Raw genomic sequence first — 57671 nt, 5'->3', positions numbered from 1 at the left:
CAAGCTGAATTTGGATTCTTCTTGGCACGTGACACTGATTACTTTGGAATAATCAAATATCCAATCAAAATCTGTTTGTTTCAGTCGGAAATATCCGAGTTGGTATTTTGGATCAGGGAATTAGTCGGATTTTATAGCTTCACCCTGAGGCAATTTTGGCAGAGGAATCATACGGACAATATTGTATTCCAAACTTAAATCAGTTTCAATTTCCGATGTCAATTCCAATTCTTTGAAGAAGTAACTATCGGTAATAGATAAATCAATTTCTTCAATATGAGTATAGGGAGTTTTGGATTTTTTTGATGCTTGATTTTTTATACTTTCATTTTTGAGATGATCGGATGCCAACTTTTTTGAATCCACCTTCTTGTCAATGCCGGCAAATAAATCCAAGATTTTATAAGAGATAAGTGAAAACTTAAAATACAATGTCATGATATCCTCTTCTTTGATTTCTTTTGTTAGGTGGGGATCTTTTAGATGCATAAGGTACACATCGATTTCAATATTTACATTTCTTAATATAAGTTCAAAACTATGCAACTGGTCATAATTGTTGCTTAATCCTTTGAATTTGATAATCCTTAATTCTTCTGGCAGGGTTTTAAACTTTAGGAAATGCTCTTCGGAAGGATAACTATTAAAATTGTCTTTTTTCAATTTGATTTCAATGACTTTCAAAACAATGAAATTTCTGTAGTAATGTCGAAGCAGATCTTTGAAGATTCCGGTTTGGATGGATTTGTCAATCAGATCCTGCTTGTATTCTTTCCAGACAAAATACGCTGTTAGCAAAGTACCGATTGCCGCAACTCCCGCTAGGATCAAGTTGGCATATTCATCCAAATCCGTTTGGGTAAGATCGGTAGGAATTGTGTTTGATCTGATTTGGTATATCAATTCAAAAATTTTGGAATTAACTTCCTCCTGATTTGTAAATTTTACAACAACAGTATCTGCAGTTTCTTGCATCATTAGCTATTAATGATTTTAAGTTAAAATTTAAATATTTGGTTATTAATAAAAATAGGCAAAAAAATTCTTCAAATCGTAATTTATAAACAATAAAACTTGTCACATTCTACTGTATTAAACATTTTAATATAAAATAAAATTATTTCATCAGAATTAGGAGGTTCCTAGTTTTGAAATCAAACCACAAAATTGACACTCCCTGCAAGACCCCTGCAAACATTTAAAACAAAAAATCCATTGACCTCCACAGGCCAATGGCTTTTCTTCATTTAAAAATCTTCGGAATCTTTAATTTTCCAATCTTCCAATCCTAATTCACAATCTTAATACTCCCGCTGCTCACTTTTCCCCTGATGGTAGCCGAAGCACCGTTATCAAGATCGAGTTCTTTGCCGGAATTTTGCTCGCCTACGCTGACGCTACCGCTGTTGGCTTTGAGGTCGAAGTTAAAGGCTTTGAGGTCTGAGGGTGTTTGGATGCTGATACTTCCGGAATTGGCTTCCAAGCTTGTATTGCTTCCCAAACCGGAATTCTCAGCTTTAATACTGCCTGAACTCGCAGACAATTCTCCCAATTCTTCCAAATTGACCAACCTGATATTTCCAGAATTGACCTGGGCATTGACCGCTCCTTTTACTTCCTCAATTTTCAAGCTGCCTGAAGAAGCGACTGCATCGACATTGCCGACAACATCTTTTAGGCTGATACTGCCTGAATTGACCTTGCAATTGATTTTGCCGGTCAATGCTTCTCCGCTGATGCTTCCTGAGGAAGCGTTCAATTGGATGTCGCCTACTTCGAGAGAGGTGGCTTTGATGCTTCCGGAGTTGACTTTGAGGTTGATATTTTTATGGACCACATTGAGGACATCTATAGAGCCCGAACCGTTGGTCAGGTTGAGTTCGATGTCTTCAGGCCCGGTAAGGCTGATATAGCCTTTGGTGTGGTTGGAAAAATTCCAACTGATTTCATTCTCTCCGGTCACTTCGATCTTCAGTTTGGAACCTGATTTTCTGTAGCTGATTTCCATGCCTGAACTTTCGGAAGCTTCCAGGAAACCGTCCAAATAAACTTCCGCCTCTCCAGATTTACCTTCATAACTGACTTCCAAAAACTTCCCGTCCAGTTCGATTTCTTTGATACCTTCAAAGGTTTCTTCGTAGTCTTTGGTAATGGTTTTCTCTGACGTAAAACAAGACGTCAAGAGAAAACCTGAAACCAAAAGCATTCCCATTTGTAATCCCAACTTATGCTTTGTCATTTGGATTGGTATTGACGTTTGGATAGAAATTGCTGTTGTTTGACATCATGGACAAAGTCTCATGTGCCACTTTGATGTTGTATTCGTAAGCAAGACTTTTGTAATTGACCAAGTCTACAATGGTACCGATAAAACACAATCCCAGGGTCAGGATGTAGAGGATACCCAATCCGATCTGTCCGAGAATAAAGCGGTGGAGTCCGGCAAATCCGAAGAAACCGAGCAAACAAAGGATCAATACCATTTGGTTGTCTTTTCTTCTGGCGCGATATACTTGGGCAAAAAGATTTGCCTGATCGTCATCCATGTTTTTCAGGATGCCCTGAATGTAACCCAATTCCATACCTTCAAGCTCAGGAAGGTGTCTCAATACATTAGCCATAGTAGTTAGTAGTTTTTAAGTGTCTGATTAATTCGAAAATCCGGAAACCGATCGCGCCGAAGGCAAACATGGCTAGCGGGTGCATTGACCATGATGCCTGAAAATCCCCCTTGGTCAACAGACTCATGGCCCGTCCCAATCCACATCCCGGACACCAATGGAAGCCTAGGTTCTCCAAAGGGCAAAGGGTGAAATGTTGGGCGCCATAAGGGTCGATAAGAAGGATCCCGATAAGGGCCCCGATCCAAAAGACCAATTCCAAAGGGAATGTGCGGATGAAGTTGCCGATTCTTTTCATTTGGAACTCAAAGTACGAAAAGAATGCCATAAGGTAAAAAGTGCGATTTTAACCTAAATTAACGTGTTCCAAAAATGTCCTGACACGCACACGGACAAAAAAGTGTTCGGTTATGGACGCTTGGGAACCGGGATATTCAACCTGAGTTCCTTGCCGAATTGGTTTTTGCTCTGTTCCAAAAATTGGGTTCTGGTTTTGAGATACGAGGGATTTCCTCCGCTTTGTTTCAAAAAGTTAAAATCCAACACCAAAGCATAGACACTTTTGGGGAGCTTTGCTTTTTCTTTGATCCCCAAAACATCCGCCACTTCCTTTCCTACAAAATAGGCGACCAAGGTTTCCGAGAGCGAGGACAAAGTGGTGTCGGGAATGGACTTTTCATAAAAACCGAGCAAGGACCTGATCAAGGTATTTCCGGCTTCCGAAGGTCGGACGTGGCGTTTGCGGATGAGTTTCTCCAATTCAAAGGATTCCTTGGCGGTTTCCGGCCAATAAGCAATTTCAATTCCCAGATAATGGCCGATGACTTTCCAATAATGCAAAACTGCCTCGTGGGTTTCCACACCCGGGAATCGGTTGAGCTTCTCCATTCCCCGCATTACCATCAGGCTAAATGCAAGGTTGGTACCGATCATATCTTCCTGATTGATGGGTAATCCCCAATCCGGATTCCAGTCTTTGGCATAATGCGAAACGAAATACCGGCTAAATGCATGGATCAAACGGACTTTGGCAATTGTCAAAAGCGATTTGGATTCCTCCAAAAATGTCCCTGGCACAAAGCAATCCAACAAAAACAACGCTGTCTCTGAAAGCCGCATACCTACTTCATCTGTGATCCGCTTGGACCTGACAAGTACCTGCGCCCCGTCAGCAAATGCATAACAATAAGGCAGGGAATAAAACCCCAACATGGACAGGTAAAGATTCCCTTCTTTGTCAAAAAATTCCTGAGCGGTCTTGACTTTGCCGGGAACAATGAAATCCGGTGCTTGGTGGAAGAAAAGAAAGAAGCTTTTCAATTCGGCAGGAAATGAAGCCAACTCCTTTTTGGAAGGCAAAGCTTTCCAGCTATTGATTTTTTCGCACCATGCAGCTTCACCAATCAAAAAAAGTACTGCATCATCAGCCAAGCTGTCCCCTACTTTCCGGAGACTTTCGAGATTTTTATTGGTATATAAACTTAATTTTCCCACGTTTGTCTAACTGCCATTTTGTATTTTAGTTTCCGAAATGTAAAGTATATGTATCCAAAATTTCAAATTGCTTTAGTCACCCTATTTATCTCGCTGTCATTCAATGCTTTTGCCCAGGGAAATTTTGACCTGATTGCGATCGATGGCAAAAAATCAAGCGGGAAGTTGGTTCTGGATTATAATTCCATCAAGTTGATTACGGACCGGCCATTGTATGACAACCAACCTGCATTTATCAATGACATTCAGATGGCTTTTTCGGCGGTTGACGAAAAGGGAAACAACGACATCATCATTTACAACTTTGAAAAAGACAAGTTTACCAACCTCACCAAAACTGCGGACAGGAATGAATTTTCACCTTCCCTGACGGATTGTGGTCTGTATGTGTCGGCAGTGACCGTCGAACCGGATGGCAAGCAAAGACTGTGGCTCTACCCTACCAATTTTGGGGAACCGGAGTTGCTGTATGACGACATCGAACCGGTGGGCTATTACGATTGGTATGACAATAAAGCTGCGATGTTTGTCCTTGGCCAACCCAATAAACTCGTCTATCCTTACAGCAAATCTGAGTTGCATACCATCAGTGAAAATGTCGGTAGATCGGTGAAGAAAAGACCAAAAACCAGCATCATCACTTATATCGACAAAAACGTCAGCAAAGATGTGGACGGTATGAAATCCTATGCCATCAAAGGATTTGATATTGAAAAAAGAACCTATGTCGATTATGGTTATACTTTTCCCGGTTCGGAAGACTTCATTTGGTTGGACAATCAGCTTCTCCTGATGGGTAAAGGAAATGACTTGTATGTCAGAAAAGCGGAAAAAACGGATTGGGAAAAAGCAGGTTCCATCATCCTGGAAGGCTATCAGAACATTACCCGAATGGCCTATTCGGCTGATTTGAAGAAGTTGGTGGTGGTGATGGAGAGGAAGAAAATGGAGAATTAAAAATTAATAATTAAGAATGAATGGGGGTGGAATTTGGGAAGTTGGGTATTAGGGAGGTTTAGGAATTACCTGCCCGAATCAATAATGCCCAAAAACATTGCATCCCCGTCCTTGTCATTTCGAGTTATTAAAATTGGCAATTACAGAAAGGCAATGACGATTGGTGTTGCGTCATCTTGAATCCGAGGTACGAGGATGAAAGATCTCAGAATAAGCGAGACTCTTCGCTTCACTCAGAGTGACGGCTCCTACAAATACGTCATCGGTACAAGAGGGAGAAATCTTAGGGAATTGGGAGGTTGGGAAGTAGGGAGGTTGGCAAGCGGAAGGAATCATTTTTGAACAAAGATCTGAGTACCAAGTACCAAGCTAAAATCCATCAGTAGTTCAAAACAGCCAGTTGTCTTGGGATTCATTCCCGGGATTTGCAAGGATAATCAGTACGCAAACACCCGATAGGATCAATATCCCAACAAGGAAAGCCAACAAGGCCGAAGTTTTCAGTGCATCTATGACCCTTATTTTTGCATGGGCAATTTGTCGTAATTTAATCTCTTGGTATTTGGATTTTGGAAACTCCAAAAAAGGAGGACTTTGAGTGATGTAGCCAGAAATGGTCTGATTTGATCTTTTATCGACAAGGATGTAGCATTCTGAATCATCTGCCAACCGGATATAATATTCCTCGTTTTCCTGAAAAGTTACCAAGGTGTCAAAATTCGAAAAAGAGGCGTTTTGGGGTAAATTGTAAGTCTTTGATAAGTCCTCATATCTGGTACAGGACATCAAATAAAACCCCAAAAAAAGGAAGATAATTTTTAGTTTGGATTCCATATTTCATGCCGTTTGATTTCTTTGTAAAATTAAAAAGTGGGCATTACTTGGATCGGGTGTTCCAAATTTTAAATAATTGATTTAAACCACGGTGATTTTTTATTTTATTGAAAATCACTTTTACCTATTATTTCTTTGGAAAGTTCACTGATTTTCATCTAAAATGGAATCCAGCTCCTTTTAAAAGAAAAAAAGAAACCTTCGATTCCTTCGGTGATTTTGGTTAAAAAAGTAACTTGTCTAAATAAGACACAAGATGAAAGACACAAGATGCAAGACTTGATTCGTTTAAAACAATGATATATGATAACCCGATAACGCGAAGCTGATAACTCGACAACACGAAGCAGACAACAAAAAAAGACACAAGATTCAAGACACAAGATCCAAGACTTGATTCCCCAACAACAATCACACCTGTCCGCTGTGGCGGAACCACTACAACCTCTATAACAAAACAACAACTAAAACAAAGAAAACGGTATCCCCGTAGTGACCAGAATCCTTCAAAGCCATGTACTACCTATCACGCATATCCCTTCCAAAAGGTCCTCAAACCCAATTCCCATTTACTTTGCAGGCATTCAGGGAATTGGAAAGCATGTCATTTGAAACACCGGTGACAGTCTTTGTTGGTGAAAATGGATCTGGCAAATCTACCCTGCTTAAAGCCTTGGCAATCAAGCTTAACCTTCCTGCCATTGGAAGCAACGATTTGGAATCGGATGAGACATTGGAAGGGGTTAAGTCTTTCGGTGAAGCCATCATCACTTCATGGAAGAAAAAGGCTTTTCGGGGGTTTTTCTTTAGGGCTGAGGATTATTTTGGATTCGTGAAGCGCCTCAAAAACATCGATCAGGAATTCAAAGGTGACATTGTTGATTTTGAAAAGCGTCTGAGTGGAACAGGCTTGAAATTGGCGGTAGGTGCAGTGTATGGCCAAAAAGAAGCACTGCTTAGAAAATATGGGGATTTGACAGAAGTCTCTCATGGAGAGGGATTTTTGAAGGTTTTACAAGGGAGGTTGCAGGCTGAAGGGATTTACCTGATCGACGAACCTGAAGCTGCGCTATCTCCTCAGCGTCAATTGGCACTTTTTTCTTTGATCAAAAACCTTTCAGAAAACCACGGTTGCCAGTTTATCATTGCCACCCACTCTCCCATTTTGATGACTTTGCCCAAAGCAACGATTTATCAGTTTGGGGACAGCATCCAAAAAGTCAAATATGAGGATACCGAGCATTTTACGATTCTCAAAAGCTTCCTCAACAATCCTGAAGCATTTTTGAGGTATTTGTAAAAGTCATTTTTTTATTTTCATCGGGTACAATTTGCCCAAACTCAAATAAGAATCCGCATCCGATAAAGTCACTTCCAAGCCCAAAGTGCAACATAGCGGATACCCATATCAATAAATATCAATTATCAATAAATATCGGATTTGATAAAGATCTAGGCTTAGGTGTCAGCAACCGCCTTCAATCCTTTTTATCCCCAATAAATCAAGGCACCGCCATCACATACTCATAAGTACTTTGCAATCCCAAAGGAATACCCAAAGTCCAATAAAGCAACAAAAACAAAGTCCATGTCACCAGCAAGATCATGGAATAAGGCAACATCATCGAAACCAAGGTTCCGATTCCCGTAGACTTGACATACCGTTGGCAGAAAACCACAATTAAAGGAAAATAGGGCAACAAGGGCGTGATTATATTGGAAACGGAATCTCCTACCCTGTAAGCTGCTTGGGTCAGATCAGGAGATATCCCCAACTGCATCAGCATGGGCACAAATATAGGACTGATCAATGCCCACTTAGCGGAAGCCGAACCTACCAGAAGATTGACCAATGAAGTCAAAATGACTATACCTATGATGGTGATTTGAGAAGGCAGGGCTAAGGACTGAAGGAAATTGGCCCCTTTCAGCGCAGTCAATGCACCGATATTGGATTTTCCAAAAGCATCTATAAACAGGGCACAGAAAAAAGCCATCACAATATAATATGCCATACTTCCCATTGCTTTGCTCATGGAGGCAACCATGTCTTTCATACTCCTGTACGTTCCTGCAGCAAAGCCATAAATCAATCCAGGAATCCAAAACAAGGCAAAAATTAGCGGTACAATGGATTTCATCAGTGGTGCATCCCTAGAGGTGATCTCTCCTGCTGCATCCCTCCATGCGGAATCTTGCGGAAATACCCATAAAAAGAGTCCCAAGACACAAAGGAACATCACTCCAAATGCCATCCAAAATGCTTTTTTCTCTTTGGCATTCAGGATATCAATTTTAGGAATGTCTTCAAGATTTTCATCCACTTTCACATTTTTATTCAATCTTGGTTCCACCACCTTATCTGTCAGGTACCAAACGACAATAACCACAACCAAGCTTGAAAGACCGGTAAAAAAGATATTGTTCAGAGGATTAAGCACAATCTCCGGATCGATGATCTGGGCAGCTGATTGAGTAAAACTCTGGATCAATGGATCAATACTTGATGGGATAAAGTTGGCACCGAATCCTCCCGAAACACCAGCAAAAGCAGCTGCTATCCCTGCTAAGGGGTGTCTGTCTGCCGCATAAAAAATCACGCCACCCAAAGGTATAACCAACACATAGCCGGCGTCGGCAGCGGTATGACTGACTATCGCCACTAAAACCAAAATCGGAGTCAGCAGCATTTTTGGGGTTACTCCCAATAAAAACTTCAACCCTGCATTGATAAATCCTGAATGCTCAGCAACCCCAACTCCCAACATCGCCAACAACACTACACCTAAAGGTGGAAAATTGATAAAAACCCCGGTCATATTGGCGAAGAATGCCGCAAACTGTGTTCCTGTTAACAGGTTTTGGATCCTTAGCGCTCCTCCGTTTCTAGGGTCTATAGCCCCAAAGTCGATGGGAGAAAGTATGGCTGACAGCACCCAAGTAAAAACCATCAATATCAGAAAAAGTATAGCCGGATCAGGAAGTTTGTTTCCTGCCTTTTCTATAAAATCCAAAAATCTGTCCAAAAAGGTTCTGGGTTTTTTCTCAATATTGTTCATAAAGGATTAAATTGGGTTTTGATAAAAATAGCAAGCTTTTCTAATTTTCATATCATTCATTTCATTCTTTCTCTTATTGCCATGTCAATCAATCTGTTTTCCCCTCCCAAAGAAGTTCAGGACGAACTTGAAGCTTTCAAAAGTTTCTTGGATTCCACCATTCCTGCAAAAAAACTCGATAAAAATGTCCTGATCTGTACATGGAATATCCGGATGTTTGGTGATATCACCATGAAATGGGAATCAGGAGAAAATGACTCTCCAAAAAGAGATGCCCATGCCCTACTTTGTATTGTTGAGATTATTAAGAGGTTTGACATCATTGCCGTTCAGGAAGTGCGGGGCAATTTCAAAGGATTGAGGGAAACTATGCACCTGTTGGGTTCGGATTGGAGTTTTTTGATGACTGATGTCACCGCAGGATCCAAGGGAAACAATGAAAGGTTGGCCTTTATCTTTGATACCAGGAAAGTCAAATTGTCCGGACTCGCCTGCGAGATCGTCATTCCCGATGAGGTTTTAGAGAAAAACAAGGAAATCCATACCGATGCACTGAAGCGCCAATTTGCGAGGACTCCCTATGGGGTGAGTTTCAAAGCCGGCAAAAGTACTTTTGTATTGTTGACCTTGCATGTACTCTTTGGGTCAAAATCACAGGATCGGGTTGGAGAGATCCAAGCTATTGCTGGCTGGATTTTTGACTGGTCAAAGGAGATGGCTTCCTGGAACCACAGTCTGCTGACATTGGGAGATTTTAACCTGATGCGAAAGGGAGATCCGACCTTTGATGCCTTCATTTCTACCGGACTTTTTATCCCAAATGACCTTCAGGAACAGGACAGAACTGTTTTCAAAAAAACCAATACATTCTACGACCAAGTGGCGTGGTTTGAAAACAACATCAACCTGAAGTATGTACAGGGAGGCATTGTGGATTTTCGAGACCATGTACTCAAGGATAGGAACTATACAATTTCTCAATTATCTTTCCGCCTTTCTGATCATTTTCCACTTTGGACTGAATTTATTACCCAATAAAAATACCTATGATAACCTTAAAAAAATACGGCTTCACGGCAATAATTGCTGTTATTTTCGCATTCAACGGCCTATCCCAAGAATTGGATAGAGGAAGTGTCGTTGCCAAAAATGCAGAACTGAAAAAAGTCGGGGAAGGCTACACATTTACTGAAGGCCCGGCTGTCCACCGCAACGGTGACATTTATTTCACAGATCAACCCAATGACAAAATTTTCAAATGGTCCGCAACAAGAGATGAGGTGACTCTTTTCAAAGAAGGTGGAAAGCGATCAAATGGAATGTATTTTGACAGAAAAGACATCCTGATTTCATGTGCCGATGAAGAAAATCAATTGATTGCCATCGATGATAAAGGAGAAATGAAAATCCTGATAGAAAACTATAAAGGAAAGAAACTAAATGGGCCAAATGATGTGTGGATAGCACCAAACGGCGGGATGTACCTCACCGACCCATTGTACAAAAGGCCTTGGTGGACGGGAAGAAGCCAAGAAATGGAACAAGATGGTGAACACCTTTATTATTTAGCCCCGGATAAGATCCAATTTTTCAGGGTTGACGAAAAACTTGTAAAACCTAATGGTTTGGTCGGAACACCTGACGGAAAAAAACTCTATGTGGCAGATATCGGAGATAAAAAAACCTACGTCTACGATATCGAGGAGGACGGTTACCTCAAAAACAGAAAGGTTTTCTGTGAAATGGGCTCTGATGGAATGACCATTGATAACAAAGGCAACGTCTACATTACAGGCAAGGGAGTTACTGTTTTTAATCCAAAAGGTGAACAAATTGCCCATATCCCGATGAAGGAAGGATGGACTTCCAACGTGGTATTTGGAGGAACTGAACGTAAAACTTTATTTATAACTGCTATGGACGCAGTTTATACCTTGGAAATGAAAGTCAGAGGGGTTTGGTGAAAAGGATTTTTAGGTTGTAAAATTGAAAAATTGTATAATCCCTGAATTTGACCACAGTGGACAGTCGACTGTCCACTGTGGACTACTACCACCTAATCTCCCCTTTATCCTTTTCCTTTAAATAAGCATTGGCTTTGGAAAAATGTCCGCATCCCAAAAATCCCCTATGCGCCGAGAGAGGGCTAGGATGTGGGGCATGTAATTTCAGGTGTCGTCCCTCGTCAATAAATGATGCTTTTTTCTGGGCATAGGCACCCCAAAGCATAAAGACAACATTTTCCTTCGTTGTTGCGATTTTATGGATTACTGCATCTGTAAAAATTTCCCATCCTTTGTTTTGGTGTGACCCTGCCTGATGCGCACGGACCGTCAGGGTAGCATTTAAAAGTAAAACTCCTTGATCTGCCCATTTGGTCAAATCTCCATTCGGGGGCATGGAATGACCTAAGTCCCTGTTAATTTCTTTAAAAATATTGAGCAAACTCGGTGGAAAAGGAATCCCTTCCCTTACCGAAAATGAAAGACCATGCGCCTGACCAGGACCATGATATGGGTCTTGTCCAAGAATGACAACTTTTAGCTTATCCACCGTACAATGTGCAAAGGCATTGAATATTTCTTTCCCCTTTGGATATACTACCTGATTTTGGTATTCTGATTTGATAAATCCTGCCAGATCACCAAAATATGGTTTTGAAAATTCCTCTTCCAGGAGATTTTTCCACCCTGATTCGATTTTAACATCCATTTTTGTATTGTATTTCGTAGATAATTTGGAAATAAGACAAAGTTTTCGAATTTTTAAATCCCAATTGTAAAAAAGAAATGGTTACAGCTGTTACACAAGGAATTAAAGTCACTGTTCAAGTCACCTACCAAGCAGAATTTTCAAGTCCACATCAGCATCATTATGTATTTACCTATAAAGTAAATATAGAAAACAACAGCCCCAATACTATCCAACTTCTGAGAAGGAAATGGGAAATTTTTGATGCAGGAGATGCTACCAAGACTGTTGAAGGTGATGGTGTGGTGGGGCAGCAGCCGGTTCTTGAACCTGGATATCTGCATGAATATGTATCAGGATGCAACCTGAAGTCAGGTTTGGGTAAAATGAGGGGTTCATTTTTTATGGAGAAATTATTCGACGGAAAAGTTTTGGAGGTTAAAATCCCTGAATTTCAGTTGATTGCTGATATCTTCGACAATTAAACTTGAAGCGACACTTTTTTCCACTTCTATCCTATTTACGCTATTGGCTTGTCAAAGAAGACCAATATGCCATCCAATCTCCTTTTGTTTTTGACGTTTACAATGGACTTCTTGGACATATACAGCAGTCCAAAGAAAAAGACTTAGACATAGAGGAATTTAGGAAAAAATTACTCTTATGCGATGAAATCTGCGAAATAGAGGATTTTGGGGCAGGCTCAATTAAATTAAGAAAATCAAAACGAAAGATTTCCTCAGTCACTAAATACAGTACAAGTCCAAGGAAATTCTCCCAACTGTATCAGTTTTTCTGTTTAAAAACACCGGCAAATGTTGTTTTTGAGTTGGGAACATGCGTTGGAGTCAATACGCGATATTTATCCAAATCTACCAAAGGCAATTTATATACTTTTGAAGGTTCTCAAGCCCTTTGGCAAAAATCCCAAGAAAACCCCAAGCCAGAAAATACTCATTTTGTTTTGGGTGATTTAAAAAACTCTCTTCCTTACCTATTGGAGAAAAATCAAACAGTTGATTTTGCGCTTTTGGATGCCAATCATACTTATCAGGCCACTTTTGATTATTTTGAATTATTGCTTCCAAAAATCCGGGAAACAAGTATCATCGCAATTGCCGACATTCATTGGTCAAAAGAGATGAACAGGGCTTGGGAAAAGATCAAAGCACACCCTGAAGTAGTCATCAGCTTGGATTTTTATGAATGTGGCATCTTGTTTTTTGATAAAACCCTTACCAAATCCCATTACATCCTACATTATTGATTTTTTTGTAAGATAAAAAACAACTCCTGTCCCTGTCTTGGAGAAATTGAATTGTAGCAAGTTTCCATTTTAAGAATCTTTAATTCCTTTTCAAACAACTCCTTATATTCCTCCTCACTTCCACCAAAGGGAGGGCCTGACTTTTCAAAATGCCTGTTGAACAACAATCCCACCAATTTCCCACCCGGTTTGAGAAGGTTATTCATTTTTTTTACATAATCAGACCTTCTATGGGGTAGCAGTGCGCAAAAAAAAGTTTGTTCAATGATCAGGTCGTACTGATCCTCATGGTCAAAAAAATCACCATGATGGATTTGGCTTTCAGGAAAATCAGGGTTGATTAGTTGAAATTTATTCAAAGGTAAAGAAGAAATATCTAATATATTAGTGTTCAAAAACCCCCTATTTAATGCATATTGGGCTTCATATGCATTTCCTGAACCAGGAATAAGTATTTTTAACCAATAATTATCAATTTGGTCTAAATATTGCTTTATTGGTTTTGTAACTTCGCCTACATCCCAACCAATGGAATTTTGTTGATATCTTAAAGTCCAGTAATCTTCACCAAGGATATTTGACATATAATTCATTAATTTAATAATTTCTACATTTATTCATCTATGGAAACTACTCCGCAAAAGAACGCTAAAAGTGACAATGGCAAAAACATCCTGATCATTGTCTTGTTAATTTTAATTGTTGCCAGTGGCATCAAGCTTTATACTGACCACCTTGATAAAACAAGAAAATCAGAAGAAATCTTAATGCTCTCAGAAGAAAACAATGAACTGAACAGAAGGATTGATTCGATGACTTATCAGCTTGATCTCAGAATCCAAGAGATCAGCAAATTAGGTGGAGACATCGCTGCCCTAGAGGAAATTAAAGAACAGCTTACCCGTGAAAGGAACTTGGACAGAAAGCGTTCCTCTGATGAAATAGCTTCATTGAATAAAAGAATAGCGGCATTTTCCAAAACCATAGAAGAAAAAGACCAGGAAATCATCAGGCTCAGAGAAGCCAATGAGCAGCTTTTCTCAGAAAATACCGATTTGAAGACCACCCAAGCTCAAATTCAGGAAGAAGTCGCCCAATTAAATGTGAAGCAAAAAGAACTTCAGGAGAAAGTTGATATTGCAGCAAGGTTAAGAGCGGAAAATATCAGCATTGCAGCGGTGAACTCCAGAGGAAAGGAAAGGGAAGACGGTTTCAAAAACAGACAATTGGAAAAACTTCGTGTGACTTTCAACCTCGCGGACAATAAAGTGGCGGAAAAGGGTCCCAGAGATATTTATGTACAGATCATGGCGCCAAATAACCAGCCTATTTTCGATGTGGCTAAAGGATCGGGTACATTCTCTATCGATGGCAGAGAAGAATTCTATACCGTTCACCAAGATATCATCTTTGATAATTCCAAGCAGACTTTGACTTACTTCTATGAAAAAGGTACCAAATACAATCCCGGTGTATATGAAGTGAGAATTTATTCTGATGGATATCAGATTGGAACAAAGACATTTGAGGTGAAATAATCCGGTATTTTCTCTCTTATATTTGGAATAAACAGGACAAACAACTACTTTTGCGGTCTGTTTATCAAAAATAAGCTTAAATAAAAAAATCATGTTCCAAAAAAATTATGAAACGGTATTCATACTTACTCCCGTTTTGTCTGAAGTTCAGATGAAGGATACCGTAGACAAGTTTGTAAACTTGTTAAAAACTGAGGGAGCAGAAATCATTAATGTTGAGAATTGGGGTCTAAAAAAATTGGCTTACCCTATTCAGAAAAAAAGCACCGGTTTCTACGTATTGATCGAGTACAAAGCAGATCCTAGTGTAATCAAGAAATTGGAAATTGAAATCAGAAGAGACGAGAAAATTCTTCGATTCCTGACCACTGTTCTTGACAAGCATGGAATTGCTTATGGAGACAAAAGAAGAAAAGGGGAATTTAACAAAAAAACTGAAGCGAAGGAGGAGCCTGTAGCATGACACTCAAAAACGAACCAATCAACAGAAACGATAACAGAAAAAAATACTGCAGATTCAAAAAAAGCGGTATCAAATATATCGATTACAAAGACCCTAACTTCCTTTTGAAGTTTGTCAATGAGCAGGGAAAAATCCTTCCAAGAAGATTGACAGGAAATTCAGCTAAGTTTCAAAGAAAAGTGTCTAATGCCATCAAAAAGGCAAGACACTTGGCATTGATGCCATTTGTAACTGACGGTTTGAAATAGTACATCTTTGTTCATTTATCTTTAAATAGTATTACAATGGAAGTTATTCTAAAAACAGACATAAAAGGACTTGGATACAAGAATGACATGGTTGAAGTAAAACCAGGTTATGGTAGAAACTACCTCATCCCTCAGGGATTTGCGGTATTGGCTACAGGTTCCAACAAAAAAATCCTTGCCGAAAACGTAAAGCAAGCAGCCCACAAAGCTGAAAAAATCAAAACTGCTGCCGAGGAATTGGCTTCAAAACTTGCTGAAATGACTTTGGAAATCAAAGCAAAAATCGGTGAATCAGGTAAAATATTCGGAAAAGTAACAACCTTACAGATTTCTGATGCTTTGGCTACCAAAGGAGTGGATATAGACAGAAAGAAAATCTCTATCAACGTACCGGTTCAGGGTGCCGGAGAATTTGAGGCTGAAGTTGACCTTCACAGAGAAGTTAAAAGTTCAGTAAAATTTGTGGTAGTAGCTGAGTAAGCATTACCTTCAAAATACCAAAACAAAAAAGGCTTTCATTTGAAAGCCTTTTTTGTTTGGTTTTGATTAGTTCAATGCAATCTTCTCAAGATCTTCTACCAGCTTTTTGGCAACTGCTTTACTGTTTTCCTCTCTTTTGGCTTTTAGCAACTCCAAAGCTTTCTTGCTTTTTTCAATTACACCAACTGGATTGTTGTCATATTGGAAACTGTTCCAACACCAAGATAACTCAGCATGAAGCTTCTCATCCAAGTTTAATTTTTCTAGTTTTTCCAAGGTTGAAACAATGGTTTTTTCAGAGATTTTTACTGACATGATTATAATTGTTTTGTTAAATAATGTAAATGCTTTTTTCAAATTTCGCTGCAAAACAATACATAATTTTCTGTAAATGCAAAATAATCAGCCTTTTAGTAACATTAATTTAAAATTCAATCGATTTCCAAAGAAATGTTCGAGCCATATTTTTGTTTCTTGTCACTATATTTATCCGAAATAGGAAATGTATGGATAGGAAACAATCACTGGAGGAAGAATTTGCCAATAGTATTACCCATGGTTTTGGAATATTATTCAGTATAGTAGCCATTGCTTTGTTGGTCACATTTTCTGTACTCAACGGAACCGGGATCCATATTGTCAGTTGCAGCCTTTTTGGTGCCTCCATCCTACTCTTATATACTTTCTCTACCCTTTATCATGCAACACCCCAAAGCCCCATCAAAACTTGGTTGAGAACCTTTGACCATATTGGCATCTATTTTCTGATTGCGGGGACTTATACGCCATTTTTGCTTTTGGCTGTAAAAGGTACCAAGGGGTGGGTCTTTTTTGGAATTATCTGGGCATTGACCTTATTCGGTATTGTTTTCAAAATTTTCTTTACGCATCGATTTAAAAGGGCTTCTTTGATTCTTTATCTTGGAATGGGTTGGATGGCGGTTTTTTTAATCAAACCCCTGTTGACTGCCTTAAGTACCCCTACCCTTTCTCTTATCGCTGCCGGAGGGCTTAGCTACACACTTGGTACTATTTTTTATACAAGACCTCAAATGCGATATGGCCATACAATTTGGCATCTTTTTGTATTGGCAGGTACAATTCTCCATTTTATTGCGATCATGAACATGATATTGACGGACAACATTTAATCTTTTTGGGCTGACATTAAAGCATTTAAATTGCATCATTTAAAAATCTTCACTCCCCTGCTTGCATAAAAAGGAAAGTACCCCTACATTTGTGACACCTTTTGAAAAAGAGGGAATTTTAACAAATAATTGGCCGATGGTGTAACTGGCAACACGTCTGATTTTGGTTCAGAAGAGTCCAGGTTCGAAACCTGGTCGGCCAACGGAAAAGCAGCTCAAAAGGCTGCTTTTTTTATTTTCTTCCTCTTCTTTCTCAGGTTTTAATTCGTAAAAACAGACTTCCCGCTTTCCCTAAAATTCACTTTATTTACAAAACCATCAAATCCATTAAGATGTCAGCGTTCGACGATATCAGACCCTATTACGATACAGAAGTAAATGATGCCATCAAGGAAATCATTGACCATCCTATGATGAAGGCTATGATGAATTTCACTTTCCCTGAACACCAAGATGATTATTGGAAAAACCTGATGCTTCATTGCCATTCTATTAGGGATTTTCAGATCAACTTCATCTACCCTGCTATCCAAAAGGTCCTTGAAAAAAGCTCAAGCGGGTTGACGACTTCAGGTTTTGAAAAATTAGAAAAGAACACGGCTTACCTCTTTATCTCAAACCATAGGGATATCATTTTGGACACATCCCTGCTCAACGCCTCTCTTTACGAACATGGACTCCGCATGACCACTTCAGCCATCGGAGACAATTTGGTCAAAAAACCTTTTTTAAAAACCTTGGCAAGGTTGACAAGAAGTTTCATTATTAAAAGGGGGATTCCTTCACGTGAACTGTTAGAAAGTTCCAAAACGATTTCTGCGTTTATCAGACAATCCATTCTAAGAGAAAACAGGTCAGTTTGGATAGCACAAAGAGAGGGACGGACAAAGGACGGCAATGACATGACCCACAAAGGGGTGCTCAAAATGATTGGAATGGCCGCAGACCCGGGGGAAAATATTCTGGATTATCTTAAAAAAATCAATGTCGTGCCCGTGAGTATCTCCTATGAATATGACCCAACTGATGTGCTCAAAATGCCTGAGTTATTGGCAAAAGCCAGGTCTGAAGCCTATGTCAAAGGAGAAAACGAGGATTTTCATACCCTTTTAAACGGTATCATCGGACAAAAGAGAGGTATTCATATCCATATTGGTGATCTTTTGACGGATCAAATCGACAATATCTCAAAATCAGTTTCAGGTAGCGTAAAGCAAATGCAGGAATTGGCAGAATTGATAGACAGACAAATTATTTTAGGGTATAAATTATGGCCAACTAAGTACATTGCCTATGACCTACTCCATCGTTCAAGTCAATTTGCAGACAAATACACAACAGAGGAAAAGGAATTATTTGAAAGGCGGTTTAAAAAAGGAGTAGATCAAAAAGACCCGATGGCGGTAAATAGTTTCTTGACCATGTATGCCAATCCCGTAATGAATCAAATGGAAATTTTAAAAAAGACGTCAAACTGATTTTAGTTTGTCTCATTTTTTCTTAAAAATAACTTCTTCAAAATAGAATAAGGTTGTTTTGAATTTGCCCAATCCATACCGACTTTTAGAAAAAAGAGAAAATAGGAGTCCATTTATATAATAAATCTAAAAAAAATGCTCTTTCCCCGCTAAATAGCATTTTTTATAATAATTGAATTTGATCATTAATTTAATGTAAAAAATACCATAAATACTCTGAATATTACTTTTTATACTATGTTATAATGATTTTTTATCTTTCCAAACTTTTTTTATTTACATAATTGATTGTTTTATTTAAAATAAAAATACAATCTTTGTTCTCTGAATATGCTTTAAACCCATATCTCTAAAAACTAATAATGGTAAGAAAGCAGCCTGCATGTTTCTACTATTATCCTCTACTCTATCTCGCATTCTGAATCACCCAACATAAAATCATAGAAACCTCAATCATTTTCCAGAATCCGTCCCATTCAGCAATTTGAAGGGCAGGTAATCTCCGTTCATTTTATTCAAAAATAGATGGCTTTTCAGTCTTAAAATAGTGTGAAAAGCTCCATCCGAGTTTGGACGTCCATTCAAAACATATTGTTATTACAAAATTTGATGATGAGAAGTAAAATTAAATCACTGCTAAAAAATTTCAACAAAAGACCCATACTGACAGGAATTGCAGTTTTTTTTATTTCGCTTGGCCTAACTCAATTTTTAACTTATAAAGATTTCCTATTGATCAAATCATATGAGAAAGAGTCTGTAATCGAAAGAACCAATCTTATTGAAAAGAAAATCATGGCCGGATTGAGCAATGCTTTGTCAGCCACCAAAACGCTAGCTTACATCGAAAGGAAATATGGGGTTGGAGATGATTTTAATCATATAGCTCATGAAATTCTTCGTAACAATCCTAATCTAGATGCCATCCAGTTACTCGAAAACGGAACGATAAAATATAATTATCCCCTCGTTGGAAACGAAATGGTAATTGGCTATGATATTTTTTCTGACTCTCTCAGGTCAAAGGAAGCAATCAAGGCAATAGAAAGTAATACATTATTCTTTGCAGGACCATTTGAACTAAGGCAAGGAGGTTCAGGTATCGTTGGCCGATTGCCTATTTACAAAGAAAATATATTCTGGGGCTTTGCTGCTGTTGTGGTTAGGCTTGAAACATTTTATGAGATCATTGGAATTGAAAATTTAGACCAAGACCTTTTTGCTGTTCAATTTTCCAAAATTAACCCTGATTCAGGGGAAGAAGAATTGTTTTTGCCCCATCAGCAAAACACTTTCTCCGGATACACTCACTCTATTCCAATTCCACTAGGAGATTGGAAACTAACCGTACAGCTTAAAGAGTCCCAGGCATTCAGTAAAAATAAAAAAGCCTTCTTGTTGAGGATTATATTTTCGGTGGTATTGGGAATGGCAGCTTGGTATCTTGCAATTCAACCCTCCATACTGCAAGCCAAAGTAAACAAGCAATCAAAACAATTGAAGAAAAGTAACGAAAGGTTTGAATATGCAACCTTGGCTACTTCTGATGCAATTTGGGATTGGGATTTGGTTACCAATAAAGTGTATCGTTCAGAAAATTTTGAAAAACTCTTTGGATACACTTCTGAGGATTTTAGCAAACACCCTGATTTTTGGAACAGGCATATCCATCCTGAAGATTTTCAAAATTCAAAAATTGAACTTGAAAATACTTTAGAATCAAAGCAAGAATATTGGGAACAAGAATTTCGGTTTTTGAAAAAGGATGGTACATATGCTTATGTAGTGGATAAAGGTATCATCATTCGAAATGAAAATGGAAAAGCAATCAGACTCATCGGTGCAACTCAGGATATCTCCAAAATCAAAGCGACAGAGTTTGCAATAGAAAAAGAGAAGGAATTCCTCAAAGCTATGATGGAAAATCTTTCGGAAGGTATCATTGCATGTGACCACAACGGCCATATAACCGTCCTGAACAAGACGACAAGAGAAATGTTTGGATTTTCGAAAGGAGAATTCGAAATATCAAAATGGAAAGACTACTATAAATGTTATCAACCCGACGGTGTTACCTTGGTTAATGAAAATGAAACGCCACTTTATAAAGCATTAGGCGGTGAGCGAGTTTCCCAACAAGAATTGGTTATCCGCTCAAATAATGGTCAAAACAAAATAGTTCTTTGTTCAGGAGAACAAATTAAAACAACTGACGGCAGAATAATTGGAGCTGTCGTTGTCATGTTGGACATCACAGAAAAGAGAAAAAAAGACAAGGACTTGACCAAAATGAGCGAGGATCTTAAGGCTAGGGCTGCGGAACTGGAAGCTTCTAATGCAGAATTGGAGCAATTTGCCTATGTCGCTTCCCATGACCTTCAGGAACCCTTGAGGATGATCACTAGCTTTCTAAAACTCATTGAAAAAAAATATAACCCAATTCTGGATGAAAAAGGGAAACAATTCATTCACTTTGCCATGGATGGATCTATTAGGATGAGACAAATTATTACGGACTTGTTGGAATACAGCCGTGCAGGAAATTCTATTCAGCCAGAAGAATTCTCGATTCAAGAAATATTAAACGAGGTCGTCATATTAGAAAAAAACCACATCAAACGGCTTGGGGCAGTTTTAACACATGATCCCTTACCTAATATTTATGCAGTTAAGGTTCAAATAAGACAGTTACTACAAAATCTCATAAACAATTCTTTGAAATTCACTACACCTGGATCTAAACCCAAAATTCATATTGCTTATCAAGAATGTCCCAAATATTGGAAGTTTAGTGTCAAAGACAATGGAATCGGCGTAGCCCCGGAATACCATGACAAGATTTTTCAGATTTTTCAAAGACTACATACCAGACAAGAATATGAAGGCACCGGGCTTGGCTTGGCCAACTGCAAAAAAATTGTAGAGAACCACCAAGGTAAGATCAAGATCATTTCAAATGAAGGAATGGGCAGTACTATATTTTTTACCCTAATGAAACCTGATACATTCGAGTCATGAAATTTACCCCCGATGGATATTTCATGTCACTGATTTGAAATGGCAATGATTATATTCAGGGAAATTAATTTAATTGGTTTCGAAGAAATACAAGGTCAAACCCTGATTAAGAAACCAAAACTACAAAAAGAGCGAAATTCTCTATTGGATTGAGATAAAAAGAGAATATTGACTTGGTAATTAAAGCATTATAGATAACAAAACTCAAAAATGTGATCTGATTTTCTTGAAAAGGAGTAATGGTGGAAACAGATCCCACCATTATATCATCTAGAGATCACCTTCCCCTAGTCCCCTTACTGATTTCCCTACTCTGTCCATAGATACTCCGACCCTGAGTTACGTGTAATCTATCCTTGAGCTAAGTTTCAAGCTCCCTTTCAATATGGTACCTGACTTTTTGTGGTACTCTCAAAATCCTATCTTCTTTTCAAATTCTGCATTCTTTATTTCAATTGTTACTACATTTAAAGACCCAAAATTGCTTTTTCCTATTTTCATGAAACCAATAGTATTAAAATGAAAAAAACAGGATTCTTTGTCATTGCTTGCCTTTTCTCCATTTGTTCATTTGCCCAGGAAAAGAACCCGATAGGATTGATCGAAACCCCAAAAGGAAAAATTTATATCCAACTTTTTGATGAAACACCAAACCATCAACAAAGCTTTATCGAGCTGGCAGAGGAAGGATATTGGGACTCGCTGACATTTAATAGGGTCATCCCCAATTTTGTAGCGCAAGGTGGCTGTCCAGATACCGAAGAAGGATTCAAGGACCCTGAGTACTTGCTTGAACCAGAGTTTGTCAAAGGGCTAACCCACATCTATGGCGCTGTTGGTGCAGGAAGAGATGATAATCCCGGAAAGCTTTCAGCAAGGTGCCAATTTTATATTGTCCAAAACAAAGATGGCTTACACAGGCTTGACAATGATTACACGGTATTTGGCCAGGTAATCAAAGGAATGGATATCGTAGATGCTATCGTATATCAGAAAAGAAACAGCAAAGACGAACCGGTAATCCCCGTGACCCTCAAGGTGAGCATCCTGTACCTTTCCAAAGCTGAAATAGAAAAATTAACCCACTTTTAAAATATCACTTTCACCCATGGAATGGAATAAAAGACCTGCACTGAAAATATTAAAATATTCAGGACTAGGATTTGGGTTGATACTGGCAATCATGGCCATCTTTCCTCTTTTTTTCAAAGACAAAGTCAATACAAAAGTCAAAGAATACATCAACAGCCAGGTTACTTCAGAACTCCGGTTCAATGAAATCAACCTTACTTTTTTCAGGCATTTTCCAAACTTGACTGTTTCTTTGGATGAAGTTTTTGTAAAGGGTGCCGAAGGTTTTGTCCATGACACTTTGCTTTATGCCAAAGATGTGTCCTTCGGTGTCAATCTTCTTTCTGTTTTCAATGATAAGATTGAAGTTTCAGGTATTTACTTCAATGAAACTAAGATCAATATCCTCCGTGATATACAAGGCCATGCCAATTTTGATATTTTCTTTTCCGAAACTGATATCACCAAATCAGAACAAGAACCCTCAGATCTGAGTTTGGAAATCAACAATATCAAATTCAGCAACAGTGATTTTTTCTATCGGGATACGGATTTAGATTTTTCTTGCCTCGCAGAGAATTTTGACTACTCCGGAAAAGGAAATTTGAAGGATGCCATCGTGGACCTCAGCAGTGAATTAAACATTCAGACATTTGAGCTTACTTATGAAAATGTCACCTATTTATCCAAAAAAAGAGTCAGCGCAAGCCTCCAAACCAAAATCGATACAGAATCGACAGCTTTGACTTTCGAGAGAAACCACCTCATGATCAATGAACTCCCTGTAGATTTTATAGGGAAACTGGAATTTTTGAATGGAGGTTATGATATGAATTTCATCCTTGAATCCGTCGATACGGATTTTAAAGACATACTTACCCTCATTCCGGATGAATTGGGCACTTGGCTAGACAATACAACTGTCAGAGGAAAAGGAGAACTCAGGGGTTCGCTGCAGGGTCTTTACCTTCCCGAGCAAAACCAGATGCCAAACATCCTGATGAATCTTTTTATCTACAATGGATTTATCAGCCACACAGGTTCTTCGACTCCTCTCGAAAAATTATACCTCGACCTTGACCTTACTGTACCCGAACTCAATGTAGACAAAACCATCATTGCCTTGGACAGCGTTTCGATGACTCTTGGAGATGGTTTCGTCTATGGACATCTCAATATTGAAGGGCTTGATCCGGCAATTATTAACAGTGATTTGGCTATCAATGTAGACTTGGACCTTCTTGATAAAGCATTGGGAATAATTCCCTTCGATTTAAAAGGATTGATGGAAATGAAATTGCAGGCTAAAGGAAACTACTTGACCCGGCCGCTTCCAAACCAATTCAGGGGAGATGAAAAAGAAGTCATCAGCATACCCAAGTTTAATTTCAGTTCCTCACTTAAAGAAGGATATTTAAAATGGACTGCATTGCCTGAGGCCATTCAGGACATCTCTTGGAATCTTAGTATAAATTCTCCTGACAGCATCCTCCAAAATATCGGAATCGACCTTCAAGACTTCAGATTCAAAGTTCTTGACAATCAGACAAAAGGAAGTATGAAAGTGGCAGGTCTCAAAATAATGGACGTTGATGCTGATCTCACAACAGATTTTGACCTTGCTCAGATTGAAAAATTCTACCCCCTTGATTCAGGAATTGTACTGAACGGAAAACTAAAAATGGATGTAAAAGCCAAAGGGAGTTACCAACAAGACAAAAAGCTTTTTCCAATCATCAACTCCCAAATTTCTGTCAATGAAGGCTTTATCAAAACTCAATATTCCGATCAGGCAATAGAAAATATTTCATTTGTATTAAATATCATAAGTGAAAAAGGATCTTACAATGATTTGAAAATTGACCTTCAGCCTATAGCATTCACATTTGCAGGGAGTCCATTTTCATTAAAAGCCAATGTTGAAAATCTGGATGACATCAAATATGAAATCCAATCCCAAGGAAGGATAGACCTAGGAAAACTCTATCAGACATTTGGGGTAGATGGTTATGAATTGGATGGGTACCTTATCACAGACATCAATCTCAAAGGCCTTCAAAGTGACGCCACAAAAGGAAGGCTTCAGCAGCTAGACAACAGAGGTACCATTGAAATGGAAAAAATCAGGGTACGGTCAGATTTGTTTCCCCTGCCTTTTGACATCCATTCTGGAAAAATCAGGGTAGACAAGGACAAACTTTTTCTTGAAAAACTTCATGCACAATATGCCGAAAATACCCTGATAGCTGACGGCTATCTGTTCAACTTGATAGCTTATTATGCGGATGAAGATGCTCCTGTTAAGGGAAATTTGACGTTAAGCAGCCAAAAGCTAAATCTGAATGACTTTATGTTTTATTCGGAGGATGGTGCGGTGGAAGTAGACACTTTGGGATCTGTTCAGGGTGTAGTCATGATTCCGCCCAATGTTGATTTCAGCCTGGTAGCATCACTAGATACGGTCATTTTTGATCAGGTTAGACTGGAAAAATTCAATGGGAAAATAGGGATTAAAAACGGCAGTCTTTTGATGGAAAATACCGGATTCAATCTAGTGGGTTCTACATTTCAAATGACAGGAAATTATGTTCCTTTAAATCCATTCAACGCAACCTTTGATTATCATATTCGGGCAAAAGGTTTTGACATAAAACGTGCCTATGACGAAATTCCTTTGTTTCAGGAAATGGTTTCCGCTGCAGAATACGCACAGGGCATAGCTTCTTTGGACTATAAGTTGTCCGGTAGATTGGATGCCAATATGAACCCTGTGCTTCCTTCTATCAAAGGAGAAGGGATTTTTGCTTTGGACAAAGTCAAACTCAAAGGATTCAAACTGATGAACAGTATCGCCAAAGATACCGAAAACAAGGAATTGGCAGACCCTGAACTAGCAGGAGTACAGATCAAAAGCAACATTGCCAACAACCTGATGACCATCGAAAGGACAAGGATGCGCATAGCAGGATTTAGACCAAGATTTGAAGGTCAGGTCAGTTTGGATGGGGATATGAGCATTGCTTTCAGGCTTGGACTTCCTCCTTTGGGGCTATTCGGCATTCCGATCAAAATCACAGGAAACGCAGAAAATCCAAACATCGAAGTAGGTAAAATTACTGAAGGAGATGAATTGGAGGAAACTGAAGATAAATCAGGAGCTGAGAGCGAAGGGAATTCAATTACCGGATCAAATACATAAAACTGTTCCATTTATTGAACGGTTTTCGATTACTTACCCAATTGATTAGATTTACCTATCAATCTTACCCAAATATGCCATGAAAAATTTACTTACTCTTTTTACTCTGTCTATTGCCTTCCAATTTGTAAATGCCCAAGGCACAAGATTACTCCGCGAACCTACAATCAGCAAGGAACACATTGTGTTTGTCCATGCCAATGATTTGTGGAAGGTAAATAAATCAGGAGGAGATGCTGTTCGCCTGACCAGCAATGAAGGTGCTGAAACCTTACCAAGATTCTCACCTGATGGCAAATCCATTGCATTTACAGGTCAATATGACGGTAACACGGATGTTTATGTGATTCCATTGGAAGGTGGAGAACCCCTGCGGCTTACGTGGCATCCCGGAGCTGATTTGGTTACAGGTTGGACACCTGATGGCAAACATGTACTTTTCACTTCTGCAAGAATGGGAGTTCCTACCAAGGAATCTAAATTTTTCCAAGTTGCCAAGGAAGGTGGAATGGAAGAACCATTGGATATTCCAAGAGCAGTAAATGGAAGAATTTCTCCAGATGGAAAATCCATAGCCTATCAGCAAATCGCTTTTTGGGATCCCGAATGGAGGAATTACCGTGGAGGGCAGGCTAAACCAATTTGGATTGTGGATATGAAAAACCACTCCTTAAAAATGACTTTACAAACAGACAACGAGCGGCATACCCAACCCATATGGCATGGGGATCGGGTATTTTTTCTTTCTGAAAGGGATTATGCAGGCAATATCTGGTCATTTGACCCAAAGTCAGAAACATTGAAGCAAGAAACTTTCCATACAGATTTTGACATCAAAAACCTTGATTCCAATGGATCTGAGGTAGTTTATGAACAAGGAGGCTACCTCCATATTCTGGATCCTGCCACAGGAGTTACCAATCAGTTGACAATAAATATCAACGGAGATTTCCATTGGGCAAGAGAAAGATGGCAAGATGTAAATGGAAGAAGCCTGACAAATGCTTCTTTGTCTCCTACAGGGCAAAGAGCGCTTTTTGAATTCAGGGGAGAAATCATCACAGTTCCAAAGGAAAATGGAGATGCACGTAACCTGACCAATACCTCCGGCATCGCAGACAGGTCGCCGATTTGGTCTCCTGACGGTCAGCAGATTGCTTGGTTTTCAGATGCCTCAGGAGAATACCAACTCATGATTGGAGACCAAGAAGGACTTACCAAACCAAAAACTATCTCCCTTCCCAACAAATCCTTTTACTTCAAACCCGATTGGGCACCTGATGGAAAGCATATTGCTTTCACCGATACAGATTACAACCTATGGATAGTCAATGTGGCTAGTGGAACTGCCAAAATTGCTGACACAGAACGTTTTGCACACCCAAACAGAAGTTTGAATCCTGTATGGTCACCGGATTCCAAATGGGTCGCTTACGCAAGACTTTTGGACAATCAGTTCAAAGCCATATTTGTTCATCAAATCGAAACCGGCAAAAAAATACAGGTGACGGATGGATTGGCAGATGCAATTAGTCCTGTTTGGGATGTCAATTCTGAATACCTTTACTTCTTAGCCAGTACCAATTTTGGATTGAATTCAGGTTGGTTGGACATGAGCTCTTACGAAAGACCAATTACCAGAAGCTTGTATGTGGCTGTTTTGAATAAAAACGGGAAGTCCCCTTTCTTACCTCAAAGTGACGAAGAAAAGCAGAAGGAAACAGAGAAAAAAGAAGGCGAAAATAAGACCGATACCAAACTTGTGACAATTGATGAGGAAGGTATATGGAAAAGGATCATTGCGGTGGATGTCCCTGCAAGAGATTATATAGGTTTGGTCGGAGGACCTGAAAACTATTTGTTCTATACAGAATCTTTACCTAACCAACCGGGAGTATTGCTGCACAGGTACAATTTCAAAGAAAGAAAAACTGAACAATACCTATCTGGAATCAGCTTTGCGACGGTTTCAAATGATAGGAAAACATTACTCTATCAGGCAAATGGCAATTGGGGAATCGTTGAAACCAACGGAGGCCCAAAAAAAGCAGGAGACGGTAACCTGAAAGCCCTTGCAAATTTCAAAATCAAAATCAACCCTAAACAAGAATGGGAACAGATTTTTAAAGAAGGATGGAGGTACCAACGTGATTTCCTTTATGTGGATAATGTACACGGAGCACCTTGGGATGACATTTTCAGTTGGTATAAGCCTTGGGTGTCGCATGTCAGGCACAGAAGTGATTTGAATTATATCATTGACATACTTGGCGGAGAGGTAGCGGTCGGACACAGCTATACTTCAGGCGGAGATTTTCCTGATGTCAAGTCGGTCAATATCGGTTTATTGGGTGCAGACTATGAGGTTAACCAGGGAAGATACAGAATCTCCAAAATCTACAATGCTGAAAGCTGGAATCCTAACCTCAAGGCGCCATTAGCCATACCGGGCATAGATGTCAAGGTAGGAGACTATATCCTTGAGGTTAATGGACAAGAAATAGAAGCCTCAGAAAACCTGTACAAATATTTTGAAGGTACTGGAGGAAGGCAGATAAAAATCAGGGTAAACAGTAAACCGGACAGCGAAGGTTCACGATTGATTACCGTCGTTCCCGTAGAAAATGAAAACCAATTGAGGATGATGGATTGGGTAGAAAGCAACAGGAGAAAAGTAAATGAATTGTCCAGAGGTAAATTAGCCTATGTCTACATTCCAAATACCGGCAATCCCGGCTACACTTATTTTAACCGCTACTATTTTTCCCAACAGGATAAAAAAGGAGCTGTAATTGATGAAAGGAACAATGGCGGTGGTTCCGCTGCTGATTACATGGTAGACATTATGGCACGCGAACTCCACGGCTATTTCAATAGCCGTGCCGGTGACCGAAGGCCATTTACCACGCCAATGGCAGGAATTTGGGGACCAAAAGTGATGCTGATCAATGAAAGGGCCGGTTCAGGCGGAGACCTCCTCCCCTACTTATTTCACAAAATGGAAATAGGTCCGCTTATCGGTACCAAAACCTGGGGCGGATTAGTTGGTACATGGGACACACCGCCATTCATAGATGGTGGAAGAATGGTGGCACCTAGGGGAGGTTTCTTTGATGTCAATGGTGAATGGGCAGTAGAAGGCGTGGGAATTTCGCCTGACATTTCTGTTGAACAAACTCCAAAAGAGGTCATTAACGGTAAAGATCCACAATTGGAAAGGGCTGTTAAAGAAACATTAAGACTATTGGAGACCCAAGGTGTAGAATTGAAGCCTGAGCCAAAAGCCCCAATCCGATATGCAAGGCCTCAAAAAAAGAATTAAAAATCTTGCTCTTAATTTCGTTAAGTCCTACAAGATCAATTTACAAAAATGAGGAATCCCTTGTGATTAAAAAAAATTGGATCAAAAAGGAAAATAACCAATGAAATTATCCTAAATACCGGATCCCATTGCAGAATACTGATAGAAACAATTCAAAAAGTTAAAATTTTACCCAAATACCCAACAAATAATTTCAATATTTTTAACTTTAAAGAAAAAACCATTATGAAAAAATCAACCTTTCTTTTCGCCATTTTAATCATGGCCTTATTCACTTATAAGGCAGAAGCACAGGCATTAAAAGTACCAAAAGCAGAAATTCCCACTGCAGACCTTCAAAAGCAATTATTAGGAGCATTGGATAGTGTGGAAGGATTAGGCCTTTCAGCTGATCAAACATCCAAATTAAAGGCTAATAACAAAACCTTTGCAGGAGAGATTTTCAAAATCCTAGGTGGAAGCGGTTCAGACGATGCCAAAAAGGGTCTTCTGAATAACTTAGGTGGTGAAAGACAAAAGTTTTTGACAAGTCTTTTAGGAAATGACCTTTTAGGAAAGTATACAAAAAAAATCAATGGATTGATCAAACCATTCAAAAGCAAATTAGGTTTGGCCTCTTTACTATTCTGATCAGAATAGGATTTATTATTTTATAAAAAGGAATAGCAATCATTTTCTAAGCCGTGGAATTTCCTGTAAATTCCACGGCTTTCTTATTTAAACCCATCCATGAAGCATTTTCCATATTTCATTCTCTTGTTTTTAATCAGCTGTAACCAACCAAAGATTGAAGCTGAATTTCTGTTGACCGATCCAAAAAAGGGGGTCTTGTTTGAAAAGCAACCTTCAGTCCTATTTTCAAAATCAGCACCTCAGGATGTGGTCATCCGTTTGGACGAATCGGTTACCTATCAAGTAATGGATGGCTTTGGTTTTACACTTTCACAGGGAAGTGCCATACATCTTTTGGGTATGAGGCCGGAACCAAGAAATGAAATTTTACAAGAACTTTTTGGAAAAGGAGAAAACAGCATTGGAGTGAGTTATCTCAGGCTTTCTGTTGCTTCTTCTGACTTGAATCAATATCCATTTTCTTATCATGATATAGAAGAAGGTGAAAAAGATACCCTTTTGGTAAACTTTGACCTAGGCCCGGATAGGAATGATGTCATACCTGTCTTGAAAGAAATATTTACCATCAATCCCAACATCAAGTTGATGGCCTCACCTTGGTCTCCACCGTCTTGGATGAAGGACAACAAAGATACAAGAGGAGGAAAACTACTTCCGGAATATTATGATAGGTATGCCCTTTATCTTGTCAAATACATCCAACAAATGGCTGAAGAAGGGTTTGTAATTGACGCACTTACTATCCAAAATGAACCGCTACATCCCGGAAACAACCCAAGTCTGCTTATGCTTGCCGGGGAACAACGGGATTTTATAAAGTTTTATCTAGGTCCAAAATTTGAAGAAAATCAAATCAAAACCAAAATCCTCATCTATGACCACAATGCAGACAGACCTGATTATCCCATCAGCATATTGGATGATCCAGAGGCAAAGAAATACATCGATGGTTCAGCATTTCACCTTTATGGCGGAAAAATAGAAGCCCTATCAGAAGTTCATAAAGCTCATCCGGACAAAAACCTGTATTTCACCGAACAATGGGTTGGAGCACCGGGAAATTTGCCAGGCGACCTCGCTTGGCATACTAAAAACTTGACAATAGGTGCATCAAGAAACTGGGCCAAAACAGTATTGGAATGGAATCTCAGTTCCGCCCCCGACCTCAAACCCCATACTGACAGGGGTGGATGTGACCAATGTTTGGGTGCCATCACCATTAAAATTGATAAAGTTTTGCGGAATCCTGCTTACTATGTTATCGCACATGCATCCAAATATGTGTTGCCGGGATCCATCAGGATAGACAGCAATGAACCTGAAGGATTGCCTAATGTAGCATTCAAAAGACCCGATGGTCGTTTGGTTTTACTCATATTGAATGAATCCAAAGAATTCAAAATCTTTTCGGTACAAAACAAAGAATGGTCGGGAGATATTGCATTGGAAGCAGGTGCTGTAGCCACCTTGCTGTTGTGATCATCAGCTATTTTACCACTAAGATTTGATTGAGGGAAAGTTTTGGAAAAAAAGAGCGTAGGATGTATTTGGTTTCGGGCAAGTGTTTGACTTTTTTTAGACTTCCAAGAATTTCAAATTCATCCGAATAACTGTCTTCTTTATCCAAAAATCCATAGGCAGAAAAAACCCCTTTTTCAAAATAAAGAAAAGCCGTTTCATTGGGATGCATACCTTTTTCTTTGATTATCACCGCACCCTCCTGCCCTGTGATGGAAGTCAAAAAATCATTTGCCTTTTTGTTATAAACTTCGGGAGATTCTTGATGGCAACATGCCCCTTGACATTTTTGGATTTGATAGTCATAACAAGCACCGGTAGTCTTTTGGATACCTGCCAGTTTTGGACAAAGGTTAAAAACTGCTACATGATCCATGAGGTATTTCCAGCCTTCAGAATGGCTTTCAAATTCAATGAGGGGTTTTAAATTCCCGGAATTCTTCCCAATCTGAAAACGCACATATCCATGTCCATCTTCATATCGATACAATCCCCAATTCCAGGAATTATATTTAAGTGCTTTATTGTATTTCGGCCATAACCGTTTGATTTCCAAATACTCAAGCAAAAATGCCAAGAATTCATTTCCTGTAAGCTCCCAACTGATGTTATGGATTTCATTTGACAGTTGCATTTTGTCTTTGGAACTTGAGGAGAAATGGCCTTTGAACCTGCTTCTGATGTCGTTTGCTTTGCCGACATAGATTACCTGTCCGTTTTTGTCATGAAAATAATAGATACCTGTACTTTCAGGAATTTGCAAAAACCGCTCTCGGGAAATATGAGGAGGCAAAAAGGTTTCTCCATTCGATTTTTTCAAAGACTGGAATATGACGTCAGGGCTGTTCTTGAAAATCCTGTCGAATAACTCAACCGTTGCTTCCGCATCTCCCATCGCGCGGTGGCGGTCTTTGATGGAAATGGATAATTGACCACAAATCCTTCCCAAACTATAAGAACCAAAACCGGGAAATGCTTTTCTACTCAGTCTGACAGTACATAGTTTTGGAGAATTGTATTCGATACCTGTAACCTTTAAGGCTTCACGGATAAATGAATAATCGAAATTGACATTGTGAGCAACAAATACATTTCCTTTCAAAAAGTCATAAAGCTCCTCAGCAATTTCAGAAAAGGTAGGCGCCCCATCCAACATATCACTATCTATCCCAGTCAATCCCGTTATAAAACCAGGGATCATCCTTTCCGGATCGATCAGCGAATGAAATCTGTCCACTACACGCTCACCGTCATAAAGGATTGCGGCAATTTCCGTGATTCCCCCTTGTGTTGGGTTTCCTCCTGTAGTTTCTATATCTACGATGACGTATTTCATGGGATTTTTTGGACAGACAAGTTTAAGAAAATACCCTTGAAATTCCTGTGTATTCCTAAATGCTGTCAGAAAATGTCATAAAAAATGATTCATGAGAAAAATCCATTCTGATTGGCCAAACTGATTATAAGATATTTTCCCGTCAATTGGATTAAAAATAACCGGAAACCATTCAAGATATTAAGTTTATTGAAGTTTCTTATTTTCTTTATGCCTATCCTTATCCCGGATATTTTTTTTATCAAAATTCTTTTGAAGTGCTTCTGTCAGATCTACACCTGTTTGGTTGGCCAAACAAATCAAAACCCAAAGAATATCAGCCATTTCATCAGCCATGTTCACATCCTTGTCCGATTCTTTAAAGGATTGCTCGCCATATTTGCGGGCCATGATTCGTGCGAGTTCGCCCACCTCTTCCATCAGAATGGCAGTATTGGTCAATTCATTAAAATAGCGGACACCGACAGTTTTGATCCAATGATCCACCAACTCTTGGGCTTCTGATATCGTGACTTCCTTTTTCATCAGACAAAATCCTCCCCTTTTGCTTTGGCTGCATTGACAAATTCTCTGAACTTCTTATCACCATCCAACTTACATACGATCAACACATTTTCTGTTTCATTGATCAAGTAATTGTCCAAACCTTCGACTACAACCAATTTTTGGGGACTTACTTTGATGTAACAGTTTTTGGTATCATACAATAATGCATTCGCTTCTATGACATTATTTTCACTGTCCTTTTCATGCACTTCATGAAGGCTTGACCAAGAACCTAAATCTGACCATCCAAAATCACCAAGGACGACAAAAACTTCATCGGCTTTTTCCATGATGCCATAATCGATGGAGATGTTTTTTACCAAGGAGTACGCTTTTTTGATAAATGCCTCTTCACTTTCCCTGGTAAAATGATCTCCACCTTCTTCAAATACCTCTGAAACGTCAGGCATATATTTTTCAAATGCCCTGATAATGCTCCTAACTTTCCAGACAAACATCCCGGAATTCCACACAAAATCCCCACTTTCGATAAAGGTCTTGGCCAATTTTGAATTGGGCTTCTCAGTGAATGTTTTAACCTTTTTTACCGGATTGCCTTGGTTGCTGATATATTGGATATAGCCATATCCTGTTTCAGGACGGTTGGGCCTGATACCGAGTGTGATCAACCTGTCTTCTATATCTGCAGCTGCAATTGCTATTTCCATCGTTTTAAAAAAATTATCTTCCTGCACAATAAGGTGGTCAGCAGGTGTGACAATTATTTTAGCCTGGGGATTTTTATTCAAAATCCTATAACTCGCATATGCGATGCATGTCGCAGTATTTCTTCTTAAAGGTTCAGTCAAAATCTGATTTTCAGGGATTTCAGGAAGTTGTTCCTTTACCAGATCTTCGTATTTGGAATTGGTGACTACAAAAAAATGTGATTTGTCAGAAATTCTTGCAAACCTGTCATAAGTCATCTGCAATAGAGTGCGGCCTGTGCCAAGTATATCCAAAAATTGTTTGGGCCTATTGTTTCTGCTGTATGGCCAAAATCGGGAACCGATTCCACCGGCCATGATTACAATGTATGGTCTGTCTTCCATCAATTTTTATTATACTTTTCCTTCTTAATTCAATTTATGAATATGGATAAAACCGGCCACTTTATCGACATTCATCGCTACCGGTTATGTAATTTTAAATTGCCTTTTTTGATACAACGCAATTATGGCAATACCTCGCTGAATGGACTTTGAGATTGATTTTCAAGACATCGGCAACAGAAATTCCTGAAAATATCTTTCATTTCATCAATTATGCTTTTCGGGTCTTCACCTTTCATTCAAAACCAATTAATTTGATTTTGAACGGAGATCAACTTTTGGAAACATCCAAAACAGCCATGATTTCAAATCCTGTGAATATAAACACATCAGGTGTTTTCTGTCTTCAATTGGACCATTGAATGGCAAATTGGGTTAAACTTGGATTTAAATTTATCGGCAATAGTGCCAAGTTTCCTGTTTAATTTGGTGAAGCTGCCTCATATTGGAATCAAAACAAACTCTTCCCAAGACTCAAATTCAACGTTTATGTAATTTCCGGGATTTTGAACAGCATTTGCTTTTGTTTGAAGGAATTTGATGGCACAACTTTTAATATTTTTTGTTAACTTCAAAACTGCTGTTGTTATTCATTAGATTTGTAACAAAGGTATAAAAGAAATCCTTCAAAATTTTAATGTGGGCCAATTGTGGCAGCATGGTAATTTCAATTAATTGTGGATCAAAGCGCAAAAGAAAAACTTAAACTTATTTTCGGTTTCAACCAGTTCAGAGGAACCCAAGAAGCTATTGTGGAGAACGTATTGAAGGGTAAAAACACCTTCGTGATCATGCCCACAGGAGCTGGAAAATCATTGTGTTACCAGTTTCCGGCCGTTGTCAGTGAAGGAACTGCCATCGTCATTTCTCCCCTTATTGCATTGATGAAAAACCAGGTAGACCAATTGAATGCATTTGGAGTCAATGCCTATTTTCTCAATTCAACCCTTAATAAATCTGAGACCAACAAAGTAAAAAAGGAAGTCCTTTCAGGAAAAACCAAACTGTTATATGTGGCTCCCGAATCCTTGACAAAAGAGGAAAACATGCTTTTTCTCAAAGAAGCAAAGTTGAGTTTTGTCGCCATAGATGAAGCCCACTGTATCTCTGAATGGGGTCATGATTTTAGGCCGGAATACAGAAAAATCAAATCAATCATCGCACAGGTTGGTTCCCACCTTCCGATTGTGGCACTGACAGCTACCGCAACTCCCAAAGTTCAGGTAGACATACAGAGGAATCTTCAGATGGAAGAGGCTGATATTTTCAAATCTTCCTTTAACAGGTCAAACCTGTATTATGAAGTCCGTCCAAAGGTTAAAAATGAAACCAAGAAGCAGATCATCAAATACATCAAATCCCAAAAAGGAAAGTCGGGAATCATCTATTGCCTCAGCCGTAAAAAAGTCGAGGAAATAGCTGAACTGCTCAAGGTAAATGGTATCAATGCCGCTCCATATCATGCAGGACTTGACCAACATGTCCGAATTAAAAATCAGGACGATTTCCTCAATGAAGAAACCGATGTCATTGTTGCTACAATTGCTTTTGGGATGGGAATTGACAAGCCTGATGTGCGGTATGTAATTCACTATGATGTTCCAAAATCCTTGGAAGGCTATTACCAAGAGACAGGAAGAGCGGGACGTGATGGCCTGGAAGGTCATTGCCTGATGTTTTATAGGTATGACGATATCATCAAGCTAGAAAAGTTCAATAAAGACAAACCTGTCACCGAAAGAGAAAACGCCAAAATTCTTCTTGAGGAAATGGCTGCCTATGCTGAAAGTACCATGTGCAGAAGACGTGTGCTTTTGCATTATTTCGGAGAGTCAATGGACCACGATTGTGGTAATTGTGACAACTGCAAAAAGCAAAAAGAAAAATTTGAAGGGATGGATTACCTCCTATCCGCGATTTCTGCTGTCAAAGAAACCAATAACAGGTTTAATCTTGCCCACATTGTCAAAGTCATCAGAGGTGAAAAAGATGATTATATCGCAAGTTATGGCCATGATCAAATTTCGGTCTTTGGCAAAGGAAAAGAAGATGATGAAAAACTTTGGAGAACTGTAGTCAGACAAGCCCTCATCCTTGGTTTTCTTGATAAGGACATTGAAAACTATGGCATCATCAAGATTACCGAAAAAGGTGAAAGTTATTTAGAAGACCCATATTCCATTACTCTAAGTAAAGACTTTAACTTTGATGAAGTGCCGGCAGACAATTCTAATGAGGAAGTTGCAGCAGGAGGAAAAGCATATGATGAAAAGTTGTTTGAACTTCTCAAAGCCGAAAGAAAAAAAGTTGCCAAATCAAAAGGGCTTCCTCCATATGTGATTTTCCAGGATCCATCTTTAGAAGAGATGGCAACAGTTTACCCTACTACCAAAGAAGAACTTGCCCAGATCAATGGGGTGGGAATGGGGAAAGTAACTAAATTTGGGGCTCCTTTTCTAAAACTCATTGAAACATATGTTGAAGAAAATGATATCATTACTGCGTCTGATGTAGTAGTCAAAACAGCAGGTAACCGATCCAAAGTCAAAATTTCTATCATCCAACAAGTTGACAGAAAAGTAGATTTGGATGAAATTGCAGAAAACCTGAATCTCTCCATGTCAGAATTGATAGGTGAAATAGAGCAGATTATCTACAGCGGTACCAAGCTGAACATCAACTATTACATTGAAAACATCATGGATGAGGAAAGGGAAGACATGCTCCATGAGTATTTCATGACTGCAGAATCTGACAATATTAAAGCTGCGCTGGCAGAACTTGAAGAAGAAGACTTTGCTGAGGAGGAAATCAGGGTCTACAGAATCAAGTTCATTTCAGAGCATGCCAACTAAAACGAATTTTATTAATGAATATATTATTATTAGGAAGTGGCGGCAGGGAGCATGCTTTTGCCTGGAAAATTGTAAACAGCCCAAAATGTAAGCAGCTTTTCGTTGCACCCGGAAATGCCGGAACTGCTTCTATTGCTAAAAATATCAACATCTCCCCTACTGATTTCAAGGCTCTTTCTGATTTTTGTATTGAAAATCAAATAGATATGGTTGTGGTAGGTCCTGAAGAACCCTTGGTAAAAGGAGTTACCGATTTTTTCAAGAAACATCCTACTTTAAATGGTGTGCCCATCATAGGGCCGTCTATGGCCGGTGCTGAATTAGAAGGATCAAAAGATTTTTCAAAGCAATTCATGCAGAAATACGGAGTACCTACAGCTGCATATGAAACTTTCACGAAAGAAACCTTTGAAGATGGGCTTGCATTTATCCGCAAACAGTCCCTACCGATTGTTCTAAAAGCAGATGGTCTTGCAGCGGGTAAGGGTGTATTGATTTGCCTTAGTCATGATGAAGCAGAAAATTCACTGAGAGAAATGCTCTTGGAAAGCAAATTCGGAAACGCTTCTGACAAAGTTGTCATAGAACAGTTTTTAAAAGGGATTGAACTTTCTGTTTTTGTGGCGACAGATGGGAGTCATTACAAAATCCTTCCGGAAGCAAAGGATTATAAAAGAATCGGTGAAGGAGATACAGGTTTGAATACTGGCGGTATGGGTGCCGTCAGTCCGGTACCTTTTGCAGATGAAGCATTTATAAAAAAAGTCGAAGAAAGGGTTGTCAAACCAACCATTAAGGGATTGATCCAAGAAAATATCCCCTACGTGGGTTTTCTTTTTATTGGTCTTATGAATGACGGTGGCGATCCTTATGTCATAGAATACAATGTCAGAATGGGTGACCCTGAGACAGAAGCTGTATTGCCCCGGATCAAAAGTGACTTTGTGGATCTTTTATATGCAATGGGAACAGGCAAATTAGACTCCTATCAATTGGAGATCGCTTCATATACCTGTACAACTGTGGTATTGGTCGCTGGTGGATATCCCGGAGATTACGAAAAGGGTCATAAAATTATAGGTCTTGATAACATTGAAAACTCTCAGGATTCTATAGTCTTTCATGCCGGAACAAAAATCACAGATTCAGGGGAAATCCTTACCAACGGCGGAAGGGTTCTAGCTATCACTGGAAAGGGGAATGATATTGAATCTGCATTAGAAAATGCATATAGTAGGGCCTCAGAAGTATGTTGGGAAGGAATATATTTCCGAAAAGACATTGGTCAAGACATTTTGAAATTGATTAAATAAATCCAAAACAAAGAGGAGAACATTTCTCCCATTATATATAAATATTATGTCAGGATGTACTAGCTGCTCAACCACCTCCGGATCTAGCGGAGGCTGCCAAAATAACGGCACCTGTGGTACAAGCGATTGCAATAAAATGAATTCCTTTGATTGGCTTACCCACATGGGAATTCCGACCATTGATAAATTTGATATAGTAGAGATCAAATTCAAAGGTGGAAGAAAAGAATATTATAGAAATATTGACCGTATTTCCCTCACGACAGGAGATCCCGTCGTGGTGGATGTGCCCAATGGCCACCACATAGGATATGTTTCACTACAAGGTGAGCTTGTCCGATTGCAGATGCAAAAAAGGAAAATCAAAGATGATGATAACATCCTTCGAATTTACAGGGTAGCTACTCAAAAAGACCTTGAAAAATGGGAAGAGGCCAAAAACAGAGAAATTCCAACCCTATATCGGGCAAAACAGATCATCGATGAAATGAAGATGGACATGAAACTCTCAGATGTGGAGTTTCAATCTGACAATTCAAAAGCCACTTTTTACTATTCTGCGGATGACCGCGTGGACTTCAGGGAACTGATCAAATCCCTAGCTTCCGAGTTTAAAATCAGGGTAGAAATGCGACAGATCAGTCTCAGACAAGAAGCGGGAAGACTTGGAGGAATCGGTGTCTGTGGCAGGGAACTTTGCTGCTCCACTTGGATCTATGATTTCAAAAGCGTCAATACTTCTGCTGCTAGGTATCAAAACCTTTCGCTCAACCCAACCAAACTTTCAGGCCAATGCGGCAGGTTGAAATGTTGTCTTAACTATGAGCTGGATACCTATATGGCGGCTTTGAGTGATATTCCTGAAGTGGACAAACCTTTGCAGACAGAAGCGGGATCGGCAAAACTTCAAAAAACGGATATTTTCAGAAAATTGATGTGGTTCAGTTATAACAATGATAACAACTGGCATTCAATCACCTGCGAAAGGGTTTCTGAAATACTTGAATTGAATTCAAAAGGAGTAATTCCTTATGATCTCAAAACAAACCATGGTAAGGAACAAGAGGATTTGATTTCTAAATCCAATATGGAACTTGATGCTCTTGATAAGAAATTCAGCAAAAACAAGAAAACCAAGAAGAAAAAGAAACCGAGAAATCAGGGAGAAAATCAGGTGATGGTTAAAGATACTTCTGCACCTGAAGCAAGGCCAGCTGGTCCTAAACCTGAAGGCCGCCGACCCAACAGGCAATCTCCGGAAAAGCCTAATCAGAACAGGCAGAATCCCCCAAGAAAAAATGTAGAGAATAGGCCAAAGCCTATCGAAAACCAAGAAAAAGCAGCAGCAATTCCAAGAGAAATAAATCCCGACCAAGTCCCTAAAAAGAAGAAAAACAACAAGAGGCGGTTTAATAACAGGAACAAGGGAGAACAAAACAAAGGTGATCAAAACTCAGGACAATAACATGAACCAAAGATTTGTAGGAATCATCATTGCTCTTGTCTCATTGATAACAAGTTGTAATGGAGATAGAATTTATGAAGAGTATCAGGGGTTAAAGACCGGCAATTGGGATGTTGCTGACACAGTTTCCTTTGAAGTCAATCAACTTTCAATCCCAAATAGAACCCTCATAGGAATAAAATACAACAAAGATTATGAGTTTAGAAATCTCTATTTGAGATATATCCTAAAAGACAGCCTTGATCAAACAGTGGAGTCCAAATTATTGGACATTCCACTGTTTGACAGCAAAAATGGAAAGCCACTCGGAGAAGGATACGGCAGTACTTTTACCAAATACGACACGTTGCCAATTGAAAATGCATACTACAGTATTCACCTATTACAATATATGAGGGTAGAAAAACTTTCCGGAATTGAAACTGTAGGCGTAAAAGTAGTGAAGAAATAAGCTCAGTCTCCTAGAATTGGCTTATCCATCCAATATTGCCTACTGTAGAAAAACCTGTAGGACCATCCTTTTTCCTTTAATTGTAAAGGGTGGTAAACAAAAGCCTCCTTGGCCCCCAAAGCATCATACAACCTTTGGTCATCTGTCAGCAGTGCTTCTCTGTATTTACCTTCAGCTTTGATTGCCAAATCCATCCAAGTTGAAGCAGGGAACCTATCTAATGAAAAACCTTGGTAGGTACCCTGAATTTTGTCCCTCAATGACCATCCTGATTCGAATCTGTAAGGAATTTGAACTGCAGTTTCTTTTTCTTTTCCATTGGAGATATCGATCACAAAACTGAGGTAATCCCTAAGCATTCTGATACCTTCATTCTTCAGTTGGTCTGAACTGAAATCTGTTGGTTTGATGCTGCTTATCAAAGTGATTTTCTTCTTTGCTCGGGTGACTGCCACGTTTAGTCTGTTTATTCCTCCTTTTTTAGAAAGCATACCAAAATTGGCTATCAATTTTCCTTTCTTGTTTTTTGCATAGCCTACACAAAATATAACCCAATCAAATTCATCCCCCTGCACATTTTCAATGTTCTTTATAGAAAGGTTTTCAAGTTGGATTTTATCATCTTTGTTTACCATCTCCCTGATATATTCCATTTGGAAAAAATTGAAAGTAATCACCCCAATGCTTAGTCCTTGGTTGCTTTCCTGAATTGACCTGATTTCTTTTATTACAGCAAGTGCTTCTTCCTTATTGGTCTGATTGTCCCATATACCATTAACAAAAACCCATTTAAAAGGATTATCCGGATTATTAATCAAATCCATTCTAGTCAGCATTTTCAACCTGTTTTCATAGAAATTTTGATTTGAAAAATGGATGAGTGGCAACTGTTCACTTCTATAATGCCCTTGCAGCCAAAACTTGGGGAAATAGGAAGAAGCAAGTTCAAGAAGAGACTCTGTTTCTGCCTCGATTCCTTCTTCCTCAGTTTCTATCCTCACCTGATACAGGTCAAAAGGACGGAGTTGATTGGAATCTCCGGCAATAACCGTCTGCTTCCCCCTCAGCATAGCAGGGAGTCCCCGCTCCACATAACATTGAGAAGATTCATCAAAAATAACCAAATCAAAAGATTGCTTTAAGGGAAAAAGCGCTGATACCGTCTCCGGTGAAGCCAGCCAACAGGGTACCAATTGGAATATTTCCTTTTCAAAATTCTCTACCAATTTTTTGATACTCCAAATTCTCTTTTTCTTACTCACCTGATGGGAAAGTTCCCTGTAAGTCAATAGATTCCCGAGCCTGTTGAATTCAAGGTTTTTATAAGTATTTTCCCTTAACCTGATTTCAGCGATATATTTGGACAATTTCCATTTTTCCAAAACAGCCTCCATCAATTCCTCTTGGGTCTGATTTGTTTTTGGAGTTACCACATCTTGAAGCAAAGGGTATTTGGTTTCGATATGGCCTATCCAGCTTAGTTTTAATCCTGCCAAAAACAGGTTTTTCAAGTCCTGAAAATCCCTCTTTGGATTTGTCAAAAGTATCTTTTCCATGACTAGGATATCTTGGTCTTTGAGCCGGTTTCGAAGCCTGTCAAAAGTCACTAAGTCATGAAATACTACATCAACCTGAGATTTGAGAGAGACAATCCCCTCTCCTGTCCGTTCTGTGATGAGATGTTGAATCTGTATTTTACTGAGGTATAAATTCCAATAAGGAATTTTTGCTTCCAGGTCCTCTATGTTTTTCAAAATCAAATTTAACCTAGAGATAAATTCGGATCCTGAATCCAGTTTTTCTTTCAATACGTCCGCTAAAGAACCAAATTCATGAAAAAGGTTTTTAGCGTGGCAAGTTTTCTTATACAGTTCCGAAAAATGGTTGAACGATATAAAGTCAAAAGGTTTTTCAGGTAGTTGTATCCACTTTTTCTCATTCAGCAGTGCATATTGATGGTTGAGGTTCAAACGGTTTTCAAGTTTTTTGATCAAAGTTTTCACCCCAAATGCATTGCTTTGCAACTTGTTTTCAATCAAAAGGTGGTAGATATTATGGAACCTTTTCTTTTTCCATAATAATGGTATATTCCTCCTCCATCCTTTTTTTCTTTCCAAAAACTCCAAAGACAACTCAAGCAGCCTTTCGACTTCTTCATCTTTGCTGTGCCATTCCACACCTTCTTCCGATAACAGGGACCTAATCGCATCTAGCTTATGCTCTAGCCAAAGAAAGTCCACTTCATTTTTGGGTAAGCTTTTCAATTCCCAAAAGAGAACCAGATTCTCCCCATTTTTCAGAATTTTTAATAATTCTTGAATTTTCTGTTTTTGCTCAAAAAATGAAAAAAGAAAAGACGACTGAAATGATTCAAGTTCTGAAAAATCATCTTCAAATTTCTGCTTCAAAAGGTAAATCTCTGCCATGACCTCTTGGATCCTCCTTGATACTCCGGGTTCAAAACTGCTGAAATCCACCCTATGGAGCCAAAAAGACTTTGGGTTTTGATAATTTTCAAAATAACCCGAATATGACTTAAAATCCCTCAAAAAATCATTTAGCCTTCCGGCATGGAACCTCCTGTAAAATTGAGTCATGTCAAATGCCTCATCAGACAATTTGGAGCTTAGATAAAGTTCTTTTACCGGAACACCGCATTCCTCAGTATTAAATAGCGCCTTTTTTAAACTTGAAAAATAATCGCTATGATAATCTATAAGTCTTGAATATTGGGAAAATTGCCTTTCCAGTTGAATGGCATCTATTCCACTGTTCAGTTCCTGATACCTATCCAGAGACAGGATTTGGTCATGTATTTTTTTATACAAAGCTTTCCTGTCGGCACGGAAATCATGAACCAATGACAAAAATGAACCAAAACCTTCCTTCTCCAATCTTTTATACACGACATCCAAAGCAGCCCGCTTTTGGGAAACGATAAGGACTTTTTTTCCCCTAGAAATAAAATCAATAGCAAGGTTACTGATAAGCTGGGATTTACCTGTACCCGGAGGTCCCTCCACTACACATGACCTACCTTCCCTTACCGATTTGATCACTTCTTCCTGACTGGCATCTACAGGAAAGATTGTGTAAAGCTGGTCTTCTCGGACTGGCGTAGGCTGGTCCTCTTCTGGAGCAAACCGATTTTGGAACAAGGATTCAAGATCTTTAAACTCTTCCCCGGCTATTAGTTCTTCATAATCTTGGATCAAAAAACTTGCCTTTTGGGAAAACTGGCCAAGTACGGCATATGGTTTTAATTGAAGTTTGCCGGTTTTAAGTTGGGATTCATCGAGGGATTTTGCCGATTGTGGAAAAGTCGAAACCTTATTTTCATACAGTTCGGAATTGAAATCTAAAAAAAACTCATTTTTGAGCAATTCGTAGAGGTCATTCCGGAATCCGATTGGGTCAGTTGAAAAATTCTCAAGGGGATTTTCTTCCCCAAAATACTGATGGTCTTTGCCGTAAGCGTAAGCATATGCCAGTAGAAATGCTTTGTTGAAGAAAGGCACATCACTAGTAGATCGGGACCAAACCCACTGATTCTCTATTTTATCTAATTCAACCGGAAAGAAAATCAATGGACATCTGATAACCTGGTCATTGAGTAACTTTCCTTCTACAAATGGCCAACCTACAAAAAGACTTTTTTCCCCTGTTTCGGTTTCAGCGACTTTGACTAAGTGGTCAAGCCTATTGAGTCTTTGGGAAAGAAGGTTGACATTTTTGTCTCTCGGGTCTGCAAAGGGAATAAGGGTTATTTTTTTTTCTTTGGCTAAAAGAGATTCAACAAGCTTAAATGCCGGATGGTGGTTGAGGAAATCCAACTCATTCAAATCTATCATCTGATTGGAAATCAATCGAGGCAGGTATATAGACCTGTTACGACTGGAAAGATCCAATAACCTGTTGAGATAAATCTGAAGGATATCTTTGAGCATAGTTTATTTGAAAGGCGAATCTTTTTCTTTTGCCATGTGCTTGTAGACGATTCCATCCATGATTCCGGGCATCCATTTATTTAGAAAAACCGCAAGTTTGCCTTGTCTTGTCAGGACTATATCTCGCTTTCTTTTGATGGTTGCTTTAAATATTTCTTGGGCAACTTCCTCTGAAGTCATCATTTTTTCTTCCTCTCTTGGAGATTCACCCTGAACGGTCCCATCAGCTGTCAATGCATTGTTTCGGATATTAGAGGCTGTGAATCCCGGGCAGGCTACTAAGACATGAACTCCTCTTTTCATTACCTCCGTCCTGAGCGATTCAAAAAAACCATTCATAGCATATTTGCTGGCAGTATATGCTGTTCTTGCAGGAGTTCCGCGATATCCGTTGATAGAAGATACCCCAACAATGGACCCTTTGTTTGTAAGAATCTGAGGGAGGCAATATTTTGTCGCATAGACTGTTCCCCAAAAATTAGTATCCATCACCTTTCTAAAGACCTCCATATCCAAGTTTTCAAAAAGTGCTCTCATAGAAATACCGGCATTATTGACCAAGATATCAATCCGTCCAAAATGTTTGATGGCCTCTTCCGCTATTTTCTTATTATCAGTTTCGGAACCTGCATCAGCCAACACTCCATAAGCGTCCACGCCTTCCTTCCTAAGTATATCTAAAGTATTGTCCAACTTCACCTGAGACCTACCTGTGATCACGACCTTGCAACCTGCTTTCCCGAAAACCAATGCGCAGGCCTCTCCTATTCCTGAAGTAGCTCCAGTTACTATGACGACTTTATCCTTTAATTTCATGAATGTGGTTTTAAAAGCTTAAAGATAAAAATTCGACTCGAAGGCTGGCAATCGGGCTTGATGTTTTTGGAAAGATAAAAGCGCCCGTGGCTTCTCGGGATTTAAAGGGTTTTTTCGTCTGATTTTTAATTTTTCATTTGACCAATCTTCCGATCCAAACCCTTATTTTTGCGCCCATGTCAAGAAAGATGAAAAATAAAGTAATCGCTAACCTGAGGATTGAAAGAATTGCAGCGGAAGGGAAATGTGTCGCACATCATGAGGGAAAAGTGGTTTTTGTACAGAATACAGCACCCGGCGATCTGGTAGATGTACGCATCAATAGAGGAAAAAGCTCCTTTATGGAGGGAGAGGCCATCAGATTTCATGAATATTCAAAAGACAGGATTGAACCTTTTTGCTCTCATTTTGGCACTTGCGGGGGCTGTAAATGGCAGCATATCAATTATGATTTACAGAAAAATTACAAAAGACAGCAGGTAGTCGATCAGTTTGAAAGGATAGCCAAAGTAGAAATACCCGAAGTATTGCCGATTCTTGGTTCGGCAAAAACCCAATATTACCGCAACAAACTTGACTATACTTTTTCGAACAACAGGTGGCTGACAAGAGAAGAAATCAATTCCGGTGAGCAATTTGAAAGGAATGCTTTGGGTTTTCATATCCCAAAAATGTTTGACAAAATCATCGATGTTGATCATTGTTACCTTCAGGGTAATATTTCCAATGAAGTACGGGTTGCTTTAAGAGATTTTGCAAGGGCTGAAAACCTGAGTTTTTATGACATCCGAAATCAGGTGGGCTTATTGCGAAATCTGATCATCAGGACAACTAGTACAGGTGAATCAATGGTGATTGTCCAATTTGGAGAAGAGAACTCTGAAAATATCGAGAAAGTGATGGGATTTTTACACGAAAAATTTCCTCAAATCACTTCCTTACTTTACATCATCAACCTAAAAAAGAACGAAACATTCAATGATCTTGATGTGGTTACCTTTTCTGGTAAAGACTTTATAGAGGAAGAAATGGAAGGGCTAAATTTTCGGATTGGACCAAAGTCATTTTACCAGACCAATTCCGAACAAGCTTACGAGCTTTATAAAGTAGCAAGAGAATTTGCTGACCTACAGGGAGATGAAGTGGTATTTGATCTTTATACGGGCACAGGTACGATTGCAAATTTTGTAGCTAAAAATGCAAAAATGGTCATTGGGATTGAATATGTAGAGGCTGCCATCGAAGATGCGAAGTTGAACGCCAAAGTCAACAGCATTGAGAACACCCAATTTTATGCCGGGGATCTAAAGGATATTTTGACTGAGGATTTTGTAAGGAATCATCCCAAACCCGATGTGGTCATCACCGACCCACCTAGAGCAGGAATGCACGAAGATGTCGTCAAAATGCTTCTGAAGTTGGAAGCTCCGAAGATTGTCTATGTAAGTTGCAACCCTGCCACCCAAGCCAGGGATGTTGCTTGGCTTTCAGAGAAATATTCGGTGGATAAAATCCAGCCTGTGGACATGTTTCCACAGACCTATCATGTAGAAAATGTTGTACGATTAACTCTAAAACCATGATTTCAGATTTCAATGATCCCGAACTGAGCGGAAAATATCTAGGAACCATTACCAAAGACTTTGTCAAAGTTTCGGATATCCTCAAGGAAGCTTCTTATCAGGTCAGAAGTAGAAAGTTTTCTGATTTTCCGATTTTCCCGATCTCCAAAGAAGTGCAGCCAATCGGAAAGCTGCTTCTAGGAAAAGTGGAAAAAGACTTGGACTGGAATTATTTCATCACTTACGTAGACGAATTTATCCAAAGGAAACTTATCGCCGAGGAATTGTTGGATGAATTCAAAGCTGCTTATAAAGACCCGGACGAGTTTTGTTGCCTTTTTGTAATGGATGGGGTTTTTACCAGTTTTGTATACATTCCATATCCTGAAGATTGATTTTTCCAAAGTCCTGAAAAACTTCAGGACTTATTTTTTTTAGGAATACATCGAAATTTGCTCAGGTTTTTTGAATTTTTTTTCCATTTAACCATACTATTCTACCTCAGATCTATCAAATCATCTCAGAAATTCATGAGGCTATTGATTTTTTTAAAAAGCATATTTATATTGAGTTATAAATTATTGACAGAATATTATTTCACCATTTAATATTCTGTCAATAAATCGTTGTTAGACTCACTATTTATCCGTTCCTTTAATTTAATTATTTATTTCCCTGATATGAATAAAGAAAAAGCATTTGATATTACTTCAGCAGTCTCTAGGCTCCGGGAAGGTGATGAAAAAGCTTTTTCAATGTTGTATGATTTTTTTAGGTCTAAGGTTTTTTTCACTTCAAAAAAAATGAATTTGTCCACTGAAGATGCCGAAGAAATCGTACAGGAAGTTTTTTTGATAATCTGGAAAAACAGACAAAACCTCAACTCGGAATTATCTTTCAACGCATACCTTCTTACCATCCTCAAATCCCTAATCATTAAGAAATCTAAGAAAGAAGCCAGAAGGATAGCCTATGAAGTCTACACCCTTTCGACTCAAGAAATTGAAAGCAACGAAACTGAAACACAGATTGAATATTCAGAATTTGAGAGGATTTCTATTTCAGAAATCGAAAAATTACCCAAAACACAAAAGGAGATTTTCAAAATGAAAAATTATGAAAACCTTCATTCAGGAGAAATCGCCGAAAAATTAGGGATTTCGAAAAGAACCGTAGAAAGCCATATTTACGTTGCAACCAAATCAATCAAAAACAAACTTCAAAAAAAATACTTAATTGCCATCAAATCTTTGGCAATAGGAATGATATATTATTTTTTTTAACCATCCTTATTGGGATATCCCGCTTAATATTTCCTGATTTTGAAAATAATTGAAATATTTTCGATTATTGACTAAGTAAATCCTTTCCGATATTGCTATATGTAGGAAAGAGATATTTAATGAGTTACAGCAAAAGAGATATTGATAGATTTTTTGACGGAAAACTTTCAAAGAAAGAGGCCAAGGATTTTTTGAACTGGCTGGACTCTCCCGCCGGTGAATCTACATACAATACCATTATTGAGGATGCGTGGTCAGATGAATTAAAAAACACCGATGAAGCTCCCGAGAAAGCTGACCCACACATTTTTGTTTTTTCAAAGAAAGAAAATCAGTCAAAAAACATTTCTTCTTCGCCCGTTAAAAACTCAAAATATAAATCAAAGACAATTTGGACTTTGACAGGATTAGCTGCCACTTTGGTTCTTCTCTTCTCAGCCAGCTATATTTTTTATTTTGATTCCCCATCTCATAAAACTGAAGAGCGGACTGCCTTCTTGGAGGTCAAAACAATAGAAAGATTTACCCCAAAAGGAAATAAGAAAATAATCACCCTTCCTGACGGTTCTACCGTGGTCCTAAATGCAGACAGCAAATTGACCTACGCAAGTGATTTTATCCAAAATAGAACCATCACTTTAGAAGGTGAGGGATTTTTTGATGTCGTCAGAGATGAGGAACATCCATTTAAAGTGATCACTGATAACATCGCTACGACAGCTTTGGGAACCAGTTTCAACATCAGGGCATATGAAGGCAATCCAAATATCCAAATAAGCCTGGCCTCCGGCAAGGTCAAGGTAGAAAATAACTTTGATCAAAACCTTCTTGAAATCACCCCCGGAGAGGCTGTTTATTACTCAGAGGACAGCAATACTTTTGAAAAACAAAATGTAAACCTTTCCCATGTATTGAGCTGGAAGGAAGGTATTCTCCAATTTGAAAAAACCCCCTTCAACTTGATCATCGAAGATTTGGAAAGATGGTACGGTGTAGAAATAAAAGTCACGGGAGACAAAAAATTACCTGAATACAAATGTTCCGGTACATTCAAGCCACATGAATACTTATCCAATGTCTTGAAAGTACTTAGCTATTCAGTGGAATTTGAATATAAAATTAGTGGAAATGAAGTAACTCTTGAATTCAATTAAACAAGCCTATGAAACAAAAAAACAGAGAACACCATACAATTTTCCTTTAAAAATAAAGGAGATTGCTTCCGATCCAATCTGAATTGGATTTTAGGATAAATCAGAATGATAATTCAATGATTGACACTAACACAACCCAAAATATGTCACAATCACTACAAAAAACAACGATTATGGTCTTCAAGCGTGCTATTCTGAGTACGTTTCTCATGACCATAGCACTTAATGCCGTCTTTGCCAACAGCAAATTGGACCAGATTAAAAGTATTGATGAAGTTTACATCAAACTTGATATCAGGAAAGGAAGTTTGGAAAACATCCTTAACGCAATCGAAAGCAAAACAGATTACAGCTTTTTTTACACTGAAAAGAATTTAAAAAACAACTCCAACATTGAGCTATCCACTTCAAATGGTACTGTGGCTGATGTTCTTACAGAGATTGCAAATAAAAAGCAACTTCACTTTAAGCAAGTCAACAATGTCATCAGTGTGAAATCTCTTTCGCCTGATATTTCTTCAAAGAAAATTGTTATTGAAATTGAAGATCGAGATGTGGAAATTTCAGGAACCATTACAAGTGAATCAGGAGAGACACTTCCGGGTGTAGCCATTTCAATATCCGGCACCACTTTGGGAACGGTGTCTGATATCGATGGAAAGTACAAAATCTCCGTGCCTGAGGGTTCTACCCTTGTGTTTTCTTATATTGGATTTGCTACCCAAAGAATCGAAATCGGAAACCAATCCGTCATCGACGTAGTCTTGGCTCAAGAGGCCAGAGCACTTGAAGAAGTGGTCATTGCAGCTTTGGGCATCCAAAAGACTTCAAGAAGTATTGGATATGCAGCTACAAATGTTGGTTCAGATGAAGTAACCATCAACAGAACGCCTAATTTCATGAATGCCTTGCAGGGAAAAATTGCAGGTGTGGCTATCTCTCCAATGGGAACCGGTCCAGGCGGAACAACCAAAATCAGGATCAGAGGTCAATCTTCCATTTCCGGTCAAAACAACCCACTCATAGTTGTTAACGGTATCCCAATTGACAATACCAACTTTGGTACTAATCCAGGAAATAGCGGTGCTGACAACTCCATAGGAGTAAGAGGTGGTGGTGTGACATCAGATGGTGGTGATGGTCTCAGCAGTATCAACCCCGACGATATCGAAAGCATGACCGTCCTAAAAGGTGCTGCAGCATCTGCACTTTATGGATCAAGAGCCAAAGATGGTGTCATCATGATCAACACTAAATCAAGAGGTGAATCAAAAGGAATAGGCGTGACTTATAACCTGAATTACACCAACGAAGCACCATTAGATTTTACGGATTATCAGTATGAATACGGTCAGGGTGAACAAGGTGTGAGGCCTACAACTCCAAACCCAACTTCGGGACAGTGGTCATTTGGTGAAAAATTCGCACCCGGTATGACCCAAGTCTTATTTAATGGCGTGACTGTACCCTACGTTCCGCAAAGAGGAATCATCAATGACTTCTTCAGGAATGGACAGAATGTAACCAATTCCATTATGGTTTCTACCTCAAGCGATAAAGGTGGTTTGAGCTTTTCTTTCTCCGACCTTAATAGTAAGGGTATTGTTCCAAACAACTCTTTCAACAGAAAGACAATTTATTTAGGATTTGGCTACCAACTTAGTAAAAGATTAAACTTCAAAGGAAATATCAATTACTCTGTTGAAGACAACAAAAACCCACCAAACGTTGCCAACCAAGACAACTCTATTCCAACAGCCCTTTATAATATGGCCAACTCCATGCCATTAAGTGTGCTTGATGAAAATAAATTTGATGCTAATGGCAACGAGGCTGTTTATTCAAGATTTAGAAACAGAACAAATCCTTACTTTACGCTTTCTCAGCAGTTTCAAAATATCAAAAGAGACAGGATCTTTGGAAACGTAGCAGTAAAATATGACCTCACTCCTTGGTTGTATATCCAAGGACGTTTAGGTCAGGATTATTGGTCAAGAGATCAAGATTACAACAACTTCCCTACAGGTCAGGCTTCATTAGCAGCTGCACCTGCAGGATTTGTAAACGGACTTTATACACAGGAATCAAGGAGATTTAGAGAAGTCAATGCTGATTTCATATTGTCTGCTACCAAAGAATTTGGTGATTATGGCATCAATGCAAATATAGGTGGAAACCATATGTACAGGACTTCTGATGTCAACAGTGTTCAAGCCAGGGATTTTGTAGTGAGAGATCTTTATACCGTCCAAAACGGAAGGGTTAAAGATCCGATTTTTGACAGGTATGAAAGAGCTGTGAATTCATTATTTGCATTTGCAGAGTTTTCTTATAAAAAGTTTCTGTTTATCAATGGTACCATCAGAAACGACTGGTTCTCGACCCTTTCTCCTGAAAACAGAAGTATTCTTTATCCTTCCATTTCTACCAGTTGGATTTTTACAGAAAATACAGGTACATCTGATTGGTTTAATTTTGGAAAGTTAAGGGTAGCATATGCTGAAGTTGGTTCTGATTCAGATGTGGGACCATATTCCAACGTATTGTTCTATGGTGTCAATGCTAACTTGTTTAATAACCAACCTGTCGGTGGTCCTCTAGGCGGAACTCTTCCGAACCCAAATTTGAAGCCTATGCGTGTAGCAGAAACTGAAATTGGATTAGAAACGAAGATGTTCCAGGGAAGGGTTTCTTTAGATCTTGCTGCTTACAGCAAAATCACAAGTGATCAGATAGTAAGTGCCCAGATTTCTGATGCATCTGGTTTTGTAAACACCTCTATCAATAGTGGCCAAAGTTCAAATAAAGGTATTGAAATGCTCTTGACTGTTGTCCCTGTAGAAAATGAAAACTTTACTTGGGAAGCTTCCTTCAACGGTGCCTACAACAAGACCAAAGTATTGAGCTTATTGACTGACACTCCCGGTGAAAGAATCACTGTAGGTACCCACGTTTTCAATGGTGAACTGAGACAGATCGTAGGAGAAGAAATGGGACAGATAGCAGGATTCGGCTACAGAAGGGACGAACAGGGAAGACAGATTTTCGGGGGTAATGGTTTGCCATTGAGAACCCTTGATCTTGTAAATTTTGGCAGTGCCCTCCCAAAATGGATTGGAGGTATCAACAACTCCTTTAATTATAAAGGAGTATCGCTTTCATTCCTCATAGACTTTAGATTGGGTGGAAAAATGCTTTCAGGGACCAACTTCAACGCTGTAAGACACGGTTTGCACAAAATGACCCTAGAAGGTCGTGAAGGCGGAGTCGTAGGAGATGGTGTCAACCTTGCAGGTGAAACAAACACTGTCGCTGCGCCGGTTCAATCATATTGGGAAATTGTAAGGTCTCAGGCATTGGTTGAACCAGTTATCTACAATTCTGGATTCTGGAAACTGAGACAAATCACAATGGGTTACGATTTTACAAAATTCATCCCTAAAAACTTCCCGGTTAGCGCTGTCAGACTTAACCTTGTAGCCAACAACGTTTTCATGATCAAAAAGTGGGTGGATAACATTGACCCAGAATCATTTGGGTATACCTCAGATAACCTTGTCGGAATGGAATCTACAGGACTTCCTACTACAAGAGGTCTCGGCTTCAATCTTAATGTTAAATTTTAATCAGAGCTACCATGAAAAAGATATATAATTTTATCCTCCTTGTGCTGATGCTAGGCTACAGCACATCATGTGATCAAAACTTTGATGAGCTTAATACCAACAAAGTTGCCGCTACTTCAATTGATCCTGCTTTTCAATTAAATAATGCTACAGTAAATGCTTCGCCAAATTCATTTGGAATGTTGGTTTACGAAATGGGTATTGTTCAGCAAATCATTTCTCCTAACTCGGGGGTTTTGACAGGTGCTAATTTTAATCAGGACAACAGGGCTTCTACACAAGACAACTGGCAGAAGTATTACAGGAACGTAATCAAAAACACTAAAGATATCATCTCAAGAATTGAGGATGATCCAACCAGAAGTAATCTTCTGCAGATGACAAGGATTATCCAGGCTTATGGTTTTATGATTCTGACTGATTCTTATGGTTCTATTCCTTACTCAGAAGCAGGTGTGGGATATAGCAATCAAGTCTTCTATCCCAAATATGATACACAGGAGTCTATTTATGCAGATCTTATCAAAGAATTGGAAGAGGCCTCTGCAGCACTTAATGCAAGTGGAAGAGTGGAAACTGCTGATATCCTTTATGCAGGAAATATTGCCAAGTGGAAAAAATTCGGTTATTCCCTACTTCTTAGGGCAGGCATGAGATTGAGTAATGCAAATCCAACACTTGCACAACAGACTGTAGCCAAGGCCTTTGCGGGAGGAGTTATCCTTACAAACAATGACAATGCTGTCATTGTTCACGATGCAAACTATGTCAATCCTGCCGGAAATACTTTAAATGCCACAGAAGCAGCCAACTTCTATATGACAGAGCCTTTTGTGAATTTCCTTAAAAACAGCAATGATCCAAGATTAAGCGCCATAGCTGTAAGATATGTAGGTGCTAAATCAGGGTCAGAACAGCAGCCTGCTCGTCAAACCTATGATCCTGCCCTTCAAATCGGAATGCCTATGGGTAATGATAATGCAGGTGCCGTTCAGGTAGCTGCTGATCTGGGATTGGCAAGTTTTTATGACTTCAGTCAAGTCGACAGGAGGAGGGTTGCAAAAATTACAGCTCCGGGATTTATGGTTACTGCATCTCAAACCAACCTTTTGCTAGCTGAAGCAAGACAAAGAGGATGGATAACTTCCGGAACTGCAGCTGAATATTTTGAAGCAGGTGTTAGAGCGCATATGATTCAAATGGCACTTCATGATCAAGCATCCACAATTCCTGCAGCGGATATTGATGCATACATTACGGCCAATCCATTGGTTGACGCCACAGCACTCCAGCAGATCAATTCTCAATATTGGATTTCCTCTTTGATGAATGGACCTGAAGCTTTTGCCAACTTCCGAAGAAGTGGTTTCCCTGTACTTACAGCAAATCCATTCCCAGGCAGAGAGGTATTGTTTATTAACAGATTGACATATCCTAACTCAGAGATTTCTGTAAACTCTGAAAATGTAGACGCTGCCATCACAGCCCAAGGTGCTGATGACCTTGAGACTAAGGTTTGGTGGGACAAATAAATTAGAAATGAAGGTCCGGCGAATTCCGGGCCTTCATCTTCTCTTCAATCAACAATTTCACAAATTATCCAATCAAAATGACTAGGAAAATAATCCCTGTTATGCTTTGCTGTTTTCTAATAATTGGAAGTATCAAAGCACAGCAAATTTCAAAAGAGGAGCTGATCTACCTCACCAGAGAATGGAAAGGAGAAAGATTTGAGGATGGACGTCCAAAAGTTTCAGATGATCTATTAAAGCGCATGCGGCTTGTCACACATGATGAGGCTTGGGCGGTGATGAGAAACGCAGGTTACAAATATCAATATGCTGACGGTTGGCAAATAATCAACCCAGATAGCATACTTATAGGTAGGGCAGTTACTGCTACATTCCTTCCAGGCCGTCCAGACATCCATAATGCAATAGATGACAGAGGAAAAAAAGAGGGTAAGCGGGGACAAAATTCATGGCCTGTTGATTTATTAGTTAAAGGTGATGTGTATGTGGCTGACCAGTTTGGGCTACATGTAGATGGACCAACTATTGGTGACAATGTAGGAAATGCCATTTATGCAAAAACAGGAAATGGTATCGTTTATGATGGTGCCATCAGAGATGTTACCGGATTGAAAGAAATCGGTGGTTTTACCTCCTATTATACAAGCTACCACCCCTCCCATCATAACCAGCAAGGTAATCTAAATACCATGCTTACAGGAATAAACCAACCTACAAGAATCCGTCAAGTAACAGTGATGGCAGGAGATGTAGTGTTAGGTAGGGACGGTGGAGTTTCATTTATACCTGCACATTTGGTCGAACAGGTAGTTGTTACTTCTGAAGTCGTCCGGCTGAGAGACATGTTTGGCCATGAAAGATTAAGAGCCGGTGTATATACTGCAGGTCAAATTGATACACGTTGGTCAGATGACATTGAAAGAGATTTTTCTAAATGGCTCAATGAACATATAGATGAACTTCCTATTCCAAGAGAGCAAATCCAAGAAATCCTGAAGAAAAGAACATGGTAGTCACTTCCATAAAAATCAAAGCCCATGAAGACAGAGAACAATAGGCGTTCATTTATCCAAAAAAGTTTAATGGCTGGATTGGCCACTTCAGCTTTGATTCCAAGTTTTGGTTCTGAATTGATAGCAGCTGTAGACCGAGGACCAAAATATTCTAATCCCTCCGACCTAAAAATCACAGGTGTCAAAACAGCTTTTATGAAAGGCCATGGCACACATATGTTTGTCAAATTGACCACCAATCAGGGGATTACAGGCTATGGCGAGGCGATGGATGCTGTGAGGGGTACTTATGGTGTAGGGACCGGAACTGAAGGTTGGGACAATATGACCCAGTTTTTGATTGGGCAAAACCCTTTGGACATCAATAAAATTGTAGAACAGATTTTAAGGAGAGGCCACTTTAGCGGGGCACAGGGCGGCATGTATGTGGCTGTTCTTACTGGAATTGAAATCGCTCTTTGGGACTTGGCGGGAAAGGCAATGAACCAACCTGTCTATCGGTTGATGGGCGGTAAATTCAGGGATAAAATACGCCTGTATTGTGACAGTGCCAGCAGCTCCGAAAGCCCGGAAGACATGGCCGCAGGAGCTATTGAAGTGAAAAATGCAGGATTTTCTGCCATAAAATTTGACTTGGATTGGGCGGGTGATCCCTCTAAACAGGATGAGTTTAACCGGACAGCTTCTAACGGGGAAATTGACAGGATGGTAAAACAGATTACTGCGGTGCGAGAAGCTATCGGTATGAACATGGACCTTTGTCTCGACGCACACGGCAGATATGATTTGCCTTCTGGAATCCAAATTGCCAAGGAAATGGAGCAATTCAAACTCATGTTTTTAGAAGAACCTATTCCTGCCGAAAACCTTGACAGCCTCAGAGAAATCACAAGTCAGACCACTACCCCAATCTGTACTGGAGAAAACCAATATCTGGCACATGATTTCCGAAAAATCCTTGAGAAAAAAGCAGCGGATATCATCATGCCTGACCTCCATAAATGTGGCGGAATCGGAGAAGGACAGCGGATCGCCAACTTGGCAAATCTATATTATGTTCCTGTTGCACCCCATATGGTTGCCTCACCTTTTGGAGCTATGGCCGCTTGTCATTGTTGTGCTTCCATTTCCAATTTTCTTTGTTTAGAATGGCATTGGTTCTCCAAATGGAAACAGTGGGATGAACTCATCTTAGAAGCACCATTGATCAAAGAAGGTTATATCCATCTAACTGAAAGACCCGGTGTGGGAGTCACACCAAATGAAGAAGCGATAAGAAAATATGCTGTGGCTGATGCCCCTTTCTTTTAGGAAAAAAGAAAACTAAAATGATTTCAAAATAAGAATTAAAGTAACGATATGAAAAACAGTAAAGACAGTAGAAGATCATTTATCCAAAAAGGATTGGTGGCAGGTCTGACAGGTGGAGCACTATTATCAACATTTGGACAGGGATTAAATGCCGCTGTGGATAGACAATCTCCCTTTTCCAATCCATCAGATCTGAAAATCACAGACGTAAAATGCGGCTATGTAAGAGGGGCACTTTACGTCAAAATATATACAAACCAAGATGTATGGGGTTGCGGCGAAGCAGTGGATGCGATACATGGCACTTACCATTTGGTAAAAAGAATGGGCAACATGATAAAAGGCCAAAGCCCGCTCAATCCTAACCGGATTGCAGAGCAGTTGAGAAAGGGAGCATTTTTTGGGGGTGCCCAGTCGGGAGTTTTTGTGGCTGTTATGACAGCTATAGAAACCGCACTTTGGGATTTGACAGGCAAAGTATTTGGCGTTCCGGTCTATCAGTTGTTGGGCGGTAAATTCAGAGATAAAATCAGAGTTTATTGTGATACGGCGTTATATACTTCTACCAACCCTACCCCACAAGATTATGCCAAAGCGGCAAGAGGCGCTGTAGACAAGGGCTATAATGCAGTGAAGTTTGATGTCGATGATGCAAGAGATCCGAATAAATATGATCGGTTCAACTGGACCGCCAATCCTATGGAAATCGAAAGAATGTATAATGCAATCGCCGCAGTTCGTCAAGAAGTAGGTCCAAACATAGACATCTGTGTGGACATGCATGGAAGGTATGATGCAGTGACAGGATTGAAAATGGCCAAAATGTATGAAGATTTGAATCTTATGTTTTTGGAAGAACCGATACCAGCTGATAATCCGGAGGTTTACAAATCGATTACCACTCAAACTTCTACTCCTATCTGTACAGGTGAAAACATCTATCTGGCATATGGATTTACAAGATTGCTCTCAGAATCAGCCATAGACATTATCATGCCGGATATTCAAAAAGCCGGTGGATTAGGTGAGGCCCAGAGGATCGCAAACCTTGCAAATCTATACTATGTGCCTTTTGCACCCCACATGGTGGCTTCTTTCCTTGGAGCAATGGCCAGCTGTCATGTCTGCGCCTCGGTGCCCAATTTCATGATCATGGAATGGCAAATCTACATGGATACCGATCAGCTTTGGAAAGATATTGTTACTTACGATGGTCCAAGAACAGAGAATGGTTTCATTACACTTTCTGAAAAACCTGGAATCGGTGTTGAAATCAACGAAGAAGGAATGAAAAAATATGCGGTAAAAGACATTCCGTTTTTTGAATAATAACCCATTAACCAAGTAACCATGAAAAAAAATATCAA

48 protein-coding genes and 1 tRNA gene (1 of these 49 only partly in view) are annotated in these 57671 nt (G+C 39.3%); 34 read left to right on the top strand and 15 right to left on the bottom strand.

Annotated elements, in window-relative coordinates:
• Nucleotides 1–120 precede the first annotated feature (120 nt).
• The 5 genes from NK987_RS13650 to NK987_RS13630 all read right to left on the bottom strand — a co-directional run bounded on the left by NK987_RS13650 (nt 121) and on the right by NK987_RS13630 (nt 4115).
• Nucleotides 121–978 (bottom strand): hypothetical protein, encoded by an 858-nt coding sequence (locus NK987_RS13650; protein WP_259264299.1) that lies wholly within the window; start codon nt 976–978, stop codon nt 121–123.
• A 310-nt stretch (nt 979–1288) separates the two neighbouring features.
• Nucleotides 1289–2239 (bottom strand): DUF4097 family beta strand repeat-containing protein, encoded by a 951-nt coding sequence (locus tag NK987_RS13645; protein WP_259264298.1) that lies wholly within the window; start codon nt 2237–2239, stop codon nt 1289–1291.
• The gene (locus NK987_RS13640; protein ID WP_258423089.1) at nt 2226–2621 is read right to left on the bottom strand and encodes a TM2 domain-containing protein; all 396 of its coding nucleotides are present in this window, start codon (nt 2619–2621) and stop codon (nt 2226–2228) included. Before NK987_RS13640 ends, NK987_RS13645 begins: the two co-directional genes overlap by 14 nt.
• Complete coding sequence (locus tag NK987_RS13635) at nt 2614–2949, bottom strand: DUF2752 domain-containing protein (protein WP_258423090.1); 336 nt, start codon at nt 2947–2949, stop codon at nt 2614–2616. Before NK987_RS13635 ends, NK987_RS13640 begins: the two co-directional genes overlap by 8 nt.
• An 80-nt stretch (nt 2950–3029) precedes the next feature.
• Nucleotides 3030–4115, bottom strand: coding sequence for an oxygenase MpaB family protein (locus tag NK987_RS13630; protein ID WP_259264297.1), 1086 nt, complete (start codon nt 4113–4115; stop codon nt 3030–3032).
• 48 nt (nt 4116–4163) lie between these two features.
• Here NK987_RS13630 and NK987_RS13625 point away from each other — a divergent pair, with 48 nt between their 5' ends.
• Nucleotides 4164–5072 carry a hypothetical protein gene (locus NK987_RS13625; protein ID WP_259264296.1) on the top strand — a complete coding sequence of 303 codons (909 nt, stop codon included), beginning with the start codon at nt 4164–4166 and terminating at the stop codon, nt 5070–5072.
• A gap of 195 nt (nt 5073–5267) precedes the next feature.
• Nucleotides 5268–5414, top strand: coding sequence for a hypothetical protein (locus tag NK987_RS13620; RefSeq protein WP_259264295.1), 147 nt, complete (start codon nt 5268–5270; stop codon nt 5412–5414).
• Nucleotides 5415–5459: 45 nt separating this feature from the next.
• On the opposite strand, the gene NK987_RS13615 is transcribed toward NK987_RS13620, so the two are convergent.
• Nucleotides 5460–5906, bottom strand: a complete 447-nt coding sequence (locus NK987_RS13615; RefSeq protein WP_259264294.1) for a hypothetical protein — start codon at nt 5904–5906, stop codon at nt 5460–5462.
• 514 nt (nt 5907–6420) lie between these two features.
• Between NK987_RS13615 and NK987_RS13610 the strand changes: the two genes are divergently transcribed.
• A complete protein-coding gene (locus NK987_RS13610; RefSeq protein WP_259264293.1) occupies nt 6421–7206 on the top strand; it encodes an AAA family ATPase in 786 nt (261 codons plus the stop codon).
• Nucleotides 7207–7408: 202 nt separating this feature from the next.
• On the opposite strand, the gene NK987_RS13605 is transcribed toward NK987_RS13610, so the two are convergent.
• Nucleotides 7409–8965 carry an AbgT family transporter gene (locus NK987_RS13605; protein ID WP_259264292.1) on the bottom strand — a complete coding sequence of 519 codons (1557 nt, stop codon included), beginning with the start codon at nt 8963–8965 and terminating at the stop codon, nt 7409–7411.
• 81 nt (nt 8966–9046) lie between these two features.
• Here NK987_RS13605 and NK987_RS13600 point away from each other — a divergent pair, with 81 nt between their 5' ends.
• Both NK987_RS13600 and NK987_RS13595 read left to right on the top strand, forming a co-directional pair.
• Nucleotides 9047–10003, top strand: a complete 957-nt coding sequence (locus NK987_RS13600; RefSeq protein ID WP_259264291.1) for an endonuclease/exonuclease/phosphatase family protein — start codon at nt 9047–9049, stop codon at nt 10001–10003.
• A gap of 8 nt (nt 10004–10011) precedes the next feature.
• Entirely contained in the window at nt 10012–10929 is a 918-nt protein-coding gene (locus NK987_RS13595) for an SMP-30/gluconolactonase/LRE family protein (protein ID WP_259264290.1), read from the top strand.
• 85 nt (nt 10930–11014) lie between these two features.
• On the opposite strand, the gene ung is transcribed toward NK987_RS13595, so the two are convergent.
• Nucleotides 11015–11677: a uracil-DNA glycosylase gene (gene ung, locus NK987_RS13590; RefSeq protein WP_258423099.1), complete on the bottom strand. Its 663-nt coding sequence runs from the start codon at nt 11675–11677 to the stop codon at nt 11015–11017.
• A 77-nt stretch (nt 11678–11754) separates the two neighbouring features.
• Between ung and apaG the strand changes: the two genes are divergently transcribed.
• Complete coding sequence (apaG, locus tag NK987_RS13585; RefSeq protein WP_258423100.1) at nt 11755–12141, top strand: Co2+/Mg2+ efflux protein ApaG; 387 nt, start codon at nt 11755–11757, stop codon at nt 12139–12141.
• Nucleotides 12142–12143: 2 nt separating this feature from the next.
• On the top strand, nt 12144–12923 hold the full coding sequence (locus NK987_RS13580; RefSeq protein ID WP_259264289.1) for an O-methyltransferase: 780 nt from the start codon (nt 12144–12146) through the stop codon (nt 12921–12923).
• Here the strand turns inward: NK987_RS13580 and NK987_RS13575 are convergent.
• Complete coding sequence (locus NK987_RS13575) at nt 12917–13507, bottom strand: TPMT family class I SAM-dependent methyltransferase (RefSeq protein WP_259264288.1); 591 nt, start codon at nt 13505–13507, stop codon at nt 12917–12919. The two genes, NK987_RS13580 and NK987_RS13575, sit on opposite strands and share 7 nt — an antisense overlap.
• 39 nt (nt 13508–13546) lie before the next feature.
• On the opposite strand from NK987_RS13575, the gene NK987_RS13570 reads away from it, so the two are divergent.
• From NK987_RS13570 to rplI, 4 genes are all read left to right on the top strand, one after another.
• Nucleotides 13547–14461 carry a hypothetical protein gene (locus NK987_RS13570; RefSeq protein WP_258423103.1) on the top strand — a complete coding sequence of 305 codons (915 nt, stop codon included), beginning with the start codon at nt 13547–13549 and terminating at the stop codon, nt 14459–14461.
• Between the two features lie 91 nt (nt 14462–14552).
• Nucleotides 14553–14924, top strand: coding sequence for a 30S ribosomal protein S6 (gene rpsF, locus NK987_RS13565; protein ID WP_259264287.1), 372 nt, complete (start codon nt 14553–14555; stop codon nt 14922–14924).
• Nucleotides 14921–15172, top strand: coding sequence for a 30S ribosomal protein S18 (gene rpsR / locus NK987_RS13560; protein WP_113924785.1), 252 nt, complete (start codon nt 14921–14923; stop codon nt 15170–15172). The genes rpsF and rpsR overlap by 4 nt, the downstream gene beginning before the upstream one ends.
• A gap of 36 nt (nt 15173–15208) precedes the next feature.
• Complete coding sequence (rplI, locus tag NK987_RS13555; protein ID WP_241125842.1) at nt 15209–15652, top strand: 50S ribosomal protein L9; 444 nt, start codon at nt 15209–15211, stop codon at nt 15650–15652.
• A 66-nt stretch (nt 15653–15718) separates the two neighbouring features.
• Here the strand turns inward: rplI and NK987_RS13550 are convergent, their stop codons facing one another.
• Entirely contained in the window at nt 15719–15967 is a 249-nt protein-coding gene (locus NK987_RS13550; protein ID WP_258423105.1) for a hypothetical protein, read from the bottom strand.
• 191 nt (nt 15968–16158) lie between these two features.
• Here NK987_RS13550 and trhA point away from each other — a divergent pair, with 191 nt between their 5' ends.
• From trhA to NK987_RS13505, 9 genes are all read left to right on the top strand, one after another.
• Nucleotides 16159–16803 (top strand): PAQR family membrane homeostasis protein TrhA, encoded by a 645-nt coding sequence (trhA, locus tag NK987_RS13545; protein ID WP_258423106.1) that lies wholly within the window; start codon nt 16159–16161, stop codon nt 16801–16803.
• Nucleotides 16804–16933: 130 nt separating this feature from the next.
• Nucleotides 16934–17006, top strand: a tRNA-Gln gene (locus NK987_RS13540).
• A gap of 129 nt (nt 17007–17135) precedes the next feature.
• Nucleotides 17136–18281, top strand: coding sequence for a 1-acyl-sn-glycerol-3-phosphate acyltransferase (locus NK987_RS13535; RefSeq protein WP_259264286.1), 1146 nt, complete (start codon nt 17136–17138; stop codon nt 18279–18281).
• 609 nt (nt 18282–18890) lie between these two features.
• Nucleotides 18891–21299, top strand: a complete 2409-nt coding sequence (locus tag NK987_RS13530; protein ID WP_259264285.1) for a PAS domain-containing protein — start codon at nt 18891–18893, stop codon at nt 21297–21299.
• Nucleotides 21300–21818: 519 nt separating this feature from the next.
• Complete coding sequence (locus NK987_RS13525; RefSeq protein WP_259264284.1) at nt 21819–22391, top strand: peptidylprolyl isomerase; 573 nt, start codon at nt 21819–21821, stop codon at nt 22389–22391.
• 16 nt (nt 22392–22407) lie between these two features.
• Nucleotides 22408–25569, top strand: coding sequence for an AsmA family protein (locus NK987_RS13520; RefSeq protein WP_259264283.1), 3162 nt, complete (start codon nt 22408–22410; stop codon nt 25567–25569).
• Between the two features lie 79 nt (nt 25570–25648).
• The gene (locus tag NK987_RS13515; protein ID WP_259264282.1) at nt 25649–28891 is read left to right on the top strand and encodes a S41 family peptidase; all 3243 of its coding nucleotides are present in this window, start codon (nt 25649–25651) and stop codon (nt 28889–28891) included.
• A 225-nt stretch (nt 28892–29116) separates the two neighbouring features.
• A complete protein-coding gene (locus NK987_RS13510; protein ID WP_258423112.1) occupies nt 29117–29521 on the top strand; it encodes a hypothetical protein in 405 nt (134 codons plus the stop codon).
• 99 nt (nt 29522–29620) lie between these two features.
• A complete protein-coding gene (locus NK987_RS13505; RefSeq protein ID WP_259264281.1) occupies nt 29621–31003 on the top strand; it encodes a glycoside hydrolase family 30 protein in 1383 nt (460 codons plus the stop codon).
• A gap of 7 nt (nt 31004–31010) precedes the next feature.
• Here the strand turns inward: NK987_RS13505 and NK987_RS13500 are convergent, their stop codons facing one another.
• The 3 genes from NK987_RS13500 to NK987_RS13490 form a co-directional block, all read right to left on the bottom strand.
• A complete protein-coding gene (locus NK987_RS13500; protein WP_259264280.1) occupies nt 31011–32378 on the bottom strand; it encodes an exonuclease domain-containing protein in 1368 nt (455 codons plus the stop codon).
• A 186-nt stretch (nt 32379–32564) separates the two neighbouring features.
• Complete coding sequence (locus NK987_RS13495) at nt 32565–32903, bottom strand: nucleotide pyrophosphohydrolase (protein WP_259264279.1); 339 nt, start codon at nt 32901–32903, stop codon at nt 32565–32567.
• A complete protein-coding gene (locus NK987_RS13490; RefSeq protein ID WP_259264278.1) occupies nt 32903–33976 on the bottom strand; it encodes a mannose-1-phosphate guanylyltransferase in 1074 nt (357 codons plus the stop codon). The genes NK987_RS13495 and NK987_RS13490 overlap by 1 nt, the downstream gene beginning before the upstream one ends.
• 677 nt (nt 33977–34653) lie before the next feature.
• On the opposite strand from NK987_RS13490, the gene recQ reads away from it, so the two are divergent.
• The 4 genes from recQ to NK987_RS13470 all read left to right on the top strand — a co-directional run bounded on the left by recQ (nt 34654) and on the right by NK987_RS13470 (nt 40060).
• A complete protein-coding gene (recQ, locus tag NK987_RS13485) occupies nt 34654–36831 on the top strand; it encodes a DNA helicase RecQ (RefSeq protein WP_259264277.1) in 2178 nt (725 codons plus the stop codon).
• Nucleotides 36832–36845: 14 nt separating this feature from the next.
• The gene (gene purD, locus NK987_RS13480) at nt 36846–38144 is read left to right on the top strand and encodes a phosphoribosylamine--glycine ligase (protein WP_259264276.1); all 1299 of its coding nucleotides are present in this window, start codon (nt 36846–36848) and stop codon (nt 38142–38144) included.
• A gap of 136 nt (nt 38145–38280) precedes the next feature.
• Nucleotides 38281–39609 carry a PSP1 domain-containing protein gene (locus NK987_RS13475; protein ID WP_259264275.1) on the top strand — a complete coding sequence of 443 codons (1329 nt, stop codon included), beginning with the start codon at nt 38281–38283 and terminating at the stop codon, nt 39607–39609.
• 1 nt (nt 39610) lies between these two features.
• Complete coding sequence (locus tag NK987_RS13470; protein ID WP_259264274.1) at nt 39611–40060, top strand: gliding motility lipoprotein GldH; 450 nt, start codon at nt 39611–39613, stop codon at nt 40058–40060.
• 2 nt (nt 40061–40062) lie between these two features.
• Here NK987_RS13470 and NK987_RS13465 read toward each other — a convergent pair whose 3' ends face one another.
• Nucleotides 40063–44007, bottom strand: a complete 3945-nt coding sequence (locus NK987_RS13465) for an AAA domain-containing protein (protein WP_259264273.1) — start codon at nt 44005–44007, stop codon at nt 40063–40065.
• Nucleotides 44008–44010: 3 nt separating this feature from the next.
• Nucleotides 44011–44823 carry an SDR family oxidoreductase gene (locus tag NK987_RS13460; RefSeq protein ID WP_259264272.1) on the bottom strand — a complete coding sequence of 271 codons (813 nt, stop codon included), beginning with the start codon at nt 44821–44823 and terminating at the stop codon, nt 44011–44013.
• A 176-nt stretch (nt 44824–44999) separates the two neighbouring features.
• Between NK987_RS13460 and rlmD the strand changes: the two genes are divergently transcribed.
• From rlmD to NK987_RS13410, 10 genes are all read left to right on the top strand, one after another.
• Nucleotides 45000–46406: a 23S rRNA (uracil(1939)-C(5))-methyltransferase RlmD gene (rlmD, locus tag NK987_RS13455; RefSeq protein WP_259264271.1), complete on the top strand. Its 1407-nt coding sequence runs from the start codon at nt 45000–45002 to the stop codon at nt 46404–46406.
• Complete coding sequence (locus NK987_RS13450) at nt 46403–46780, top strand: hypothetical protein (RefSeq protein WP_113924765.1); 378 nt, start codon at nt 46403–46405, stop codon at nt 46778–46780. Before rlmD ends, NK987_RS13450 begins: the two co-directional genes overlap by 4 nt.
• A 285-nt stretch (nt 46781–47065) precedes the next feature.
• Nucleotides 47066–47668, top strand: coding sequence for a sigma-70 family RNA polymerase sigma factor (locus NK987_RS13445; RefSeq protein WP_259264270.1), 603 nt, complete (start codon nt 47066–47068; stop codon nt 47666–47668).
• A gap of 119 nt (nt 47669–47787) precedes the next feature.
• On the top strand, nt 47788–48822 hold the full coding sequence (locus NK987_RS13440) for a FecR family protein (RefSeq protein WP_259264269.1): 1035 nt from the start codon (nt 47788–47790) through the stop codon (nt 48820–48822).
• A gap of 143 nt (nt 48823–48965) precedes the next feature.
• Nucleotides 48966–52448 carry a SusC/RagA family TonB-linked outer membrane protein gene (locus NK987_RS13435; protein WP_259264268.1) on the top strand — a complete coding sequence of 1161 codons (3483 nt, stop codon included), beginning with the start codon at nt 48966–48968 and terminating at the stop codon, nt 52446–52448.
• An 11-nt stretch (nt 52449–52459) separates the two neighbouring features.
• The gene (locus tag NK987_RS13430) at nt 52460–53980 is read left to right on the top strand and encodes a SusD/RagB family nutrient-binding outer membrane lipoprotein (RefSeq protein ID WP_259264267.1); all 1521 of its coding nucleotides are present in this window, start codon (nt 52460–52462) and stop codon (nt 53978–53980) included.
• A 77-nt stretch (nt 53981–54057) separates the two neighbouring features.
• The gene (locus tag NK987_RS13425) at nt 54058–54993 is read left to right on the top strand and encodes an RraA family protein (protein ID WP_258423128.1); all 936 of its coding nucleotides are present in this window, start codon (nt 54058–54060) and stop codon (nt 54991–54993) included.
• A gap of 24 nt (nt 54994–55017) precedes the next feature.
• Nucleotides 55018–56304, top strand: coding sequence for a mandelate racemase/muconate lactonizing enzyme family protein (locus NK987_RS13420; protein WP_259264266.1), 1287 nt, complete (start codon nt 55018–55020; stop codon nt 56302–56304).
• Between the two features lie 48 nt (nt 56305–56352).
• Nucleotides 56353–57633 (top strand): mandelate racemase/muconate lactonizing enzyme family protein, encoded by a 1281-nt coding sequence (locus NK987_RS13415; RefSeq protein ID WP_258423130.1) that lies wholly within the window; start codon nt 56353–56355, stop codon nt 57631–57633.
• Nucleotides 57634–57654: 21 nt separating this feature from the next.
• Nucleotides 57655–57671, top strand: the 5' portion of a protein-coding gene (locus NK987_RS13410) for an RraA family protein (RefSeq protein WP_258423131.1). It continues 934 nt past the right edge of the window; the window shows 17 of its 951 coding nt (coding positions 1–17); its start codon is at nt 57655–57657; its stop codon lies off the right edge, out of view.

The sequence above is a fragment of the Aquiflexum gelatinilyticum genome (genome assembly GCF_024813435.1).
GTDB classification, from domain to species: Bacteria; Bacteroidota; Bacteroidia; order Cytophagales; family Cyclobacteriaceae; genus Cognataquiflexum; species Cognataquiflexum gelatinilyticum.
The sequence above is the reverse complement of the archived record's forward strand: the minus strand, read 5'-3'. Positions and strand labels throughout refer to the sequence as shown.

Coding starts and splice junctions, on each gene's coding strand:
- NK987_RS13515 (WP_259264282.1), top strand. CDS start 25,649: ATGAAAAATTTACTTACTCTTTTTACTCTGTCTATTGCCTTCCAATTT.
- NK987_RS13570 (WP_258423103.1), top strand. CDS start 13,547: ATGGAAACTACTCCGCAAAAGAACGCTAAAAGTGACAATGGCAAAAAC.
- NK987_RS13535 (WP_259264286.1), top strand. CDS start 17,136: ATGTCAGCGTTCGACGATATCAGACCCTATTACGATACAGAAGTAAAT.
- apaG (WP_258423100.1), top strand. CDS start 11,755: ATGGTTACAGCTGTTACACAAGGAATTAAAGTCACTGTTCAAGTCACC.
- ung (WP_258423099.1), bottom strand. CDS start 11,677: ATGGATGTTAAAATCGAATCAGGGTGGAAAAATCTCCTGGAAGAGGAA.
- NK987_RS13625 (WP_259264296.1), top strand. CDS start 4,164: ATGTATCCAAAATTTCAAATTGCTTTAGTCACCCTATTTATCTCGCTG.
- NK987_RS13445 (WP_259264270.1), top strand. CDS start 47,066: ATGAATAAAGAAAAAGCATTTGATATTACTTCAGCAGTCTCTAGGCTC.
- NK987_RS13520 (WP_259264283.1), top strand. CDS start 22,408: ATGGAATGGAATAAAAGACCTGCACTGAAAATATTAAAATATTCAGGA.
- NK987_RS13615 (WP_259264294.1), bottom strand. CDS start 5,906: ATGGAATCCAAACTAAAAATTATCTTCCTTTTTTTGGGGTTTTATTTG.
- NK987_RS13635 (WP_258423090.1), bottom strand. CDS start 2,949: ATGGCATTCTTTTCGTACTTTGAGTTCCAAATGAAAAGAATCGGCAAC.
- trhA (WP_258423106.1), top strand. CDS start 16,159: ATGGATAGGAAACAATCACTGGAGGAAGAATTTGCCAATAGTATTACC.
- NK987_RS13510 (WP_258423112.1), top strand. CDS start 29,117: ATGAAAAAATCAACCTTTCTTTTCGCCATTTTAATCATGGCCTTATTC.
- NK987_RS13650 (WP_259264299.1), bottom strand. CDS start 978: ATGATGCAAGAAACTGCAGATACTGTTGTTGTAAAATTTACAAATCAG.
- NK987_RS13425 (WP_258423128.1), top strand. CDS start 54,058: ATGACTAGGAAAATAATCCCTGTTATGCTTTGCTGTTTTCTAATAATT.
- NK987_RS13420 (WP_259264266.1), top strand. CDS start 55,018: ATGAAGACAGAGAACAATAGGCGTTCATTTATCCAAAAAAGTTTAATG.
- NK987_RS13450 (WP_113924765.1), top strand. CDS start 46,403: ATGATTTCAGATTTCAATGATCCCGAACTGAGCGGAAAATATCTAGGA.
- NK987_RS13505 (WP_259264281.1), top strand. CDS start 29,621: ATGAAGCATTTTCCATATTTCATTCTCTTGTTTTTAATCAGCTGTAAC.
- NK987_RS13500 (WP_259264280.1), bottom strand. CDS start 32,378: ATGAAATACGTCATCGTAGATATAGAAACTACAGGAGGAAACCCAACA.
- NK987_RS13525 (WP_259264284.1), top strand. CDS start 21,819: ATGAAAAAAACAGGATTCTTTGTCATTGCTTGCCTTTTCTCCATTTGT.
- NK987_RS13550 (WP_258423105.1), bottom strand. CDS start 15,967: ATGTCAGTAAAAATCTCTGAAAAAACCATTGTTTCAACCTTGGAAAAA.
- NK987_RS13575 (WP_259264288.1), bottom strand. CDS start 13,507: ATGTCAAATATCCTTGGTGAAGATTACTGGACTTTAAGATATCAACAA.
- NK987_RS13460 (WP_259264272.1), bottom strand. CDS start 44,823: ATGAAATTAAAGGATAAAGTCGTCATAGTAACTGGAGCTACTTCAGGA.
- rpsR (WP_113924785.1), top strand. CDS start 14,921: ATGACACTCAAAAACGAACCAATCAACAGAAACGATAACAGAAAAAAA.
- purD (WP_259264276.1), top strand. CDS start 36,846: ATGAATATATTATTATTAGGAAGTGGCGGCAGGGAGCATGCTTTTGCC.
- NK987_RS13530 (WP_259264285.1), top strand. CDS start 18,891: ATGATGAGAAGTAAAATTAAATCACTGCTAAAAAATTTCAACAAAAGA.
- NK987_RS13600 (WP_259264291.1), top strand. CDS start 9,047: ATGTCAATCAATCTGTTTTCCCCTCCCAAAGAAGTTCAGGACGAACTT.
- NK987_RS13415 (WP_258423130.1), top strand. CDS start 56,353: ATGAAAAACAGTAAAGACAGTAGAAGATCATTTATCCAAAAAGGATTG.
- NK987_RS13430 (WP_259264267.1), top strand. CDS start 52,460: ATGAAAAAGATATATAATTTTATCCTCCTTGTGCTGATGCTAGGCTAC.
- NK987_RS13440 (WP_259264269.1), top strand. CDS start 47,788: ATGAGTTACAGCAAAAGAGATATTGATAGATTTTTTGACGGAAAACTT.
- NK987_RS13620 (WP_259264295.1), top strand. CDS start 5,268: ATGAAAGATCTCAGAATAAGCGAGACTCTTCGCTTCACTCAGAGTGAC.
- NK987_RS13475 (WP_259264275.1), top strand. CDS start 38,281: ATGAATTCCTTTGATTGGCTTACCCACATGGGAATTCCGACCATTGAT.
- rlmD (WP_259264271.1), top strand. CDS start 45,000: ATGTCAAGAAAGATGAAAAATAAAGTAATCGCTAACCTGAGGATTGAA.
- NK987_RS13490 (WP_259264278.1), bottom strand. CDS start 33,976: ATGGAAGACAGACCATACATTGTAATCATGGCCGGTGGAATCGGTTCC.
- NK987_RS13435 (WP_259264268.1), top strand. CDS start 48,966: ATGTCACAATCACTACAAAAAACAACGATTATGGTCTTCAAGCGTGCT.
- NK987_RS13470 (WP_259264274.1), top strand. CDS start 39,611: ATGAACCAAAGATTTGTAGGAATCATCATTGCTCTTGTCTCATTGATA.
- NK987_RS13605 (WP_259264292.1), bottom strand. CDS start 8,965: ATGAACAATATTGAGAAAAAACCCAGAACCTTTTTGGACAGATTTTTG.
- rpsF (WP_259264287.1), top strand. CDS start 14,553: ATGTTCCAAAAAAATTATGAAACGGTATTCATACTTACTCCCGTTTTG.
- rplI (WP_241125842.1), top strand. CDS start 15,209: ATGGAAGTTATTCTAAAAACAGACATAAAAGGACTTGGATACAAGAAT.
- NK987_RS13645 (WP_259264298.1), bottom strand. CDS start 2,239: ATGACAAAGCATAAGTTGGGATTACAAATGGGAATGCTTTTGGTTTCA.
- NK987_RS13610 (WP_259264293.1), top strand. CDS start 6,421: ATGTACTACCTATCACGCATATCCCTTCCAAAAGGTCCTCAAACCCAA.
- NK987_RS13465 (WP_259264273.1), bottom strand. CDS start 44,007: ATGCTCAAAGATATCCTTCAGATTTATCTCAACAGGTTATTGGATCTT.
- NK987_RS13640 (WP_258423089.1), bottom strand. CDS start 2,621: ATGGCTAATGTATTGAGACACCTTCCTGAGCTTGAAGGTATGGAATTG.
- NK987_RS13495 (WP_259264279.1), bottom strand. CDS start 32,903: ATGAAAAAGGAAGTCACGATATCAGAAGCCCAAGAGTTGGTGGATCAT.
- NK987_RS13595 (WP_259264290.1), top strand. CDS start 10,012: ATGATAACCTTAAAAAAATACGGCTTCACGGCAATAATTGCTGTTATT.